Annotated in this window: 38 protein-coding genes and 1 tRNA gene; 21 read left to right on the top strand and 18 right to left on the bottom strand. The window is 61.7% G+C overall.

Annotated elements, in window-relative coordinates; genetic code table 11:
• Nucleotides 1-81 precede the first annotated feature (81 nt).
• Both IE224_RS12350 and IE224_RS12345 read right to left on the bottom strand, forming a co-directional pair.
• Nucleotides 82-711, bottom strand: coding sequence for a hypothetical protein (locus IE224_RS12350; protein WP_191310755.1), 630 nt, complete (start codon nucleotides 709-711; stop codon nucleotides 82-84).
• Between the two features lie 510 nt (nucleotides 712-1,221).
• Nucleotides 1,222-3,084 carry a GmrSD restriction endonuclease domain-containing protein gene (locus IE224_RS12345; RefSeq protein WP_191310753.1) on the bottom strand — a complete coding sequence of 621 codons (1,863 nt, stop codon included), beginning with the start codon at nucleotides 3,082-3,084 and terminating at the stop codon, nucleotides 1,222-1,224.
• Between the two features lie 160 nt (nucleotides 3,085-3,244).
• On the opposite strand from IE224_RS12345, the gene IE224_RS12340 reads away from it, so the two are divergent.
• The 5 genes from IE224_RS12340 (at nucleotide 3,245) to IE224_RS12320 (ending at nucleotide 11,478) form a co-directional block, all read left to right on the top strand.
• Nucleotides 3,245-4,048 (top strand): ImuA family protein, encoded by an 804-nt coding sequence (locus tag IE224_RS12340; protein ID WP_229849362.1) that lies wholly within the window; start codon nucleotides 3,245-3,247, stop codon nucleotides 4,046-4,048.
• On the top strand, nucleotides 3,981-5,507 hold the full coding sequence (locus IE224_RS12335; RefSeq protein ID WP_191310751.1) for a Y-family DNA polymerase: 1,527 nt from the start codon (nucleotides 3,981-3,983) through the stop codon (nucleotides 5,505-5,507). Before IE224_RS12340 ends, IE224_RS12335 begins: the two co-directional genes overlap by 68 nt.
• A gap of 13 nt (nucleotides 5,508-5,520) precedes the next feature.
• Nucleotides 5,521-8,856 (top strand): error-prone DNA polymerase, encoded by a 3,336-nt coding sequence (locus tag IE224_RS12330; RefSeq protein ID WP_191310749.1) that lies wholly within the window; start codon nucleotides 5,521-5,523, stop codon nucleotides 8,854-8,856.
• A gap of 4 nt (nucleotides 8,857-8,860) precedes the next feature.
• A complete protein-coding gene (locus IE224_RS12325) occupies nucleotides 8,861-9,049 on the top strand; it encodes a hypothetical protein (protein WP_191310747.1) in 189 nt (62 codons plus the stop codon).
• A 134-nt stretch (nucleotides 9,050-9,183) separates the two neighbouring features.
• Complete coding sequence (locus IE224_RS12320; RefSeq protein ID WP_191310745.1) at nucleotides 9,184-11,478, top strand: calcium-binding protein; 2,295 nt, start codon at nucleotides 9,184-9,186, stop codon at nucleotides 11,476-11,478.
• Nucleotides 11,479-11,636: 158 nt separating this feature from the next.
• Here IE224_RS12320 and IE224_RS12315 read toward each other — a convergent pair whose 3' ends face one another.
• Both IE224_RS12315 and IE224_RS12310 read right to left on the bottom strand, forming a co-directional pair.
• Nucleotides 11,637-11,783, bottom strand: coding sequence for a hypothetical protein (locus tag IE224_RS12315; RefSeq protein ID WP_338119634.1), 147 nt, complete (start codon nucleotides 11,781-11,783; stop codon nucleotides 11,637-11,639).
• A gap of 155 nt (nucleotides 11,784-11,938) precedes the next feature.
• Nucleotides 11,939-12,166, bottom strand: a complete 228-nt coding sequence (locus IE224_RS12310; protein WP_191310743.1) for a hypothetical protein — start codon at nucleotides 12,164-12,166, stop codon at nucleotides 11,939-11,941.
• 224 nt (nucleotides 12,167-12,390) lie between these two features.
• Here IE224_RS12310 and IE224_RS12305 point away from each other — a divergent pair, with 224 nt between their 5' ends.
• The 6 genes from IE224_RS12305 (at nucleotide 12,391) to IE224_RS12280 (ending at nucleotide 19,113) form a co-directional block, all read left to right on the top strand.
• Nucleotides 12,391-13,839 (top strand): hypothetical protein, encoded by a 1,449-nt coding sequence (locus IE224_RS12305; RefSeq protein WP_191310741.1) that lies wholly within the window; start codon nucleotides 12,391-12,393, stop codon nucleotides 13,837-13,839.
• A gap of 224 nt (nucleotides 13,840-14,063) precedes the next feature.
• Nucleotides 14,064-14,699 (top strand): hypothetical protein, encoded by a 636-nt coding sequence (locus tag IE224_RS12300; protein WP_191310739.1) that lies wholly within the window; start codon nucleotides 14,064-14,066, stop codon nucleotides 14,697-14,699.
• Between the two features lie 47 nt (nucleotides 14,700-14,746).
• A complete protein-coding gene (locus IE224_RS12295) occupies nucleotides 14,747-15,967 on the top strand; it encodes a phage tail tape measure protein (protein ID WP_191310737.1) in 1,221 nt (406 codons plus the stop codon).
• Between the two features lie 125 nt (nucleotides 15,968-16,092).
• Entirely contained in the window at nucleotides 16,093-17,583 is a 1,491-nt protein-coding gene (locus IE224_RS12290; RefSeq protein ID WP_191310735.1) for a thermonuclease family protein, read from the top strand.
• A gap of 408 nt (nucleotides 17,584-17,991) precedes the next feature.
• Nucleotides 17,992-18,468 carry a hypothetical protein gene (locus IE224_RS12285; protein WP_191310733.1) on the top strand — a complete coding sequence of 159 codons (477 nt, stop codon included), beginning with the start codon at nucleotides 17,992-17,994 and terminating at the stop codon, nucleotides 18,466-18,468.
• A 12-nt stretch (nucleotides 18,469-18,480) separates the two neighbouring features.
• On the top strand, nucleotides 18,481-19,113 hold the full coding sequence (locus IE224_RS12280) for a hypothetical protein (protein WP_191310732.1): 633 nt from the start codon (nucleotides 18,481-18,483) through the stop codon (nucleotides 19,111-19,113).
• 48 nt (nucleotides 19,114-19,161) lie between these two features.
• Here IE224_RS12280 and IE224_RS12275 read toward each other — a convergent pair whose 3' ends face one another.
• Complete coding sequence (locus tag IE224_RS12275; RefSeq protein ID WP_191310730.1) at nucleotides 19,162-19,575, bottom strand: hypothetical protein; 414 nt, start codon at nucleotides 19,573-19,575, stop codon at nucleotides 19,162-19,164.
• 229 nt (nucleotides 19,576-19,804) lie between these two features.
• Between IE224_RS12275 and IE224_RS12270 the strand changes: the two genes are divergently transcribed.
• Nucleotides 19,805-20,377 carry a hypothetical protein gene (locus IE224_RS12270; protein ID WP_191310728.1) on the top strand — a complete coding sequence of 191 codons (573 nt, stop codon included), beginning with the start codon at nucleotides 19,805-19,807 and terminating at the stop codon, nucleotides 20,375-20,377.
• A gap of 126 nt (nucleotides 20,378-20,503) precedes the next feature.
• On the top strand, nucleotides 20,504-22,012 hold the full coding sequence (gene scpC, locus IE224_RS12265; RefSeq protein ID WP_191310726.1) for a succinyl-CoA:acetate CoA-transferase ScpC: 1,509 nt from the start codon (nucleotides 20,504-20,506) through the stop codon (nucleotides 22,010-22,012).
• 53 nt (nucleotides 22,013-22,065) lie between these two features.
• Here scpC and IE224_RS12260 read toward each other — a convergent pair whose 3' ends face one another.
• Nucleotides 22,066-22,821 (bottom strand): hypothetical protein, encoded by a 756-nt coding sequence (locus IE224_RS12260; RefSeq protein WP_191310724.1) that lies wholly within the window; start codon nucleotides 22,819-22,821, stop codon nucleotides 22,066-22,068.
• 424 nt (nucleotides 22,822-23,245) lie between these two features.
• Nucleotides 23,246-23,743, bottom strand: a complete 498-nt coding sequence (locus tag IE224_RS12255) for a hypothetical protein (protein WP_191310722.1) — start codon at nucleotides 23,741-23,743, stop codon at nucleotides 23,246-23,248.
• A gap of 915 nt (nucleotides 23,744-24,658) precedes the next feature.
• Here IE224_RS12255 and IE224_RS12250 point away from each other — a divergent pair.
• Nucleotides 24,659-25,057 carry a helix-turn-helix domain-containing protein gene (locus tag IE224_RS12250; protein WP_235986272.1) on the top strand — a complete coding sequence of 133 codons (399 nt, stop codon included), beginning with the start codon at nucleotides 24,659-24,661 and terminating at the stop codon, nucleotides 25,055-25,057.
• A gap of 158 nt (nucleotides 25,058-25,215) precedes the next feature.
• Here the strand turns inward: IE224_RS12250 and IE224_RS12245 are convergent, their stop codons facing one another.
• The 5 genes from IE224_RS12245 to phaC form a co-directional block, all read right to left on the bottom strand.
• Nucleotides 25,216-25,458, bottom strand: a complete 243-nt coding sequence (locus tag IE224_RS12245; RefSeq protein WP_191310720.1) for a helix-turn-helix transcriptional regulator — start codon at nucleotides 25,456-25,458, stop codon at nucleotides 25,216-25,218.
• Nucleotides 25,459-25,670: 212 nt separating this feature from the next.
• Nucleotides 25,671-25,760 (bottom strand) — tRNA-Ser (locus tag IE224_RS12240).
• Between the two features lie 38 nt (nucleotides 25,761-25,798).
• On the bottom strand, nucleotides 25,799-26,419 hold the full coding sequence (gene phaR / locus IE224_RS12235) for a polyhydroxyalkanoate synthesis repressor PhaR (protein WP_191310773.1): 621 nt from the start codon (nucleotides 26,417-26,419) through the stop codon (nucleotides 25,799-25,801).
• A 146-nt stretch (nucleotides 26,420-26,565) separates the two neighbouring features.
• The gene (locus tag IE224_RS12230; protein WP_167622288.1) at nucleotides 26,566-27,027 is read right to left on the bottom strand and encodes a Phasin; all 462 of its coding nucleotides are present in this window, start codon (nucleotides 27,025-27,027) and stop codon (nucleotides 26,566-26,568) included.
• A gap of 184 nt (nucleotides 27,028-27,211) precedes the next feature.
• Nucleotides 27,212-29,035 (bottom strand): class I poly(R)-hydroxyalkanoic acid synthase, encoded by a 1,824-nt coding sequence (phaC, locus tag IE224_RS12225; protein ID WP_444544090.1) that lies wholly within the window; start codon nucleotides 29,033-29,035, stop codon nucleotides 27,212-27,214.
• A gap of 379 nt (nucleotides 29,036-29,414) precedes the next feature.
• On the opposite strand from phaC, the gene phaZ reads away from it, so the two are divergent.
• Entirely contained in the window at nucleotides 29,415-30,722 is a 1,308-nt protein-coding gene (gene phaZ, locus IE224_RS12220) for a polyhydroxyalkanoate depolymerase (RefSeq protein WP_235986284.1), read from the top strand.
• Nucleotides 30,723-30,763: 41 nt separating this feature from the next.
• Here the strand turns inward: phaZ and IE224_RS12215 are convergent, their stop codons facing one another.
• Nucleotides 30,764-31,717: an alpha/beta hydrolase gene (locus IE224_RS12215; RefSeq protein WP_191310718.1), complete on the bottom strand. Its 954-nt coding sequence runs from the start codon at nucleotides 31,715-31,717 to the stop codon at nucleotides 30,764-30,766.
• Nucleotides 31,704-32,444, bottom strand: a complete 741-nt coding sequence (locus tag IE224_RS12210; RefSeq protein WP_191310717.1) for an alpha/beta hydrolase — start codon at nucleotides 32,442-32,444, stop codon at nucleotides 31,704-31,706. Before IE224_RS12210 ends, IE224_RS12215 begins: the two co-directional genes overlap by 14 nt.
• Nucleotides 32,445-32,565: 121 nt before the next feature.
• Between IE224_RS12210 and thrS the strand changes: the two genes are divergently transcribed.
• The 4 genes from thrS to IE224_RS12190 all read left to right on the top strand — a co-directional run bounded on the left by thrS (nucleotide 32,566) and on the right by IE224_RS12190 (nucleotide 36,896).
• Nucleotides 32,566-34,512: a threonine--tRNA ligase gene (thrS, locus tag IE224_RS12205; RefSeq protein ID WP_191310715.1), complete on the top strand. Its 1,947-nt coding sequence runs from the start codon at nucleotides 32,566-32,568 to the stop codon at nucleotides 34,510-34,512.
• Nucleotides 34,513-34,718: 206 nt separating this feature from the next.
• Nucleotides 34,719-34,925 carry a cold-shock protein gene (locus IE224_RS12200; RefSeq protein WP_089388183.1) on the top strand — a complete coding sequence of 69 codons (207 nt, stop codon included), beginning with the start codon at nucleotides 34,719-34,721 and terminating at the stop codon, nucleotides 34,923-34,925.
• 71 nt (nucleotides 34,926-34,996) lie between these two features.
• Complete coding sequence (locus tag IE224_RS12195) at nucleotides 34,997-35,620, top strand: DsbA family oxidoreductase (RefSeq protein ID WP_191310712.1); 624 nt, start codon at nucleotides 34,997-34,999, stop codon at nucleotides 35,618-35,620.
• A gap of 55 nt (nucleotides 35,621-35,675) precedes the next feature.
• The gene (locus tag IE224_RS12190) at nucleotides 35,676-36,896 is read left to right on the top strand and encodes a multidrug effflux MFS transporter (protein ID WP_229849361.1); all 1,221 of its coding nucleotides are present in this window, start codon (nucleotides 35,676-35,678) and stop codon (nucleotides 36,894-36,896) included.
• On the opposite strand, the gene IE224_RS12185 is transcribed toward IE224_RS12190, so the two are convergent.
• From IE224_RS12185 to IE224_RS12170, 4 genes are read right to left on the bottom strand one after another with little or no spacing between them, the layout of a single operon-like run.
• Entirely contained in the window at nucleotides 36,855-37,538 is a 684-nt protein-coding gene (locus IE224_RS12185; protein WP_191310710.1) for an AAA family ATPase, read from the bottom strand. The genes IE224_RS12190 and IE224_RS12185 overlap by 42 nt on opposite strands.
• Complete coding sequence (locus IE224_RS12180) at nucleotides 37,535-38,308, bottom strand: ATP-binding cassette domain-containing protein (RefSeq protein WP_229849360.1); 774 nt, start codon at nucleotides 38,306-38,308, stop codon at nucleotides 37,535-37,537. The genes IE224_RS12185 and IE224_RS12180 overlap by 4 nt, the downstream gene beginning before the upstream one ends.
• Nucleotides 38,305-39,360 carry an ABC transporter permease gene (locus IE224_RS12175; RefSeq protein WP_167622294.1) on the bottom strand — a complete coding sequence of 352 codons (1,056 nt, stop codon included), beginning with the start codon at nucleotides 39,358-39,360 and terminating at the stop codon, nucleotides 38,305-38,307. Before IE224_RS12175 ends, IE224_RS12180 begins: the two co-directional genes overlap by 4 nt.
• A 59-nt stretch (nucleotides 39,361-39,419) precedes the next feature.
• A complete protein-coding gene (locus IE224_RS12170; protein ID WP_191310708.1) occupies nucleotides 39,420-40,448 on the bottom strand; it encodes a sugar ABC transporter substrate-binding protein in 1,029 nt (342 codons plus the stop codon).
• Nucleotides 40,449-40,566: 118 nt separating this feature from the next.
• Between IE224_RS12170 and IE224_RS12165 the strand changes: the two genes are divergently transcribed.
• Nucleotides 40,567-41,673, top strand: coding sequence for an ROK family transcriptional regulator (locus IE224_RS12165; protein WP_191310706.1), 1,107 nt, complete (start codon nucleotides 40,567-40,569; stop codon nucleotides 41,671-41,673).
• A gap of 136 nt (nucleotides 41,674-41,809) precedes the next feature.
• Nucleotides 41,810-42,430: a 30S ribosomal protein S4 gene (gene rpsD, locus IE224_RS12160; RefSeq protein WP_167622297.1), complete on the top strand. Its 621-nt coding sequence runs from the start codon at nucleotides 41,810-41,812 to the stop codon at nucleotides 42,428-42,430.
• The last annotated feature ends 160 nt before the right edge of the window (nucleotides 42,431-42,590 follow it).

The raw sequence follows: 42,590 nt of genomic DNA, 5'->3' as shown, positions 1-42,590 counted from the left end.
TACGAAACCCTGCAATTCAAAGCGAATGAAACCGCATCTTCAGCACATAAAATCAATGCAGTAAGAGTTGATCAGGCCGGACTATGTAAGATTAATTGCCCGATCTTCGTTGCTTAGCTCTTCCACCAGCGGCGAGGAAAGTCCCCTTAAGGGCGGTAATCCTGGACGAACATACTCGGGAGGCAGCAACTTTTCTTGTCTTCCTCCAAACCAGACCTTGCGCACGGGTAGGTCGTCACCAGGATAGTCGATAAGGTCAGGCCAGTCGCGATGAGGGCGCTGGACACGAGAACGTTCATAGTCAGTGTGCCACCACCGATTTAGCACCGTAAAACTACGTTTCGGTAGTCCTGTAGATTTCTTCTCATTCAGAGGAAGATCAAAGAAGCGCGCGTAGGCCCACTCAGCATAATCGAGAGTTGCTGGGGTGACTTTCAATCTTCGTCCTGATGGCTCCGCTGTGGAGATTTCTCCTAGCCATATTTCCCTATCACGCGAGACGTATTTCAGTTTATGATGGGTTTCCCGCAGTCTGGTTCTAACGTCTTGGCCGATCCCAATATACTGTAGACTTTTATTTCTCTGATGTTTTCTTTTCCCCATGCACAGATATAAAGCTGCGCCGAAATCGGACGATGCTGCTTGATAAGCCCCCCTGAGATCATAACTTCCAAACCAGTTAATCGAAATCATTAAGTGAGACGTCGCCATGTCTTTCCATTGTGGTTGAGCATTATTTATTGGTAGGAGATTGCGATCGGAACTCCGCTTTGACCGAAATAAGCACAGGATCCGGGGCACCAGCTTCGCCCAGTATTAACTCCAAGACGATCATGCTTGTTACGCAAAAGTGGGCAGTGTTGGCAGTGGGAAAAATGACCAGAATTTCTCACCTCACGAAGAATGCTGAAGGGAATGATCCGAGAGAAGCTGCACTCTCAAGATCATCTTTTAACCACCTAATAGTCATGACTATACTGCCACAGGTTTCTAGTTCCTATCCTCATAATCATCAAATTAGATTGTTCCGGTGGCGGCCGGAATGATGATGTTGAGAAAGATGTCTCCACAGTGTTCGTAACGGTGGCGATGCCGCGCCAGTCCTTCAGTCAGCCGAAGGCATTCACGATGCGTTCTCGCTTCCGGTAAGGACACTTATTGTATCTAGCCGATCTCAGCACTTTGTGGCCCCGAGCACCGCCGAGGACGTCGTTAACGTGGTCAGGCTGCATCCTCACGCGCTGGTTCATATGCATCGACATCACCCACGATATCTTCGAGCGCCGTCTCCTCGTCGTATTCATCCGCGTCCGAAGCCACACCTGGGGCATCCCGTAATGCGGCCTTGCCCATTGCATCTTCGATAAGCTTGAGAAGCTCCTCTTTTCGAGCGCTGTAAAAGACCTCGAAATCGTCCGCACGTAGATGCTCCGGCGAAATCCTATGGCCGATCAAAATTTCGTCGAGCGAGACACCGGCCTCGCTGGTTTCCTTGTCTAACGTCGCAGCATATCTTGAAGGGGCACGCCCGCCAATTTTTCGGTTCGTGCGCCCTGAAATAGTCGTTTTGTTGACCACGCTATTAAGGCGGGACACGGGAACTGAACGAGCTTCACACCAGGCGCGCGGGAATATGTGATGGATGTCAAATTTCTCGGCAAAGAAGTTTGCGTGGCCGATCTGCTCGCCTGTCAAAAAGTCCCGCGCTCCTTTTGTTACTAGCAGCGCTTGTAACCCTTTGTATGCTGCTGAAAGCCGCGACTGCAGGGTGTCTAACCGTTGTTCCCGGAAGCTTGCGGTGTTGATCGTCCGAACTTCACCGGCGTCCCCAGAAAGGCGGCCAAGGAGGTCATCAACGTCCGCCGCCATGCGGGTATCTGTCGAGCTTCCATAGAGTTCTCCAAAGACACCGCACCAGAACCAACGTTCAACTGTTCGAGCCTCTGCGGCAGAGAAAGGATTGTTCTCCCTAAGCGCCATGAGTGCAGCCAAGACGATGACTTGGGATGGGTATGGCACATCTTTGTGCCAGTAAATCCCCCGGCCGTGAAGGAACCGTGCAGCATTTTCGAAGCCCTTTGTAACCTCTTCGGCCCAAGCCTGGTAATCGGCTGCAGGAAGGTTGAGAAGCGCTTCGTTCTTGCATGAAGTCGGTTGCCCATCCCTTTTCCTGGTCGAGACGAGCGAAACTGCACGTAGAAAATCTGTTCTTTCAATGGACCTCAGGAGGTTGATGCGGTGCAGCCGGGCCGATCGCCCATCCCGCACAGCCGTATCTTTCGCATTCTTGTCGCCAAACCAGTCGGCCCGTAGGTTAACCGCGCCCTCCGCCGCAAACATTGCGGTAAGCAGCTCGAAAGCATCCAGAGGCTTTCCGCCAGTGTTCACTTTCTCAAATACCAAACAAACAGCTTCCTTGGTCGTCTCGCTGTCCAGACGGATCATGGGCATCTTGTATGACTTAATCGGTTCGATGACCTGCTTCCGAAAGCTTTGGAATTGCTCGATCTTCGCCTTGTCATACTGCCAGTAAGCCATCCAGCCATTGAAGTAAGCGTCTGGTTCAAAAGCTTCGTTTAATGGAAACATCATAGCCTGGTAGCGGCTCTCCGGGGTGCGCAAGTCGAGATCGATATCTCGACCAATGTTCGACGTCACCACAAGCGAACTGTCGATGATACGAACCGCCTCCTCTGGAAACGGTTCTTCCAAGGCGCGTTCAATATTGACGAAGAAGAATACCTCACGCTTCTTTTTGCTTGAGGTCTGCGTGCGCACAGGCTGGGGCTGCATGAGCGACTGGTAAAGCGAGGTCACTCGCTGTTGGCCATCAAGGAGCAACTCTTCGGGCTCTTGCCCAATGTCCGGAACGCCTTCCACCGGCCGAGGCGCGAATGCAGTAGCCCCTCCTGTCTTCAAAGAAAGAAGGGCTCCGACAGGAAAGCTCCGGATGATAGAGGCCAGGAGGCTTGCTATGCCGTCCTCGCCCCACACCCAACCCCTCTGGAAATCAGGTAACTGGAGTCTGCCTTTCTGAGCATCTTTTAATACTTCGAATAGGGTTGGTTGAATGGACTCAAACATAAGGGCCTACGTGATCTGCTATGAAGATACATTGCTGCAGGGCTAGCAGCCGAAGCAAGCTACTTATCGGTTTACTTGGTTCATTTTGAACCAAAACAGCACCCGCTTCTGCCAAGACATCCCAGATCATTGCCCTTCCCCGGTTGACAGTCTTGGCCTAATGGGAACAAAACAGGAACAGACCTGTTCGTTTCCAACTGCTTCGGAGTTCCTCCCTGTCATGTCTGCCCGGTCCTTCAATCCTGCCATCGCCGCCTTGCGCGCGCAGATCGCGCGGATGGAAGGCGATGGTGGACCGGAGCGTGGTGCGCTGCCCTTCGGTGTGCCGGAGCTGGACCGCCGTCTGCCCGGAGGTGGACTGGCCCTGGGCTGCCTGCACGAAGTGGCGGGTGGCGGCAATAGCGCGGTGGATGGCGCTGCGGCCTCCTGCTTTGCAGCAGGCATTGCCGCGCGTCTTCCCGGACAAGTGCTCTGGTGCGTGACGCAGGCAGACCTGTTTGCACCGGGGCTGGAACAGGCGGGCCTGGGTCCGGATCGGGTGATCTATGTCGAGGCCGGCGATGACGTCTCTGTGCTGGCCTGCATGGAGGAAGGCCTGCGCCATGGCGGACTGGGTGCGGTTGTGGCGGATGTGGCGCGCCTCTCGATGACCGCCTCGCGTCGGCTGCACCTGGCCGCCAAGGGTTCCGGCACCACCGGCATTGCGCTCAGACGCTGGCGCCGGCAGCAGGACGCCTACGACTTCGGCCAGCCGACTGCAGCGATGACCCGCTGGCGTGTCTCTGTGCTGCCCTCCGCTCCCCTGCCCGTTCCCGGTCTCGGCCGAGCCCGCTGGCTTATCGAGCTGATCCGGGCGCGGGCGGGAGAAAGTCTCGATATTGAACTGGAGGCATGCGATGGCACGGGTCATCTCGGTCACCCTGCCGCTCTGGCCGATCGACCGGCTCAGGCGGTCAGCGCCTGAGGGAATACCTGGCTCGGACGCGCGGCCGCTGGTGCTGGCAGCCCGGGTTGGCAACCGCCGGCTGGTGACAGCAGCCTGTGCTGTGGCGCAGGAGCTGGGCCTCACCGTCGGCATGCCGGTGAGCAAGGTTCAGGCGATGGTTCCGGACCTGCAGGTGTTGCCCCATGATCCCCAGGCCGATGCCGCCTCCCTGGAGCGGCTGGCGCTCTGGGTGCTGCAGCGGGTCTCGCCCATTGTGGCGGTCGATCCCCCCGACGGGCTGGTGATCGACTCGACCGGCGCCGATCATCTCCATGGCGGCGAGGAGGCGATGCTGGAGACACTGATCGGCCGGTTGGTGATGTCGGGCGTTACCGCCCGCGCCGCTGTTGCCGACACCTGGGGTGCCGCTCATGCCCTGGCCCGGCATGTTGCAGTGCCGATGCATGTGGCCGAGCCGGGCACGGCCGAAGCGCTGCTAAGCCCCCTGCCCCTCTCGGCCCTGCGGCTGCCGCCCGCGACGCTTGCGAGCCTCCGCACCCTGGGCTTTGTCTGCATCGGCGATCTCCTGCATCAACCCCGCGCGCCCCTGACCCGGCGCTTCGGCCCGGACCTCTGCCGCAGGCTGGATCAGGCCCTGGGCCATGCCTCCGAGCCGATCGAGCCGCTGCGCCTAGCCGAGCTAGTCGAGGTGCGTCGCGCCTTCGCCGAACCCATTGCCGCCGCCGAGACCATTGCCCGCTACATCGGCAAGCTGGTGGTCCAGCTCTGCGCGGCGCTTGAAGAACGCGGCCTTGGGGCCCGCAGGCTCGATCTTCTCTGCTGGCGGGTCGATGCCCATGTCCAGACGGTGCGGGTGGGTCTTGCCCGCCCGCAGCGCGACCCGCAGCGGCTGACCCGGCTCCTTTGCGAGAAGATCGAGACCATCTCGCCGGGATACGGCATCGAGATCCTTTCGCTGACGGCGGTGATGGTGGAGCCGCTGGACGCGCGGCAGATGGCCAGCTCGCTTCTGGAGGCCCCTGCCCCCGATCTTTCCGGTCTCGTCGATGTGCTGGCCAACCGCGTAGGCGCACGCGGCGTCTACCGGATGGCCCCTGTTGCCAGCGACGTGCCGGAACGCTCTGTGACCCGCATTGCGGCCCTCTCCGAGCCGGTCGGCGCCGGCTGGCCCGATCACTGGCCGCGGCCCACCCGCCTGCTGCCCCGGCCAGAGCCGATCGAGACGCTGGCGCTGCTGCCCGATCACCCGCCTGTCTCCATCACCTGGCGGGGCATCCGCCGCAAGGTGGCCCGCGCCGATGGACCCGAGCGGGTCTTCGGCGAATGGTGGAAGCGTGATGCCGAGATGATTGCTGTGCGGGACTACTTCCGCATCGAGGATGAGGCCGGCGAGCGCTACTGGGTGTTTCGCGCCGGCGACGGCGAGCATGCCGAGACCGGCAGCCACCGCTGGTTCCTGCATGGGGTGTTCGGATGAACGGTGTCATCGGATGACGGGGCCGCGCTATGCCGAGCTGCAGGTGACCTCGCCCTTCTCCTTTTTGCGCGGCGCCTCCTCGGCGGAGGAGCTGTTTGCCACGGCCGCGATGATGGGCATCGAGGCCCTGGCGGTCACCGACCGCAACACGCTGGCGGGCATCGTCCGGGCCTGGGAGGCCGCCAAGGCCACGGGCGTGCGGCTGGTGGTGGGCTGCAGGCTCGATTTGGCCTGTGGCATGGCGGTGCTGGTCTATCCCATGGACCGGGCAGGCTATGGCCGTCTCTGCCGCTTGCTGACGCTCGGCAAGTCCCGCACCGGCAAGGGCAAATGTCATCTCGACTGGGCGGATGTGGTGGAGCACGCCGAGGGCCTCATCGCGGTGCTGGTGCCTGACATGGCGGATGACACCTGCGCCCTGCGCCTGCGCCGGCTGCGCGATGTGTTTGGTGACCGCGCCTATCTGGCCCTCACCCTGCGGCGCCGTCCCAATGACCAGCTGCGGCTGCATGAGTTGTCCACCTTGGCTGCGCAGCTGCGGGTGCCGACGGTCATCACCAATGACGTGCTCTATCACGAACCATCCCGCCGCATCCTCCAGGACGTGGTCACGGCCATCCGCCACAATACCACTGTCGAAGCCTTGGGCTTTCGCCGCGAGCGCCACGCCGACCGGTATCTGAAGCCGCCCGCCGAGATGCACCGGCTCTTCGCGCGCTACCCGGAGGCCTTGGCGCGGACGGCGGAGATCGTGGCCCGCTGCCGCTTCTCGCTGGACGAGCTGCGCTACCAGTATCCCGAGGAGCGCGACGATCCGACGCTGACCCCGCAGGAGACGCTGGAGCGGCTGACTTGGGAGGGGGCAGCATCCCGCTATCCCGAGGGGGTCCCCGACGAGGTGAAGGCTTCGCTCAGCCACGAGCTGCGCCTGATCGCCAAGCTCGCCTATGCCCCCTACTTCCTGACGGTCCACAGCATCGTCCGCTTTGCCCGCTCGCAGAACATCCTCTGCCAGGGCCGCGGCTCGGCCGCGAACTCCGCCGTCTGCTATGTGCTGGGCATCACCGCCATTGATCCGGGCCGCAACGATCTCCTCTTCGAGCGGTTCGTGTCCGAGGAACGCCACGAGCCGCCCGATATCGACGTCGACTTCGAGCACGAGCGCCGCGAGGAGGTGATCCAATGGGTCTACGGGACCTACGGGCGCGACCGGGCCGCGCTCTGTGCCACGGTGATCCGCTACCGCGCCAAGGGGGCCCTGCGCGATGTCGGCAAGGCCATGGGCCTGCCCGAGGACCTGATCCAGACCCTCTCCGGCCAGATCTGGGCCTGGTCCGAGGAGGGCGTGAGCGAGGCGCAGATCCGCGAGCTGAACCTCGACCCCTCCGACCGGCGCCTGCGGCTGACGCTGGAGCTGGCCCGCCAGCTCATGGGCTTCCCACGGCACCTGTCGCAGCATCCGGGCGGGTTTGTCCTGACCCAGGATCGTCTGGACGATCTGGTGCCGATTGAGCCTGCCGCGATGGAAGACCGGCAGATCATCGAATGGGACAAGGACGACATCGACGCATTGCGCTTCATGAAGGTCGATGTGCTGGCGCTCGGCATGCTCACCTGCATGGCCAAGGGGCTGGCGCTCATCGAGGCGCACAAGGGAGTCTCCTATGACCTCGCCACCATCCCGCCCGAGGATCCGCGCACCTATGCGATGATCAGGAAGGCCGATACCTTGGGCACCTTCCAGATCGAGAGCCGGGCGCAGATGGCCATGCTGCCGAGGATGAAGCCCCGCACCTACTATGACCTGGTGGTGCAGGTGGCGATCGTCCGTCCCGGACCCATCCAGGGCGACATGGTCCATCCCCATCTGCGAAGGCGGGAGGGCCTCGAGCCGGTGGAGTATCCCACACCTGAACTCGAGAAGGTGCTGGGTAAGACCCTGGGCGTGCCGCTCTTCCAGGAACAGGCCATGCGGGTGGCCATCGAATGCGCGGGCTTCACCCCCGGCGAGGCCGACATGCTCCGGAAGTCCATGGCCACCTTCAAGTTCACCGGCGGGGTCTCGGCCTTCAAGGACAAGCTCGTCTCGGGCATGGTCGCGCGCGGCTACGATCCGGACTTCGCCGAGCGCACCTTCCGCCAGCTTGAGGGCTTTGGCTCCTACGGCTTTCCAGAAAGCCACGCCGCGAGCTTCGCGCTCGTGGCCTATGCCTCGGCCTGGCTGAAGTGCTGGCACCCCGACGCCTTCTGCGCGGCGCTCCTGAACAGCCAGCCGATGGGCTTCTATGCCCCTGCGCAGATCGTGCGCGACGCGCAGGAGCATGGCGTCGAGATCCGGCCCGTCTGCGTCAGCGCCTCCCGCTGGGACTGCACGCTGGAACCAACCGGGCGGCCGAGCGACGAGGGAAGCCGCTTTGCCGTCCGCCTCGGGCTCAGGATGATCAAGGGGCTGGCCAATGCCCATGCCGCCGCCATTGTCGCGGCACGGGCCGATCAGCCCTTTGCCTCAGTGGAGGATCTCTGGCGCCGGGTGCGGGTGCCGCTCACCTGTCTCACCCGCATCGCCGAGGCGGACGGCTTCAGGCCTTCGCTCAGGCTCAGCCGCCGTGAGGCGCTCTGGGCCATCAAGGGGCTCGGGCCGGAGGAACTGCCGCTCTTTGCCGCGGCACGGGAGGCATCGGAGCGGCAGGACGATGCTGTTGCAGATGCAGACGTGCCAAAGGGCCCGAAGGACGAGACAGGAGCAAACGCCGAAGAACCAGCCGTTACACTCCGGCCGATGACTCTGGGCCGGGAGGTTGTCGAGGACTACGGCCATACTGGCCTCAGCCTGCGCCGGCACCCTGTCTCGTTCCTGCGTGAGACGCTGAAAGAGCGGAAATTCATCACCTGCGCCGAGGCCATGGCCAGCCGAGATCGCCGCTGGTGCGCGATAGCAGGCCTGGTGCTGGTCCGCCAGCGGCCAGGGTCAGCCAAGGGTGTGATGTTCATTACGCTCGAGGACGAGACAGGCGTCGCCAATCTTGTGGTCTGGGCAAAGGTCTTCGAGGCGCATAGGCGGATTGTCCTTGGGGCAGGCATGATCGGCGTGCAGGGGCGCATCCAGCGGGAGGGCGAGGTTGTGCATTTCGTGGTCCACAGAATTGTCGATCTCTCGGCGGAGCTGTCACGTGTCGGCCGAAGCGATGCGCCAGGCTTGCTGCCGAGCCATGGTCAGGATGGCGGGCGATCCGCCAGGGCCGGCCCGGGTGGCGACGCACCTGTGCCGCAGGGGCCACGGACCTGCGAGATCTATATCCGCGATCTGGATCTGGAGAGCATCAGGGTGAAAGGGCGGGACTTTCGGTAGGCGAGTGCAAGCTCTGCAGACCCGCGAATCGTTCAAGAAAATCACCTCAGTTAAGGTGCTCACATTCGACGACTTCTGGTCCTGGGAACTGGAGCCGTTGCAGATAGCCCTGCAAATCGTCGGAGCGATGGAAGATTTGCAAGGAGGATGCGCGATACCTGATGATGATCAGGACGCCAAGACTTTTTCTTGATCGACTGTCCAAAAATCTGAATCAACGAGACATAGGCCATATGCGCTTTGTAGAGAATCGTCGCCAAACCCATGCGTTTGATGTAAGGCAAATTCGAGGCGGGTTCGTCAATTGGTTTCGTTTTGAGGGGCACCATGGCTTGGATATATGCGAAGTTCAATATCGAAGAAGTCATTTACACTGTATCCAATGGCGATCCACCAGTGGTTGATAAAAGCAAACAGCATTTCTTGGATAAAGAATGGTCTGTTGGTATATCCTACTCGGCTGCAGGTATAGGACGCAATGACATTATTCATGGGGCGATAGTTGCGGAGCCTGGGAGGCCACAAAACAATGGTCTTATCTGGTCAGCCTCTATAAAGTCAGAGACTGTCGTTGATTACTATATATATTACGCCACATATGTAGGTGCCACGAAGGATAGGCCCTTTGATTATGGCTCCGAACCAATGATTCCTCGTGCCGTTCAGCAAGCTTACTATTATCCCCCGGGAACGGCACCATTAACCTGGACCTTTGCAGATTATAGTTGGGTCGAACTATGGGTCCCATCGACCCTGTTTACTGAAGATGCCGATACAGTCAACTTCAACAGCCTGACTTCAGAGCAGCAAGACGCTGTCAATGATAGTGCGGGTCTCTATGCTGCTTTGGACGGAAATGACGTCGTTGCACTGCCCAATGCAGCTGCCCTGCCTGGCACATCCGTTGCCTGGGACGCGACCCAGATCTTCAGCGCGGGAGCCGGCGATGACCGGATTGCGGGTGGTGCGCTCGCTGACCTCATCAGAGGGAACTCGGGCAATGACCTGCTTCACGGAAATGGCGCCAATGACAAGCTCTGGGGTGAGGGCGGCATTGATACGATCCATGGTGGAGCGGGCAACGACTCCTTGTTCGGCGGTGCAGACGGAGACCTCCTTTTGGGAGGGATCGGGAATGATTACCTGACTGCTGGGGATGGCGACGACCAAGTCGTGGGTGACTCGGGCAATGACCGGCTCCTCGGAGAAGCGGGCGTTGACAGATTGATCGGGGGAAAGGGCCGAGATGTGCTGAACGGCGGCGTCGGCAATGACTCCCTGATAGGAGGTGCAGATGTTGATACCTTCGTCTTCCAATCGACCGCATTTGAAAACAACTGGAGCCGTTTCAACCAGTCCCGCAATCTCGTGTTTACCCCAGAAACAGGAGGGAAGGTCACCAACAGGGATGGAGATGGCCGAGTCGTCCTTTCTTCCGGGAGCGAGGGATTAGACCTGATCCAGGATGGTGAAGTGGCCCAGTTCCAGAACGGAAAGCAGGACCTCAGCGCCATCAGGTTCGTCATCAATCGCACTTCAGACGGCCATGCGACGGGCAAGGTTTTCGAGAACGGGATCGAAGTCACCAAGCTGACCAACGGCATCGACGGCCCCGCCCAGGGATTGCATCAGCCGCTGGACGATATTCTCTGGGATACGCTTACACCAATTGGAACCGGATCATATAGCGGTCATTATCGCTCCGATCGCAAACTCGGCGAGCGGATAGAACTCAGTGGATGGACGAAAGGACAAGGGCTCCTCATTCATGACGGCGTTGAACGAACGAACGTCCAGATCCACAGCGGACAGTATAATGGCAATTCCGAAGGCTGTTTTATCGTGAGCCGGGAATTCAGAAAGGCTTTCTTTGACCATGTCAGGGACTCGGTCGAGGGCAATGGCGATCTCGTCTATAAGGGAGGCTATTTCTTTCCAGTCGTCCCTGTCGTCGTTCAGGTGACTGGCGAGGTCAAACAGACGAAGATCCAAGGGATCGATGATGTGGTGACAAGGCCTCGACCTGGTGCCGGCCCTGCTGAGGCTACTGTAGGCTTTGATGTGATGGACGTTTTCGGCGGCAAGAAGCTCGATCACTTCAGAAAGAGCATCGATGTGTTCTTCACCGCCACGGCTGATAGAAAGGACTGGAAGCTGCCCGCAAATCTCGTTGGTTCGGAGCCGGCAACGGGAGGCTCGGGTCACGGGCGGATCTGGCGAGAGGATACCGATGGAGGCGCCGCCGTCTATGGCATCCGGATCGGGGTCAGCGGCGAGACCATGAGATCCCATGTCACCTTCGACATCCCGATCGGAGCCAAGTCCCCCGCCAGGATCGACTTCAAGATCGTCGATCTGGACCTTTGGACGCTAAGCAGCAAAGGGTGGGGGCTCTACAGCGTCTCGAAGGAGGTAAAGGGCAAAGACGGGAAAGTGAGGCCTGAGAAAGACACCGACGGGGCCCATGGCGCGGAAAAACTCCTCCTCGTGGGTTTGTCAAACGACCAACTGACCTCGTCCGTCACAATGAAGGCGCCGAAGTTGCCCGCATTGGCGGCCGAGCCGGATGACGCCGCGGCTTTCGCGTCGGTCAGCACATTCGCAGACGACTTCCTGGTTTAGGTTGGAAGATTGCGCGGAAACGCAAGCCGGAAAACTCCAGCATCCGGCGATCCAAGGTTGGGGAGCGGCGCACAAGGCCGGAAGCTCCGGCTTCACATGGTCCAAATTTGGTAGGCAGGGCAACACCAACAGGGCTCCGGTCGCCACTGGATGAAAGTTCAGCGGCTGGTCAAGGCCTCGACCGGCAGAAAGCACGCTGCGTCCGGCTCCGCCGGGGACTCCGGCGCATAGCGCGGGTCGCGCAGCCATTTGAAGATCAGGTTGGCGTTCATCGCATAGCGCTGCGCCACACGCTCAACCGACACACCAGGTGCCGTCGCCCGCAAACAGATCGCCCGCCTCTCGTTCTCCGTCCAAAGCCGCTTCGTCCGACGCGCCACGCCATCACCATAGTGTCCACTATCGATGGTGGACACTATCCGGCTCTCTCAGACCGAGGCAGAGCAGTCAGGCCGGACGGTTACTTTGGTTCATCTTCGCGCGAAGGAGAACGCGTTGGCGCAATTTTATCTGCGTTTTGAGTCAAGGGATCGATTGGATCACCCCCCCACTCCTTCAACTCTTCTTCAGTCATGGGTTCCAGCAAGTCCGGCACGTAGCTGGCCAGTCCCTTAAGGCTTCCGATGCGCACAGGCTTTTTCACTCTTGGCATTCTGACGACGCCTTCGCTTAACTGTCCGTCCTGCATCTGAAGTCCGGCCGATGGAAAAACTGGGCCGGACACGCTGAAAGGGATTTCACCACATGGGGGACTTCAGGTCCACCGGAGGATTGTCGGGAGAACTATCTCCCCCCTTAAGCATGACCACAAAACTTAATCGCAGGAGATTTCAAAAAACGTCGGTAAAAGATTTCATCACCAATACTTGCGCGGTATGTGATCGAACTGTGAGATGGCTGGAGGTAGTCCTTGTGCTCGACAAGCTGAAGTCAATGTTGCGGTCGGACGACCTGCTTCCAACGCTGACGGTTTTTCCGGAGATAGACCAGGAGAAGATCCGCAAGGAGCTTAAGCTAGACGAAGAAGGGGAGCAGCGCGGCAGCAAGCAGCAGCCCGCTCCTGGGTCGACGACCCATGACGCCGTCGAGGCACGGATCATCAATCGGATCAACGATGTCCGCAACAAGGGCCTCGAGAATTACGAGAACAATCGACAGGTTTACAACGAGCGCCTGTCCCGTGCGGGGACGATGCGAAAGGAAGTCGAAATCGTCGCGCAGAATGCCAGCGGCGACTACCTGACTGCTGTGCGCGGCTGGAAGGCTCAGATGACCTCTGTGACGGAGCGTCTCTTCGAGACCTTCCAGCATCGCAAGGAGTTCCGGGAGCAGCACCGCCTCCGCCGCCCTGCCAAGCACTTTGAGGGCTGGGGAAGGTTCGCCGCGATTGTCATCATCTTCATCGGTATCGAGACCGCATTGAATGCCTTCATGTTCTCGCGTGGGAACGAACAGGGCTTGGCGGGCGGAGGGATGACAGCCTTTGTCTTTTCCCTTGTGAACGTGGTCATGAGCATTCTTCTTGGTGTCTATGCCTGCGGCATGAACCATACCAGGATCGTTCGTAAGTTCTTCGGCCTCTGCTGCCTGGTAGTCTGGATCCTCCTGGCCCTGGCGGTCAACCTCACCGTCGCCCACTTCCGCGACCTAATCGATGCGCAAGTAAACTGGTCCGATGCCATCCAGCAGGCTGTGCCAGCCCTTCGTGCGAACCCGTTCGGTCTCACCAGCATGGACAGCTGGTTCCTGTTTGCGCTCGGCTCCCTGATCTCCATCTTCGCCTTTATCAAGGGCTGGCACGCCTTTGATCCCTTCCCTGGATACAGCAAGGTCGAGCGTGATCTGGCCCATGCACGCGCGGATCACAACGGCCACTTCGAGGATGCTATCACAGAGCTCACGGACAAGCGTGATCTGGCCATTGACGAATTGCGGGATGCTGATCAGCAAGTCCGGGACGGGATCTCCCAGGCTATTGATGCGCTCTACGGGCACTCGACTCTGAACGCACACCTCGAGGGTTTCCTGGATCAATGCGACACCAAGGTCGCCTACCTGCTTGCCGTGTATCGCGACGCCAACATCGCCGCACGCAGTGAACCGGCACCGCCGAGCTTCTCTATCGGTCACACGTTCCCCGTTTTCAGGACAACCGTCACAGCCGACGAGGGCAGGAAGAAGACAGCTGAAGAGGAAGCGCAGAAGATCACGCAAGCCGTGGAGTTTGCCATCAAGCAGATATTCGAGAGCTTCAGGTCTGCAGTTGTCGAATTCCAGCTGCCTGAGGAAATTCAGCGCGGCGCAGGCCCGTCGAGCGCCCCGATGCCTTCCAAGCTTGATGGCGTAGGAGAGCCGGTCTGATGTCCCGGGCCAGAGGCAGGGGCAAGGGGCGCGGGTCCTCGAGCAGGAGCTCCCGTCGTGGCCGAGGTAGTGCCGAACGCGGCGTGGGCACCCCGGTGCTTATCATCGGCGCCGTTGCGGTCATGGCGGCACTCGGAGGTGGTTTTTGGTGGGCAGGCCAGCAGACAGCCCAGGCTGCCGTTGATGAGAATACGCTTTGTCCTGTCGCCACGGGACCGGTTGCCATGACCTCCATCCTTTTGGACCTGACTGATCCTCTATCTCCCGCGCAACACTCCCAGCTGATGGCGTGGCTCGACGAGGAAATCGACAGAGCACCGAGGGGAGCACAATTCACACTGGGGGTGGTGAGTGAGGACCCGGCAAACTGGGGCGCCACGGAGCCGCTCTGCAAGCCCCAGGATGCCGCGTCTGCAAGCGCGTTGACCCAGAACGTCCGCCTGGTCGGCAACCGTTACCGCGAGCAGTTCCTGGCGCCGTTGAAGGCCAATCTCGAACAGATGGTCAGCGCATCGGGTGCGAACAGTTCGCCGATTATGGAGAGTCTGCAGGCCCTGGTCTCGGCGACGCCTGGCTTCGTGACCTACGAGGGACCGCGCCGGATCGTTCTGGTCACCGACCTCCTCCAGCATAGCGATGTCCTGAGCTTCTATCGCGGCGGTGATTGGGAGAGCTTCAGAAACTCCGCAGATTACGAGCGCGTCGGATCGACCTTAACCAACGCAGAGGTGCAGGTCTATCAGGTGCCGCGCCCGGCCGAGGGCATCAAGGACCCGCACGCAGTCGAGGACTTCTGGCTCCGATATTTCGAAAGACAGGGCGCGCATGCGCCAGGCGTCAAGCGACTGGGAGACCTCTGATGGCTCGAAAAAGCACCAAGCGCATTTACGGGACCACAGGTCATCCTATGCAGGAGGCAGCGCCGCTCGGTATCGCCTTCGTGGTGGGCGTGATTGGCTGCATCGCGCTGAAGTTTCTGCCCCTTCATCCGCTCTTCGGCGCTCTTTTTGCGGGCTTGGTGCTCGTAGGCTATGCCCTCTACACATACAACGCTACATCGTTGCGTCTCGACTCGGAGACGATCGGCGACAACTGCTATTACCTTGGCTTTCTCTTCACCCTGACATCCCTGGCCGTGACGCTCTATTTCGTCGTCGAGGCCCCGTCCGACCGCCGGGCTGACATGATCCCGGAGATCATTGCGGGCTTCGGGGTGGCCCTTTCCTCTACAATCTTTGGCGTGTTCCTGCGCGTGCTGATGATGCAGTTCAAGATCGACATGGATAGCCGGGAGCGCCACGAGCGCCAGGCCTTAAATGACGCGTCCCGCCGGTTTCGGACCGAACTCGGGATGAGCCTGGACCAAGTCAAGACGTTCTCCGTAGAAAGCCTTCAGCAGAATGTTGAGCGGGAACGGCGCATGCGGGAGGCCTTCGACACGCTGCTTTCCGACATGCAGCAGGAACTGCTGAAGTCTGCGCAGGAATTCGGACCCGCATTGCGGGAAAGCGTGCGCCTGCAGACCGAGGCCTCTCTCAATTTGGTGACGAAGGCCGTCAACGACTCCAGCGCGATAGCTGCCGAAGGCATACGGAAAGCGGTTGAGGAGATGACCGCGACAGCAACGGAACTGACTGGTCACAACGTCGAAGCAGCGGAGCGTATCCGGGAGAGCGTGTCCACGATCGTCGCCGCGGCGGAAGCCCTTTCTACGGATGTCGAACGCACCAGTGCGACCCTGACGCGAGCGCAGGAGGTGGTCAGCACCTTCACTGCCTCCTTCGAGCAGGACATTGAGGCTGGCACCAGGACGATGGCCGGTGCCTTGCAAAATGCCGGCAAGACCATCGAGGAAGGTGCACAGTCGTTCGGCGAGGTCACCGCGCGGTCAGGCGAAGCGATCCAGACAGGCGCGGATCGGATCTCGGAGAACCTGGATACGTCCGCGACCAAGCTTGGCGAAGCCGGCGAACGGCTTGCCGGCCGCCTGGATGCAGTAAGCCCCATGCCCGGCATAGTCGTGCCGGGTCCCGGAGCAAACACGGATCGGGATGAGAATGCGGCAACCCCGGAAAGAACTCCGGACACATCTGAAAACAAGTCTTGGGGATGGAGGCGGAAAACCTGAGCCATGCTGTATCTGGCCCATTTTCCCAAGTTTCTGATCGGTAGGTATCGGTTTCTGATACAGAGGTCTCAGCGATGTTGAAGCCTGGCCTCGGCTCGAGCCGCGACTACAAGAGGGGCGCCGTTATGGGACTGACGGTGGCCGAGGCGTTCATCCTTCTATCCTTCATCCTGCTTCTGCTCTTCACCTGGTGGCAGATTGATACCGAGAAGCGCAGCCTGCGCTTGGCGGACAGCCTCGGAGAGATGTCCGATGCTGATAAGGCCAGCATTATTGCAGGCCTGAGCGATGGAACCTTCGCGATGGCCCGGGCACTGCGAGCAGCGGGGCTCGGAGCGCAGGATCAGGCCGCCATCGAGGATACGGAACGATACAGCCGGTTCATGCGTGAAGAGGACCTCAAGCGCCTGATGAGCGGCGCCGTGGAGCTGGAGCCGGGAACCCGGCTGAAGCTCTCCGAAGTCGTTGAGGTAACCCCTGAGATGCGTTTGCGCGCCACACTGGAAGATCTTCTTCGCCCCAGTGATGCGGTGAGCCAAGCCAGCGAACGCTTGGCACAGGCGGCCGCTGCAGAGGAAGGCCTCATCGGTATGCTGGAGCGCGAACTTGGCGATAAGATTCGTGCCGCCGGAGGGGAGATCACCAGCGACGGGACGATTATTCTGCCTCAGAACATCCTCTTCGATGTAGGCGAGGACCGCATCCGCGATCCCAAGATGTTGCGCCAGTTCTGCGCCCCTTGGGTTCGGACGCTTCAATCATCGGGTCTCGACATTTCTGATCTGAAGATTGAAGGCCATGCCTCTTCAGAGGGGCAGCCCGGCCAGTCTCCGGAGGCTGCCTACCTTTACAACCTCGGCCTGTCTCAGCGGCGGGCACAGAATGCTTTGGAAGTCTGCCTTAGCGGCCTGGAGAGCAGATCCTTGCTGGACTGGGCCCGTGGGAGGCTATCTTCGACGGGATACTCATCTGCGAGGCTCGTGGCGAACGAAGATGGGAGCGAGAACAGGGAGGGTTCCCGGCGGGTCGAGTTTTCTATGGCATTGAACCGGGAGAAGTTGCTCGACGATATTCGCGAGGATCTAAAGGGAGAGATGGAACCTGGCCGATCCCAGTCAGGCATGGTGAGGCCCGGTGCCCCCGCTAGTCAGGCAGGCGCAGAGTCGAAGCTGGCCAATCCCGAAGATGATCCCGTGCCCCCCGAGCAAGGCACCCGAGGAGTGCCACGCATCATTGACGGAGATACACTCGTAATTGGCGAACGGCACTGGCGTATCAGTGGCATCGACGCCCCGGAAGCGGCACAGACTTGCCAAACTCGGGATGGGTCTTCGTTTGCCTGCGGTTCGACTGCCACGGAGATGATGGTTCGCCTGATTGGAGATGCAGAGATATGGTGTGAGGAGATCGAGAAGGATCGCTACAGCCGGTCAGTAGGGACCTGCTATGCAGGGGATATTGATCTCGGCCGGGAGATGGTCAAAGTTGGCATGGCACGCGCTTACCTTCAATATTCTGATGCCTACCAGGTAGAAGAACAGGTGGCAAAGACTGAGCGCCGCGGGCTATGGGCGGGAGCTTTCCAAGATCCTGCTGAATATCGGCGTGAAAACTAATGTGCAGTGCTGGCGTCAGATGCGCCAAGGCCCTCGGTGTGCGCGGCGTAAGCTGATGGCATCTTTGACCTTGACGGTTCTGAAATCGCGGAAGGCCTGCACCGGATCGAGTCGAGATCCGCAGCATGGGGTCCGTCCAGCGACTCTCGGTTTGCTAGGGAGCATTTCTTCATGCGGCAATACGCCGGCCATGGTGGTTGTCGCCCAACACAAACTGGTAAAACTCTCCGACTGCATCCCGGTCTGCGGAAATCGAGACCGTGCGCGCATTTGCGTCATGATGCCTGCCCAGGTGAATTGAATTGCCCGAAGCTGAAGAAAGCGGCATCCTGCAGGCATCGCCGACGCTCTTGTTTCTCCGTTTCCCACACATTCCTTAGAGCCTTTTTTTCACAAGGATCATCGGCCATGACGAGGATCTGGTGTCTTTGCACCTTGGCCGCCTTGCCCGTTCCAGCGGTAGGACAGGAACCGGCAACCAGAACTATCATCGAAGAACTTGTCGCTGCGCAGAACCCATGCGCCGGACTCTCGACGGAAATACTTGGACAACCTGTGGGGATCGACCGGCTTGACGAGGTCGTTCTTCGCGAGGCCGACGCGTCCCTGCGGGGCGACAACATCCTGCTGAGCCTGTCGGGCCGTCTCGGATGCCGAACCTCTGACGCGGGGTTCATCAAGGGTGACGCGTCCGCAACCGTCAGCGCCGACGCGGAGGTCTCACTTGCCGACTGCGAGGCGCCAACTGTCCAGGTGCAGCTCAGCGATTTCGGGGGGAGTTTTGCAGGCTTGCTTGGCGCCCTGGGGCCGGTTCTCGAAGAACAGCTCGCCGAGGCCATGCGGCCGAAGCTGGTGGAAGCCTGTCATGACCTGCGCGCCGAATGAAGGGGCGAAATCATGACCGCTGCGCATTACAGCCGGTTGTGGCTCGCTGTAGGGCTGGTGCTCGTCTTCTACAGCCTCAACAGTTGGATCGCCGGGCAGGGCGGAAAGCCGATCTTCAATATCGAGCTCGTGGACGATCGCCCTGTGGCAAGCGCGCTCATTGCCCTGCCGATCTGCACCTTGCTCCTGACGCTGCTGTGCCGCATCGGGGTCTGCTTCGCCAAGGCATCCCCGAGAGCACGATCCTGGCATGAACGCATGCCGCTCGTGGGGCTGGACGGCGTAAGAACCGGCAGTCCCGAGGGCCGTCTTTATCAGGGATTTTTCCTGCTTATCTTTGTCGGGCTTCCCTCGGCCGCTCTCGTCTACTTTGCCGACAGGGTGCGGAAGGCAAAGGTGTTCGACACGCTGAATGGATGTGACGACATGACACCGTTCGATGCTGTTCCGCTCAGCATGATACTGTCGCGGCCATATTGGGACGACCGCTTCCGACTGGGGAGGAGCCTGGAGGACGCTGTAACATGGTTTCCAATTCTCGAGCCTATCGTCTTGGCAATCCTTGTTGCTCTTGCGCTCGTAAATGTGGTTCGCCTGCTCTACGTGCTATTCGCCGAACCTCGCCACGTTCCCCGTGGCAAGTAGACAACTGCCCGGCCTGCATGGCGCAGAGGGCCTCCCGATTTTGGCACCCTACCCACGCAGCACCTTCAGGAGCCTCTTGAACTCATCGTTGTCATACGCGCCCTTCCAGCGGTTCATGAAGTGCGCGACCACCTGGAGATTGCCCTCGGCATAATGACCGTCGCTGTCGATGCGGTCGAGCGACGGTCGCATTTCGTGGTCGACATCCGGACCATCGAAGCTGAGCGGCAGCCCGGAAAGGGCACATCTGTTGCCCTGCCGGCTCAGCAACTCCCGGAGGTAGGGCGTTCTGAACCTTTCATGATCAGGAGGCGCGGTGTTTCGAACACATGGCAAGGCGGTGGGATGATGCTCTCTGAGAGGCGTGTGAAAGGATTCGCGAAAAGCGACCGACAGGCCTATGGGACCGACCAGCGGGTCGGCACGCGCAGCGGATAAACGGGATGTTTCCAGCGCAAGCATTTGGCAACGATGCAAAGGCATCGTTCTTGCTGAGGTCATCGAGCATGGGGGCGTTATAGCGGGTAGGAGCACAGACGCAACCTTGGCGGGTTTGCCTGTCTGCTGGCTGAAGCAGGGGGCAGCACCGGTAAAGGTGAACTCCCCGTCCTGATAGCCGTTGTCCCGCTAGACGCGGTTCAAGGAAGTCGCTCCTGTAGAACCCTAATATTACCTGACCAAGGAGAGCAGCATGCCCCCCGCCCTTCATCAGAGCCGTCTTGTCGCCTGTGCCGTCGCAGCGGGCGTCATCCTTTCCGTGACGGGCCCGACCATGGCGCAAGACGGCCCTCCTAATGAAGTCGCGGGCCACGTCACCAATGCCTTCATGCCGGGGTTCCCGGAAGAACATGATGGCCTGGTGCGCTCCTCCATCCAGAGCCGCCCTCAGGAAGGCCGGATCATGGCGACCTATGGCACGCCCGAGGACGACCGGAATGTGCAGGTGCTGCTCTACCCGCTGGATGATCGTGGCATCGAGGGCAATGTCGAACGCGCAGCCTCCTACATGGCAGGCGGAGATATACCTGTCACCCGCGAAACCGTTCAAAGCCCGGGCGGCTCGGAGATGGAATGCATGACGTCCCGCGTGGGCGAGCTTGGCTACACGTTCTGTGTCGCCGAGGTCCACGGACGGGCACTCAATGTGCAGGTGGGCGAGGTTGTGGCCGCGGATGCCAGCGAGTTGCCTGCAGAGGTGGTGCAGCGTTCGCGCGATCTGGCCGGGGACTTTGTTGACTTGATCGAAGCCGCTCCGGACAGCTGACTGGAGCAGCGCGATGCAGCGCCGGCAAGTGCGCGCTGAGATGCGCAACCTGCCGCCATCGACCTTCACATCCTTCATCCACAGGGTGTAAAGCAGGCCGCAGCTTTTTTCCGGAAGGACGGCACCATGACCCGCATCGCGCCCCCGCAGCTTTGCTCGAAGATCATGACGGCAGAGGAGGCCGCGGCTCTGATCGCATCAGGCGATACTGTGGGGATGAGCGGCTTCACGGGATCGGGTTACCCCAAGGCTGTTCCCATGGCCCTGGCCGCACGGATCGAAGCGGAGCATCAGGCAGGCCGACCTTTCCGCACCCGCATCTGGACCGGCGCCTCAACCGGGCCGGAACTGGATGGGGCGCTTGGCAAGGCCGACGGGATCGAGTTCCGCCTGCCCTACAACTCTGACCCCATTGCCCGCGAGAAGATCAACCGCGGCGAGATGGATTATTTCGACATGCATCTCAGCCAGGTGGCTCCCATGGCCTGGCAGGGCTTCCTTGGCCCGCTGGATGTGGCGGTGATCGAGGTGACCGGCATCCGTCAGGACGGGTCGCTGATCCCCTCCTCGTCGGTCGGCAACAACAAGACATGGCTTGATCGCGCCGAGAAGGTGATCCTCGAGGTCAACAGCTGGCAGAACCCGGCTTTGGAGGGGATGCATGACATCTACTACGGCACGCGCCTGCCGCCGGACCGGGTGCCGATCCCGCTGACGCGGGCCGACGACCGGATCGGCGAGCCTTGGCTGCGCTGCGACCCCGAGAAGATCGTGGCCATCGTCGAAACCGATGCCCCCGACCGCAACCTGCCCTTCACCCCGCCGGACGAGGCTGCCCGCGCCATTGCCGGGCACCTGATGGAATTCTTCCGCCACGAGGTTGCCAAGGGCCGCCTGCCCGCCTCGCTGCTGCCAATCCAGTCCGGCGTGGGCAACATCGCCAATGCGGTGCTGACAGGCCTCGTCGACAGCCCCTTCGACAACATGACTGCCTTTACCGAAGTGATCCAGGACGGGATGCTGGATCTGCTGGACGCGGGCAAGCTGCGGATGGCCTCGGCCACCTCCTTCTCGCTGTCACCCGAGGCGGCTGCGCGGGTCAATGCAGATATGGGCCGCTATCGCGACCGTATGATCCTTCGTCCGCAGGAAATCAGCAACCATCCGGAACTGATCCGCCGCCTTGGCTGCCTTGCCATGAACGGGCTGATCGAGGCCGACATCTATGGCAACGTGAACTCGACCCACATCATGGGCTCGCGCATCCAGAACGGGATCGGCGGCTCGGGAGATTTCGCCCGCAACGCCTATGTCTCGATCTTCATGACGCCGTCGACGGCAAAAGGCGGGCGCATCTCGGCCATCGTGCCACAGGCGTCCCATGTCGATCACATCACCCAGGACGTCCAGGTGATTGTGACCGAGCAGGGTCTGGCCGACCTTCGTGGCCTATCGCCGAAACAGCGCGCCTCTGTCATCATCGAGAACTGCGCCCATCCTGACTACCGTCCGCACCTGGCCGACTACTTCCGCCGCGCCTGCCAGGGCTCCTACGGCCTGCAGTCGCCGTCGTTGCTGAACGAGGCGCTGAGCTGGCACCAGCGCTTTATCGACACAGGGTCGATGCGACCCTAGCTATTCAACGCAAGAGCTCTTGACCGGAGTTGTTCACGATCGATGCTCACTTGTCATGCAACTCGACGCGTTTCTCGCGTTTCTTCGTGGAAGACCCGTAAAAGGCGACCCATGCTCTCGGACATAACCATGAGCCCGTTGGTTGCTAGCTTGTTCGCAGTCGATTTACGAACCTTGAAGATGTATCTGGCCCAGCCTGCAGCGTCATAGAGCCGCTTCAGCTTGACCTGGCGGGCGGCCGCCCTGCCATGGATTTTTCCGGCAGCTTGGCAGAGGGCCAGCTTGAGGGCCTTCAATGCAGTCTCGTCCAATCCGGCGCCTCGAAGGACACCGTGCAGGTGAAGACGACCTTCAGGAGAAATCTCGAACAGGAAGGCATATTCAAGCCCCGACAACCCTGCCTCCTTCAGAGCTTTGTTTAGCTGGTTCTGAAACAGCCGCCTTACTTGGGTCTTGCGCGACCGGGACATGTAGTTGTGCTCCCGAGAAGCGCTGAGATTGAGAGTGACTGCAATGCCACCATCACCTTGACACCTTTCAGCCGCCAGCAGGAACTTCTCTGTTTCGCCGAGCCGCCGCCACGCGACCGGCCTGACGACAATGTTCGCCGGCTTCTTGCGCCTGATCTGAGCGGACACGGATTGCGTTGGGAGGAGCGAAGGCGCGGCCCGACGTTTTCTTCGTTCTGTTGTCTTCCCTGCAGAGGCTTCTTCAGAGGGAGAGAGGAGGTTCCATGACGGAAAGCCGGATGGGGCTTTGTGGGAACTGGACAGGTGTTCTTTCTCAGAAGGATCATCCTTGAAGGTCACCACTGAAGGTCACCACTGGACAACCGGAACTGAGAGCGTGCCGAAATCCCTGTGCTCGCTGGCTGCCGGCCGCATTTCGTCCCTCTTCCATGAATGCAGATCTGTCGTCTCGGTTGGGCGCAGATTTGCTCCGTGACACAGACAAGTAAAACGCAAGTCGAGGCTCTATTGTGCTGCCAATCCCGGCGTCGGCTATATGTTCAGCGTTGTCGCTGGCGGCTGAAGGACGCGCTTCGCTTCCCTCCTTCGCATGATCGTCTTGGAGATCGAGTTCGGCATCGGTCGCTGGCGTGGTCTGCTTCGAGGCATCGGGATCAGGAAAAGTGGGCATCGGTATGGTCCAACAAAGGGTTTCATACCTAGATTTTAGTCACCGCCCTTCAGACCGTCGCTCAGATATACGAAGAAGAACAATAATGGTAGATTATCTACCGACTGCCGCGTTGTGTCTTAACCATGGTTCGAGTGCATCGATCATCTCCTGGCTGACCTTCCATCCTCGTGAAAGAGCGCTTCCAAGCGACACATTGAGACGCGAAAAGCCAAGCTCCGCCATCACATGCCCCATCTTCAGCCCACGCGCCGACATAATGCGTTGCACCTCGGCAAGTGTCGCAGGCGTAAGGCGCCGATCAACATGGATCGGCGCGCTGCTCGGACTTATGAACCCCGCGTTAGGACTCGGCGCCGAGCAACCTATCTGACCTTTGAAGGCGGTCTTCTCTGCCGCGGAAGCTTTCTTCCAGGCAGCCTCGAGAAGCTGGAGCGGGGTTCTCTGAGGCTTGATCCCTGCCAGATCGAGCGCCTTTGCGGTTGATGGTATCTTGCCGCTCTGCAGGTCGGCATGAATATCCGGTCGTTCGCGAGCGAGGCGATCCAGATAGTATTGGTTGTTACGGGACTGTCGCTGACTGGTCTTCACTGCTTCACCCGATAGATTATCTACTCACTCTGCCTACGACAGATATTGTCAGTCAGGCAAGCGAGATAGGTGCCGCATGGAACTGATACCGAGCAACTGGAGGACGACTGCGCGAACGACGTAGACAAGTGCGTCAAGCAGGGCACCCTGCCCTCCAGCAGTCAATCTCAATTACGATGGCCCCCCGGCTGCTCGATCCTGTCTTGGGTGGTTGTGCCGTGCCGAAGCGGATCTATCACCTTTCCAGCCGTAATTTCGGTTCTCCCAGCAAGGCGTCCACCGCTCCCTCTTGCCACCTGAGCCTGGCTACGCAACAGCCGCTTTCCACAATGTTTTGAGGCGATGCCCATACGAACGGGTGCGGCAATTAGTGATGAACCGGTGAATCGCGGACGATCAACTGCGCGAAATTTCGATCTCCGGTATCTCTGCCATCTTGACCTCGAACTCGCGGCTTGGTGGCATATTAATTTTAGTATTTGCAGGTTCAGTGTTGCGTTCTGTTGCGCGAGGCCTTCTAACCTTTGAAAACACAGGAAAAAATGCTCGGTTTCTGCAACAGAGTGATGCATCGTGGACTGGAATGCGCAACGTTCTGGCCGTAAATGTGAAGTCTTTGTTGCATTTCTTGCAACACTCCGCCTGCAAACGTTGCATTATCCGACCGGTCTGTTGCGTAGCTGTTGCATGATAATCGGCATGTGCAGTTGATAGGATGAGCACTCATCAGAACCGCATACTCCTGACAGTGGAGGATGTAAGCCCCAGATTGCTCAGGGGTCCCGACGCACTCCCATCTATCTCACCGATTTCTTCTAGGACTTCGCCTCTTCCCGTCGCCGTGGCGCCTGTTCCCAAGCGCACTGATGATCATGGCCAGCTAGATTCGTCTTATCAGCAACAAGAGAGACGATCATGCCTAACCCTCACGAAAATAGCCCTGCCGCCGTGTTCATTCGTCGCCAGACTGAACTTCTTGCTCACCGGAAGACCCAAAGAGAAATTGCTCACGAGGCTGGGTTCGTAAATCCAAACCTGATTTCCATGTTCAAGACCGGCGCATCAAAGGTGCCGCTCGACCGCGTGCCGAGCCTGGCCCGTGCCCTGGAGATCGATCCAGCCTACCTGATGCAACTTGCCTTGGAACAGGCGGTGGGAAAGACGGCCTCCGTTGCATTGCTTGAGGTCTTTGGGCCTATGACCACCGTCAACGAAAAGGCGTGGCTTGAAGAAATCCGTGATGCCTCCGGCCAGACCGATCCGAAGTTGACAGCCCGGTCGCGGACCGTGCTGCGATCCCTCTTCGGTCGTTAACCGACGAGAGCGGCGGATAGAGCGCGTCCGCTTCGTTCCAGAAGGGAACCCTGACCGACATAGGTCTGCCTGGGTTCCCCAAAGCAGGGGCAGAACCCGGGGCTTCACCTTCGTTGATCACCCCGCGGTAGCGGGACTGATCGAAAGGCACCCATTCCTCATGCTGCCATCGGCCAGTGTCTCTCCCAGTCAAAGATCATAGTGCACCCAGCAATAAGTGTTGCTTCGTGCTCCAAGATCTCAGACAGGCGCCACCGCGTTGTCTGGCCACCCAGCTTCACCGGACGCGGAAACTGATCAAGCCTCACCCAGCGCCATATTGAATCTACAGACACACCGTAGCGATCGCCAACTTGCTTGACAGAGAGAAAAAGCTGCTCAGGGTTCGCCTGCTTGTCCACGTTCGGGTTCCTTCACCAAAAAGACCTTCATGGTCGATACTATGGTTATAGGGTTTCCTGGATCAGACAGTCGCTTGGATAAACGCAGAAACTTCCGACCAAAGAAGTCTCTCCTCCTCAATTCCTACTTACGACGGGATGTTGGTTTGCATGTTGGCAGCAGAATAACATCCTGAAAAAATGCAATTCAAACAAATAGTTATAGGTGAATATGGCGGACAGTGAGGGATTCGAACCCTCGAGACGGTTCCCCGCCTACACACTTTCCAGGCGTGCGCCTTCGACCACTCGGCCAACTGTCCGTGGGCGCGGTCTAACCGCTGTCCGCGCGCTGTGCAAGTCAGAGCTTTGAAATACGCTGCTGAAGTTCGGCAAGTTGGCGCCGGATTTCGGCCATGTCCTCGGTGCCTTCGTCAGGGGCAGCGGCGGGGCGTCGCTTGGGATCCGTCTTGCGCGCCGGCGTGCCTTCGGGTGATGCGGCGCTGTCCTCCAGTTCCTCGGGTTCGGGGCCGGATGTGCCGGTCCAGCCGCCCAGCATCGCCTTGAGAAAGGCCTGCTGCTGGCGGTGCATGGCGTCAAAGCCGGGGACGCGGGTCATGGGGTTGGGCATGACGGCCATGTTCTCCATCAGCTTCGACTGGCTTTCGCGCAGCATCTCGAAGCTGGCGGCCAGGAACTGCGGGACTACCGAATGGGCGCTTGTGGCATAGCTGCGCACCAGGTCGGTCAGGACGTCGATGGGCAGGACGTTTTCGCCCCGGCCCTCGTGTTCGGCGATGATCTGCAGAAGGTATTGCCGCGTCAGGTCATCGCCCGACTTCAGGTCGACGATCTTGACCTCTCGCCCGTCGCGGATAAAGGAGGCGATATCCTCGAGCGTGACGTAATCGCTTGTTTCCGTGTTATAAAGACGCCGGCTGGCATAGCGTTTGATCAGAAGCGGCGTAGAGGCTGCGGCCATGACGGACCCCGGGCTTTCGGTTTCCGTCATGATGGGTGCTGCAACCGCAAAAGGCAAAGCAATTTTCTGCACCTGCCAAGGACATGGCGCGCAGACATGAAAAAAGGGGCCGTGGCCCCTTTTCTCGATCCGGTCCGAAAGCGCGATTACTTCGCGGCGACGGTGGTCGCGGCGGCGGCTTTCTTCACGGCAGCCTGGTTGTCGCGCACGACGGTTTCGGCGACGTTGCGGGCGTCGGCGGCCACGTCCTTGCCAGCGGTCAGCATCAGGTCGACGGTGTCCATCTGGACCTTCTTCGCGACTTCGGCAAAGGCGGCCATATGCTCGGCCGCGACTTCAGCGGAAGCGGAAGCGAAGTCGGTCATCGACTTGGCGTAATCCGAAGGCTCGTGCTTGACGACGGCCAGTTCGCCCATGCGGGCCAGCGTGTCCTTAGCCCACTGGGCCGAGATTTCGGTCGAACGCTCGGCCGCGGTCAGCGCAACGCGGGCCAGCTTTTCGCCCATCATGCCCTGCGACTTGAACGCTTCCTGGAACGACGAGGTGTCGATCGGGAAATTGGCCATCATGTCCTGGAAGGTCTTTGCAAAATCGGGGGTCTTCGCCATTGTCAGTCACTCCTGTCAGCGCGGCGGAAGGGAACCTTTAGTGAAAGAGCTTTCCGCAGCTAGAACCATACTCGTGACTGGAATATGAATGCTGCGGCGCGGCATTTCAAGTATTTTATGCTGCGCCGCAGAAAAACCGCGCGCCCAATGGCTTAATTCCGCCAAGCCCTTGATTAGCCGCTTTTCACGCCGCCCTTTCGTGGACATAGGTTCCGGGCGCAGGCCCCAGGCCATCGCCGGGGCTGCGCGCCGGGACCATCCTCCCTGCCCTTTCCGCCAGCCAATCGGCCCAATGGGTCCACCATGTTCCGGGGGCGAAGCTGGCTGATTCCTTCCAGGCCTGGTATCCGCCGCCGAAATCGCTGCTGCCGATGTAATGGCCGTATTTCTTCTTGGTCGGCGGATTGACGATGCCCGCGATATGGCCCGATTCGGACAGGATGAACGTCTTGTCCTTGGACCCCATGCCGGCCACCCCGCGCCAGCAGTCCTTCCAGGGCGCGATATGATCGGTTTCGCAGGCGATGGCGCAGACCGGCACGGTCACGTCGGACAGGTGCAGCTTGTGGCCCATCAGGTCGAAACCCTCGGTCGCGAAGGCGTTCTGCTGGCAAAGGCCGCGCAGATACTGCATCGCCATCTTGCCGGGCAGATTGGTGCTGTCGCCGTTCCAGAACAGCAGGTCGAAGGCGGGGGGCTCTTCTCCCATCATGTAGCTGCGGATCGCTGGGCCCCAGACCAGGTCGTTCGGCCGCAGGAAACTCATGGTGCGCGACATCAACTGCGCGCGCAGCAGGCCGTGGCGGCTGACCTCTTCGGCGATGCCGTTGACGAAATCGTCCTGGAGGAAGCTGACGAACTCGCCTTGGTCCGAGAAGTCGGTCAGGGTCGTGAAAAGGGTGGCCGATTTCACGCGATCGTCGCCGCGCTGTTTCAGCAGTGCCAGCGTCAGCGACAGCGTGGTGCCCGCGATGCAATAGCCGACCACGTTCAGGCGGGGCTGCGCAGTCAGGTCGCGGACCTTGTCCATCGCCTCGAGATAGGCTGCGACATACTCCTCCATCCCCACATCGGCATAGGAGGAGTCGGGGTTCTTCCAGCTAACCACGAACAGCGTGTGGCCCTGTTCCAGCAGCCACTTGATGAGGCTGTTCTGCGGCTTGAGGTCAAGGATGTAGAACTTGTTGATCCAGGGCGGAAAGATCAGCAGGGGCGTTTCGAACACCTTGTCGGTGGCGGGCTTGTACTGGATCAGCTCGTAAAGCGGCGTCCGGTCGACGACCACGCCTTCCGACGTGCCGATATTCTCGCCCACCGAGAAAGCCTCGCGGTCCGCCAGCGACACGACGAAGTCGCCGCCATTCCGTTCGACATCGCGGACCAGGTTCTCGAGGCCGCGGACAAGGCTTTCCCCCTCGGTCTGGACGGCGCGTTCAAGGGCGTCGGGGTTCGTGGCCAGGAAGTTCGTGGGCGCCATCATGTCGACCATCTGGTCGGTCAGCCAGGTGATGCGGCGGCGCGCGACGTCGTCGGACAGCTTCAGATTGCCGGCCGCGTCCTTCAGGGCCTTGGCGTTGATCAGATACTGCCGCTTGACGAAGTTGAAATAAGGGTGGCTTTGCCACAGGGGATGGCCGAACCGCTTGTCCGATCCCGCGTCGTCTTCTGCCGGCTGGACCTGGCCCAGGGCGATGGCCCTTTGGGCATCGGCATAGTTCTTCAGGGTCTCGCCCCAGTAGTTCACCTGGTTTTCCAGGACGCGGCCCGGCTGTTCGGACAGCGTCTTGGCCCAGGCACTGGCAGCCGTCAGGAACAGGTCCGGACCGGGTGCCTCAATCCCCGGATTGGACCGTGGCCGGGACGACAGCGCGGCCATCAGACGTTGGCCCAAGACCTCGATCCGTTCGATATTCTCGGCCAGCTTTCGCGCCGTCGCGCCCGAGGAACCCCTGGCCAGCGCCTCGGCCATGGCCTGGGGCGCGCGGCCCCGGTCCGTCGAATCGGGCATCGGCTGGGCGTCCTTTTGCACAGGGGGCGAAGCGACGGCGTCCTGCTCTGCCCCCTGCGTTGCTTCGACCTGCGGCCTGGGGGGCGGGGCGGCCTTTGTTCTTGTTCCGGTGGGCTTCTTGCCTGCAGGCCGGGCTTCCTGATCGCCTGTGCCCGCTTTCCGACCTTTGCTGGCAACGTTCTTGCCGCCAGATCCTGCAGTTCTTGCCATGATCCCGGTTCCCCCCTATTACCCGGACAATGATATGCGCAGGGCGGCAGTTGCGCAAACAGGGGTTTCGGACCCTTCTGCCGCAGCACAGCGTTCGTCGTGACGCAGCAACGAAAGGATGGCCCCCGTGGCGATCAAGGGTATCAAGGGCATCGTGTCTTATGATGCGATGGAGACCATTCGGAACACGAACGAATGGATGGGGGCATCGGCCCGCGCGATCGCGTCCTATCCGATCTTTGCACTGAACCCCCACCCCATCTTCAAGCTGATGAGCGCCTGGGGCCGCGTAACCGAGCGCAGCTATGCCCGCATGGTCATCAAGCCGGATTGGGAAATCCCCCCCATCGCCGGCGACCAGGGGCAGGACCACATTGTCTATGTCGAGCCGGTGATGAAGCGTCCCTTCGGCGACCTGATCCATTTCCGCGTCGCCCGCCGCGCCGCCCAGCCCCGCAAGGTGCTGCTGATCGCGCCCATGTCGGGCCATTACGCCACGCTGATGCGCTCGACCGTGACCTCGCTGCTGCCCGATTGCGAGGTTTACGTCACCGACTGGCACAATGCCCGCGATATCCCCGTCAGCGAGGGCAAGTTCGACATCGAGGATTATACCCAGTATCTTGTGGACTTCATGCGCCACCTGGGTCCCGATACCAACGTGATCGCGGTCTGCCAGCCCGCGCCCCTGGCCCTTGCCGCGACCGCGATCCTGGCCGAGGACGATCCCGCGGCCCAGCCCCGCACCCTGACCCTGATCGGCGGCCCGGTCGATCCCGATGCCGCCGCGACCGAGGTGACCGACTTCGGCAACCGCATGACGATGGGTGAGCTGGAGCATCTTGTGATCCAGTCCGTCGGCTTCAAGTATCGCGGCGCGGGCCGCATGGTCTATCCGGGCCTCGCGCAGCTCAGCTCGTTCATCGCGATGAATGCTGAAACCCATGCCCGCGCCTTCATCGACAAGATCTGGAACGAGGCCCGCGGCACGGCGTCCGAAGGCGACAAGCACTACAAGTTCTACGACGAATACCTGGCCGTGATGGACATGACGGCCGAGTTCTATCTTTCGACCGTGGACCGTATCTTCAAGAAGCTGGAAATCGCCCGGAACGAGTTCGTCGTGAACGGCCGCCGCGTCGACATCGGCAAGATCACCGATGTGGCGATCATGACCGTCGAAGGGGCGAACGATGACATCTCGGCCCCCGGCCAATGCGTCGCGGCCCTGGATCTGTGCACCGGCGTCCCCGCCGAACGCAAGAAAGAGCATCTGGAACCGGGCGCGGGCCATTACGGCATCTTCGCAGGCAAGTCCTGGCGCCTGAACATCCGCCCCCTGGTTCTTGATTTCATCGACGAGAACATCGACCTGCCCGAGGCAGGCCAGCCCCGGAAGCACCGGGTCCGGGGCGGTGTGGCGGCCGATTGCGGCGCGACCGACCCCTTTGCGGACAGCAGCAAGATCGCGATCTGAGAGGATCCCGCAAGGCGGTCAAGATGCGCTGATCCGCCGGGTCAGCGCAAGGTCGCGATCCAGTCGGCAATGGCGGGCACAAGCTGACGCGTCAGGTCGGGCGACAGCGCCTCGCCCGCGATGACGTGGGCGTCGGGGTCGTCGTTGATGCCGGGCGTCTGCTTAAGAACCGTCGCGCCGCCGCCCCAGCCCGACGCAATCCTGGCTGATGCGGAATGGTCCACGATCCGGTCGTCGTCCGACCAGATGAACAGGGCGGGCGCGGTTGCGGCGCCATAGTCGCCGCGCCGCGCCTGACGCAGCAGCGCCCCCACAGCCAGCGTCGCGGAAAGGGGATAGCAGCTTGTCCAGCGGCTGCGATGCAGGTCGTTGCGGGTGGGAAAGCACCGTTCGGGATCACCGGCCATGCCGACGATCTGCCGGGCGAAGGGCAGTTCCAGCAGCCAGCTTTGCCGCGCCCGCAGCCGGAAGTTCGGCGACAGCAGCACCACCCCGCCCATCATCCTGCCCAGTTGCGGATCGCGCGCGGCCAGGGCTGCAAGCGTGCCGCCGGTCGACATCCCCATCACAACCACCCGCCGGCCCATCTGGCGGGCCGCCGCCAGCCCCTGCGCCAGGTCCTGCCACCAATCCTGCGCGCGTGCCGCAGCAAGGGCCGGACCGTCCATCCCGTGCCCTGTCAGCCGGATCGCCAGAAGATTGGCCCCAAGGCGCACGGCCACCTGTTCGGGCAAGGGCCGCAATTCGGCAGGGCTGGCCGAGAAGCCATGGACATAAAGGATTGCGACCTCGGTCGCCTCTCCCTCTTGTCCCGCCCATTGCAGGACCGTGGCACGCTGCCCGTCGATCCCCGCCTCGCGGTCGTCAAGCCAGGCCTGCAGGTCGGCGGGCACGGGCGCTGCTGCCTGGTCCGTCCGCAGCCGGTCCCTGGGCCCGAAGACCCACAACAGCGCAAGCGCCGACAGCAGGCCAAGCGCAAGCCTAGGCCAGAACATCGTCGATCGACGCCGCGATCAACTGCAGGCATTCCGGCGTGGAAAAGCGGTGATCCGCGCCCTTCACCAGCGTCAGCCGGATATCGTCGCCCGTCGCATGATCCAGCAGCCGCACCGCCCAGTCGGCAGGCACGTCCTCGTCTGCAGTCCCCTGCAGCATCCGGACCGGAAACGGCAGCCGCAGGGGTTGGTTCATCACCAGGTGGTCGCGTCCGTCCTCGATCAGGCGGCGGGTGATGACATAGGGCTGGTCGCTATAGTCGCTGGGAAGCTCGACCCGGCCGGCACGCATCAGCGTGTCGCGCTGCGCATCGTTGAAGCCGGCCCAGAAGCCCTGCTGGGTGAAATCCGGCGCGGCCGCGATCGTCACCAGCCCCGCGACCCGCTGCGGCATGGCACGGGCCAGCAGCAGCGCGATCCAGCCGCCCATCGACGATCCGACCAGCACCTGCGGCCCGTCGGTCAGCGCATGGATCACGTCGCGCGCGTCCCCAAGCCAGTCGCCGATGCTGCCTTCCTCGAAACAGCCGCTGCTGTCGCCATGCCCGGAATAATCGAAGCGCAGGAAGGCGCGGTTTCGTTCGCGCGCCCAGTCATGCAGCCAGGCGGCCTTGGTCCCTGTCATGTCGGACTTGAACCCGCCCAGGAAGACCACGCCAGGGCCGCGCCCGTTGCTGCGCTGAAAGGCGATGCGCCGCCCGCCCGGGGTTTCCAGATATTCGCTCATGTCCCACCTGTCGCTGTCGTGCCGCTTATCTTGACAGTTTTCCCGGCGGCGTCCAATGGAGGGCACCGATAACCCGCAACCGGGCGTTCCGTGGGCGCCAAACCGACGAGGAGGACAGATCATGTCCCAGATTTCCCTCACCTTCCCCGATGGCAATTCGCGCGACTATCCCGCAGGCGTCACCGCGGCGCAGGTCGCGGAAAGCATCGCGCCCAGCCTGGCCAAGCGCGCGATCTCGGCCAGCCTTGACGGGCGGCATATCGACCTGCAATGGCCGATCAACGACAGCGGCGCGATCAGCATCAACACGATGAAGGACGACGCCCCCGCGCTTGAACTGATCCGCCACGACTTCGCCCATGTCATGGCGCGCGCCGTTCAGGCCATCTGGCCCGACGTCAAGGTCACCATCGGCCCGGTGCGCGACTATGGCTGGTTCTACGATTTCGACCGCGCCGATCCCTTCACGCCCGAGGATCTGGGCCGGATCGAGACGAAGATGAAAGAGATCATCAACGCCCGCGATCCCGTCCGCACCGAGGTCTGGGACCGCGACCGCGCCATCGCCTATTACAAGGATCGGGACGAGCCGTTCAAAGTCGAGCTGATCGACCGCATCCCCGAGGGCGAGGATCTGCGGATGTATTGGCATGGCGACTGGCAGGATCTGTGCCGCGGCCCGCACCTGCAGAACACGGGCCAGCTTCCCGCCGACGCCTTCAAGCTGACCCATATCGCGGGCGCATATTGGCTGGGCGACAGCAGCCGGCCGATGCTGCAGCGCATCTATGGCGTGGCCTTCCGCAACCGCGACGACCTCAAGGCGCACATGACCATGCTGGAGGAGGCCGCCAAGCGCGACCACCGCAAGCTGGGCCGCGAGATGGACCTGTTCCACATGCAGGAAGAAGCGCCTGGCCAGGTCTTCTGGCACCCGAACGGCTGGAACATCTATGTCGCGCTGCAGGACTACATGCGTCGCAAGCAGCGCGCAGACGGCTATGTCGAGGTGAACACCCCGCAGGTCGTCAGCCGCAAGCTGTGGGAAGAATCCGGCCACTGGGACAACTACCAGGAAAACATGTTCATCGTCGAAGTGGACGAGGAACATGCCAAGACCAAGACAGTCAACGCGCTGAAGCCGATGAACTGCCCCGGCCATGTGCAGGTCTTCAACCACGGCCTGAAATCCTATCGCGACCTGCCGCTGCGCATGGCGGAATTCGGATCCTGCAACCGCTACGAACCCTCGGGGGCGCTGCACGGGATCATGCGCGTGCGCGGATTTACCCAGGACGACGCGCATATCTTCTGCACCGAGGACCAGATCGAGGCGGAGACGAAGAAGTTCATCGAGTTCCTGGCAGGCGTCTATTCCGACCTGGGCTTCACCGACTGGCGCATCAAGCTGTCCACCCGCCCCGAAAAGCGCATCGGCAGCGACGAAAGCTGGGACCGGGTCGAGGCCGCGCTTGGCAATGCCTGCCAGGCTGCCGGATACAACTATGAACTGTTCCCCGGCGAGGGCGCCTTTTATGGCCCCAAGCTGGAGTTTGTCCTGCGCGACGCCATCGGCCGCGACTGGCAATGCGGCACGCTGCAGGTGGACCCTAACCTGCCTGAACGGCTGGACGCGGATTATGTGGGGGCCGACGGTGCCAAGCACCGCCCGATCATGCTGCACCGCGCCGTGCTGGGCAGCTTCGAACGCTTCATCGGCATCCTGATCGAGAACAGCGCGGGCAAGCTGCCCTTCTGGCTGGCGCCGCGCCAGGTCGTCGTGGCGTCCATCGTATCGGACGCCGATGCCTATGTGGCCGAGATCGTAGCGACCCTGCGCGCGACAGGGATCCGGGCCGAGGCAGACACGCGGAATGAGAAGATCAACTACAAGGTCCGCGAACATTCCGTCGGAAAGGTCCCGGCGATTCTTGCCATCGGCATGAAAGAGGTAGAGGATAGGACCGTATCGGTTCGGAGGCTCGACCAGCAGGGCTCACGCCTGTTACCGCTAGCCGATGCCGTAGCCATGCTGAAAGACGAAGCGACACCGCCCGATCTGCGGTGAATCCGGAACGGAGTGGTCCATATCGCGTGCAGGCCCCGGGCCTGTGCGCGTTTCATGCTTGCGTTTTTTAACGATTCGTCCATCCTCTCACTTGCGTGAGCGAAGCCTTTCTACCGCCTCCCTTTTACGGGCAGCCGGAATACCGAAAGCGGGCTGCACGGCCTGGCGCAATCCTGCGTCGGGATGACTTGAAGGAGAGGACGGTTATGGCGACCGGAACGGTTAAATGGTTCAACGCCACCAAGGGCTATGGCTTCATTGCCCCCGATGACGGCGGAAAGGACATCTTTGTCCATATTTCGGCCGTCGAACGCGCCGGGCTGACGGGACTGAAGGACAACCAGAAGATCGCATATGAACTGCAGTCGGGCCGCGATGGCCGCGCCTCGGCCAGCGATCTGAAGCTGCTCTGATACAGCTTCGACAAGGTTGCGAAACGGCCCGTTCGCGGGCCGTTTTCATTTTTCGACCGAAAGGACCGCCCATGATCCCGCTGGACATCTTCGCGGATCCCGTCTGCCCCTGGTGCCTGATCGGCAAGCTGGAACTGGACCGCGCGCTTGAAAGCCGCCCGCTGCACCCGTTCCAGATCGCCTGGCACCCCTTCCGCCTGAACCCCCATATGCCCCGGGGCGGCATGGACCGGATCGAGTACCTGCACGCGAAACTTGGCCCGCGCGCCCAGGAAGCGTCGCGGGCTGTGGCGGAACGGGCGGCAGCCCTTGGACTGAACCTGAACCCCTCGCCCCGCGAACCGGACACCACCGATGCCCATCGGCTGATGCACTGGGCGGGCCTGGAAAGCGCGCAAACCCGCGTGATGTCGGGCCTGATGCGCGCCCATTGGCAGGAAGCCCGCGACATCGGCGATGCAGCGGAACTGGCACTCGTCGCCGGCGCGGCAGGCATGGACGCGGACATGGTGGCGCGCCTGCTGGCCAGCGATGCGGACCGGGATGAAATCGCCGCGCGCGAACAGCATGCGCGAAACCGCGGCATCTCGTCCGTGCCGACCTTCATCGTTGCCAACCAGCATGCGATCAGCGGCGCCCAGCCTGCCAGCCTTTGGCAGCAGGTCATCGATGAACTGGCCGCTGCGCCGAAGTAACTTGCACAGAATGCAATTATCGGATAAAGGAGCTGCCTGACGAAAGGCTCCCTGAATGTCCGTGACTGCCCCTGATGCCGGTGCCGCGCCGCGCCGCCTGCCGCTGCCCGAGTTCGTGGCGATGCTGGCCTTCCTATTCGCGACGGTCGCCTTTTCGATCGATGCGATGCTGCCGGCGCTGCCCGACATCGCCGCCGAACTGACGCCAGACAACGTCAACCGCGCCCAGTTGATCCTGACGGCCTTCATGGCGGGCATGGGCATCGGAACGCTGTTCGCCGGCCCGATCTCGGACGCCATCGGCCGCAAGCCGGCGATCTATCTGGGTGCGGTGGTCTACATCGCCGCAACGATCGCAGCGCTTTTCGCCGATTCCATCGAGTTCCTGCTGGCCGCCCGCTTCGTCCAGGGCCTTGGGGCCGCAGGTCCGCGGATCGTCGGCATGGCGCTGATCCGCGACCTTTACGAGGGCCGCGAAATGGCCCGCATCTCCAGCTTCGTGATGATGGTCTTCATCCTGATCCCGGCACTTGCCCCGTCCATCGGCGCAGGCATCATCTGGTTTTCGGGATGGCACGGCGTCTTCGTTGCCTTCATCCTGTTCGCCCTGATCGGCTCGACCTGGCTTGGCCTGCGGCAAGAGGAAACCTTGCCGCCCTCTGCCCGCCGGCCGCTGCGCATCGCGCCCCTCAGAGCCGCCGCGCGCGAGGTGCTGTCCGACAGGCAGGTGATGCTCTGCACGGTGGTGCTGACGCTGGGCTTCGGGCAGATGTTCGGGCTGCTTTCCTCGGCCCAGCAACTGTTCGGCGAGACTTATGGCAAGGGCGACAGCTTCCCGATGTGGTTTGCGCTGATGGCCCTGCTGTCCGGTGCCGGAACGCTGCTGAACGCCACCTTCGTAATGCGCTTTGGAATGCGTCGCATCGCCAAATGGGCCTATGTCATGCAGACCTGCGTGTCGGCCGTGATGCTGGCGCTGACGCTGACGGATGTCCTGCCCGACAGCCTGCGCTTTCCCGCCTTCTTCTTCTGGGCGGTCAGCGTCTTCTTCATGGCGGGCGTGACCTTCGGCAACCTGAATGCCCTGGCCCTGCAGCGCATGGGCCATATCGCCGGTATGGCCGCGTCGATCATCGCGGCGCTGTCCACCATCGCCGCGACCCTGATCGCTGCGCCCGTGGGCCTGCTTTATAACGGCACGGCCATCCCGGCAATGACGGCCACGCTGATCTGTTCAGCCCTGGCCTGGTTCCTGATGCGCAGCCTGCGGGACTGAGATATCGGCGGGGCGCGACCGCGTCGACACCCACCGGGCATTCGCAAGGTCGTTTCGCAGATGCGCCGCGACCTGGTCCGCATCCTTGCCAAGACCCTGCCAGCGTGCAGCCAGACGACGCTCCAGTTCGGGCACCGGAACATCCAGGAAGATCGTCAGGTCGTAGCGCAGCCTGTTCCAGGGTGCGGCATCCAGCAGCAGGTAATTGCCTTCGATCACGACGATGCGATGGTGCGGCATGACGACTCCCGCGCCGCCAACCGCGATTTCTCGGTCGCGGTCGAATACAGGAAAGATGACCTCGCTGTTCGGCACCGCCAGGCGCTCGACCAAGGCCGCGAAGCCTTCCGAATCGAAGGTCTCAACCGCACCCTTGCGCGCCAGCAAGTCCCGCGCGGACAAGACCCGGTTGTCCAGGTGAAAGCCGTCCATCGGCACCAGCACGGCATCGTCCAGCCTTGCCGCCACCGCCTCGGCCAGGGTCGACTTGCCCGACCCCGGCGCCCCTGCCACCGCAACCAGAACCCGGGCGCCCTGCAGCCCCCGGATCCGCGCCAGCAAGTGCCGGCCATCTTCCGTGTCGAAATATCCGGGGGGAAGTTCGAAGGATTGGGGGCGACGCCCCCCTTCCCCCGCCGTCATGCCGCAATGCCTTCCGGCACCCGCGCGCCCGTCATGTAGGCCACGGCATCGGACATCGTGTGTTCCTTGGGATTGATGACGCAAAGGCGCCGGCCAAGGCGGTGGATGTGGATGCGGTCTGCCACCTCGAAGACATGGGGCATGTTGTGGCTGATAAGGACGATGGGAATGCCGCGCGACCGCACGTCCAGGATCAGGTCCAGCACGCGGCGGCTTTCCTTGACGCCAAGCGCTGCCGTCGGTTCGTCCAGGATGATGACGCGGCTGCCAAAGGCCGCGGCGCGGGCGACGGCAACGCCCTGGCGCTGACCGCCGGACAGGGTCTCGACCGGCTGGTTGATGTTCTGGATCGTCATCAGGCCCAGTTCCGACAGCTTCTGGCGCGAAAAGGCATCCATTGACGGCTTGTCCAGCATCCCGAACCACTTGCCCATGATGCCGCCGCGCCTGATCTCGCGGCCCATGAACATGTTGTCCGAGATCGACAGGGCAGGCGACAAGGCCAGCGTCTGGTAAACGGTCTCGATCCCCGCCTTGCGCGCCTCGAGCGGGCTGGCGAAGCTAACCGGCTGGCCGTCCAGGCGGATTTCGCCCTCGTCGGGCTGGACCGCGCCCGAAATCGCCTTGATCAGGCTGGATTTCCCCGCGCCGTTGTCACCGATCACGGCCAGGATTTCGCCCGGGTACAGATCGAAGTCGGCATGGTCCAGGGCGGTCACGCGGCCATAGCGCTTGACCAGGTTGCGGGCATAGAGAAGCGGCTGGGTCATGACGAGATTTTCCTGATCCATTGGTCAATGGCGACGGCGACGATGATCAGCCAGCCTGTCGCGAACAGCTGCCACAGCACGTCAACGCCGGCCAGTCGCAGCCCCGAGTTGAAGACGCCCACGATAAGCGCACCGATCAGCGGCCCCAGGATCGACCCGCGCCCCCCGAACAGCGAGATGCCCCCGATCACGACAGCCGTGATGGATTCAAGGTTCGCCTCGAAGAACGAGGTTGGGCTGACCGACCCCACCCGGCCGATCGACGACCAGGCGGCAAGCGCGCAGATCGCGCCCGACACGATATAGACCGACATCAGCACGCGCTTGGTCTGGATGCCGGCAAGGGCCGCAGCCTCGGGATCGTCGCCCACGGCATAGACCCGTCGCCCCCAGGCCGTGTGGTTCAACGCGTACCACAGAACCGCAAAGACCAGGATCATCAGCAAGACGCCATAGGTCAGGACGGCGCCGCCCAGGTTGAAGCGTTCGCCAAAGAACTTCAGCAGCGGCGCCTCGGCATCCAGGGTCTGGCTGCGGATCGTTTCGCGGTTCGACAGGTAATAATTCAACGCAAGGAAGATATTCCAGGTGCCCAGCGTCGTGATGAAGGGCGGCAGCTTCAGCCGCGTCACAAGCGCGCCATTCAACGCGCCCGTCGCACCGCCCACGGCCAGGCCGATCAGGATCGCGATGGGCACCGGGATGCCGAAGTCCACCGACAGCTTGCCCATGATGACCGACACCATCACCATGACGGCCCCGACGGACAGGTCGATCCCTGCGGTCAGGATCACCAGCGACTGCGCAGCCGCCAGCGTGCCCACGACCGCCACCTGCTGCAGGATCAGCGACAGGTTGAAGGCCGAGAAGAAGTTGGGCGAGATCAGCCCGAAGGCCAGCACCGACAGCACCAGCACGATGACCGGGACCATGGTGGGATAGCGGTGCAGGAAATGCTGCACCCGGTCAAGCGCGCCGCGCGAATGATGATCGAAGCTCGCGACTTTCTCGGACGGATTGCGCGCGACCACGGGGTCGGGGGTGTCAGACATCGGGCCCTCCGGGGTTCAGAAAAGGGCGGCCGCGGGTGCAGCCGCCCGGATGTCGATGGTCAGCCCCAGCACTGGGCCAGGCCTTCCTCGACGCTGATCGAGGAGACGCCTTCGACCGGCTGGTCGGTGACCAGGTTCACGCCGGTATCGGTGAAATCCAGACCCTCGCTTACCTGCGGCTTGGTGCCGTCCTTGGCGAAGGCCGCGATCGCCTCGATCCCCATGGAGGCCATCTTCAGCGGATACTGCTGCGAGGTCGCGCCGATCACGCCGGCCTTGACGTTTTCGACGCCGGGACAGCCGCCATCGACCGACACGATGGTCACGTTGCCTTCCATGCCAAAGGATTTCAGCGCCTCATAGGCCCCGGCGGCAGCGGGTTCGTTGATGGTATAGACCAGGTTGATGCCCGGATCCTTCTGCATCAGCGCCTCCATCGCCTGGCGGCCGCCTTCCTCGTTGCCCGAGGTGACGTCATGGCCGACGATGCGGGGGTCTTCCTCGTCACCGATCACGTTGTTGTCCTTCACGTCGATGCCGAAGCCTTCCAGGAAGCCCTGGTCGCGAAGAACATCGACCGACGGCGCACTGGCCGACAGATCCAGCATCGCGATCTTGGCGTTCTCGGCCTCGGCTCCCATCTTGCCGGCGGCCCAGGCACCGATCAGGCGGCCCGCCTCGCGGTTGTCGGTGGCGAAGGTCGCATCCGCTGCGTCGATCGGGTCCAGCGGCGTGTCAAGCGCGATGACGAGGATGCCTGCATCGCGCGCCTGCTTGACGGATTCGGTGATGGCCTTGGTGTCGGACGCGGTGATCAGGATGCCCTTCACGCCCGCGGCGATGCAGCTTTCCATGGCCTGCTGCTGCGTTTCATGGTCGCCGTCGATCTTGCCGGCAAAGCTCATCAGCTCGATGCCCAGTTCCTGCGCCTTGGCGGTCGCGCCTTCCTTCATCTTGACGAAGAACGGGTTGATGTCGGTCTTGGTGATGATGCAGGCCTTGACCGGATCCTGCGCGGCGGCAAAGCCTGCCGACATGGCCAGAACGGACGCGGCCAGCGACAAGCGAAGCGAAGACTTGATGATCATTCCGATAACTCCTCCGAATGGCGGCACCTCCTCCGCCCTGCCATTTCAGAAAGCATGAAGCGTTTCTTCTTGTCAATAAGTCAATCATGTTGATTAATGCGTTTCAGGAGGCAGTCCCATGCTGAATGACCCACGCGATCGGTTGGACCTCAGCCGGAACGAGCGGCTGATCCTGTCGCTGATCCGCAGGCGCGGGCCCCTTCCGCGCGCCGCGCTTGCCCAAGCAACGGGGCTTTCGCCGCAAGCCATCACGAACCAGACCAGGAAATTGATCCAAAATGGTTTCCTGGATGAAGGCGCGGTCGTTCGGGGCAAGGTCGGCCAGCCGTCCACCCCGCTGTCCCTGGCACCCGGAGGGGCATTGTTCCTGGGCCTGAAACTGGGCCGCCGCCTGGTCGAACTCGCCCTGGTGGATTTCACCGGGGCGATAAAGATCCACCGGCAAGAGATATATGCCCATCCCACCCCCGATCGGATCATCGCCTTTGCGCGCCATGGCATCGCCACGATCCTTGCTTCCGTGCCAGACCCCACTCGAATCGCTGGGCTTGGCGTGGCTACGCCCTTTCGCCTCTGGGACTGGGGCGCCGAGATGGCGGACTGGCACGACTTCGACCTTGCCGCCCGGCTGGCCGAGGAGCTGCCCTTTCAGGTATTCCTAGAGAACGATGCAAGCACGGCCTGCGCGGCCGAACTGATCTTCGGGCGGCTGTCCCTTCCACCGGATTTCGTGCATCTCTACGTCGCGCACTTTGCCGGCGGCGGAGTGGTCCTGGACGGCCGGCTGCGGGTCGGCCCGGCGCGCAACGCCGGGGCGCTCGGCTCGATGCCGGTGCCGGGCGGGCGACAGTTGCTGGACGTCGCTTCGGTTTCCACGCTCGAGGCACGGCTGGGTCATTCGCTGCCGCCGGACGATTCCGGCTGGGTGGTGCCTGCCGAGGTCGAGCGACCCTGGATCGAAGAATCCGCCCAGGCCCTGGCCTTCTCGGCCCTGGCCGCGACGGCGCTTCTGGACATTCCGGTCGTGGTGATCGACGGGGCCGTTCCGCCGGCGACACGCCGTTCGCTGACCGAGGCGACGCGCGCCGAGATGGCAAGCCTTCCCGCGGCAGGCATCGACCGTCCGAGGATCCTGGAAGGCAGCTTGGCCCGCAGCGCCCGCATCCTGGGGGCCGCCGCCCTGCCCCTTGCGCATTTCTTCGAACCCGACGGATCCTTGACTTGACAGCGGCGCGGCTGCGTCTATAAGCGCCGCTTCCATTGGTGTTGGTGGACCCCGCAAGGGGAATCCTGTCGGGCCAGATCGCAAGATCACGGCCAAAGGACAACGCCCTTCGATAATGCAATGAAGGAGATCAGCGGTGACGAAACGCACCTCTGCCAAGTACAAGCTTGACCGCCGCATGGGCGAGAACATCTGGGGCCGCGCCAAATCCCCGGTCAACCGCCGCGAATACGGCCCCGGCCAGCACGGTCAGCGCCGCAAGAACAAACTGTCCGACTTCGGCACCCAGCTGCGCGCCAAGCAGAAGCTGAAGGGCTATTACGGCGACCTGACCGAAAAGCAGTTCCGCCGCATCTATGCCGAAGCCGAACGCGTCAAGGGCGACACGGGCGAAAACCTGGTCGGCCTGCTGGAGCGCCGCCTGGACGCCGTCGTCTTCCGCGCCAAGTTCGTCGCGACCATCTGGGCTGCCCGCCAGTTCGTGAACCACGGCCACATCACCGTGAACGGCCAGCGCGTCAACATCGCGTCCTACCGCGTCAAGGAAGGCGACGTCATCGCCATCCGCGAACGTTCGCGCCAGTTGGCCATCGTGCTGGAGGCCGTCGGCCTGACCGAGCGTGATGTTCCGGACTACCTGGAAGTGGACCACAACAAGATGACCGCGACCTTCGTGCGCACCCCGGCCCTGGGCGACGTGCCCTATGCCGTCGTGATGGAGCCGAACCTGGTCGTCGAATACTACGCCAAGAACTGATCCTTCGGTTCTACAGCAAGATCGGGCCGCATCCCTCGGGGTGCGGCCTTTTTCATTTCAAGGCCAAGAAAGGATTTGCGTTCCGCGATTTGGTTAAGCTTAGTTAATATGTCCATTTACTCGTCCGCATGTTTCTCGCGATCCCCTTATCGATTCGGTC

Origin of the sequence: Paracoccus aerius (assembly GCF_014656455.1) — a bacterium.
Taxonomy (GTDB): domain Bacteria; phylum Pseudomonadota; class Alphaproteobacteria; order Rhodobacterales; family Rhodobacteraceae; genus Paracoccus; species Paracoccus aerius.
This window is presented reverse-complemented; position numbering and strand designations above follow the sequence as displayed.

Excerpts from the sequence above, each read along its gene's own strand:
- IE224_RS12350 (WP_191310755.1), bottom strand. The coding sequence starts at position 711 with ATGGCGACGTCTCACTTAATGATTTCGATTAACTGGTTTGGAAGTTAT.
- IE224_RS12230 (WP_167622288.1), bottom strand. The coding sequence starts at position 27,027 with ATGGCGAAGACCCCCGATTTTGCAAAGACCTTCCAGGACATGATGGCC.
- IE224_RS12340 (WP_229849362.1), top strand. The coding sequence starts at position 3,245 with ATGGGAACAAAACAGGAACAGACCTGTTCGTTTCCAACTGCTTCGGAG.
- IE224_RS12300 (WP_191310739.1), top strand. The coding sequence starts at position 14,064 with ATGACCTCCATCCTTTTGGACCTGACTGATCCTCTATCTCCCGCGCAA.
- phaR (WP_191310773.1), bottom strand. The coding sequence starts at position 26,419 with ATGGCCGCAGCCTCTACGCCGCTTCTGATCAAACGCTATGCCAGCCGG.
- IE224_RS12200 (WP_089388183.1), top strand. The coding sequence starts at position 34,719 with ATGGCGACCGGAACGGTTAAATGGTTCAACGCCACCAAGGGCTATGGC.
- IE224_RS12320 (WP_191310745.1), top strand. The coding sequence starts at position 9,184 with ATGGCTTGGATATATGCGAAGTTCAATATCGAAGAAGTCATTTACACT.
- IE224_RS12290 (WP_191310735.1), top strand. The coding sequence starts at position 16,093 with ATGGGACTGACGGTGGCCGAGGCGTTCATCCTTCTATCCTTCATCCTG.
- IE224_RS12285 (WP_191310733.1), top strand. The coding sequence starts at position 17,992 with ATGACGAGGATCTGGTGTCTTTGCACCTTGGCCGCCTTGCCCGTTCCA.
- IE224_RS12275 (WP_191310730.1), bottom strand. The coding sequence starts at position 19,575 with ATGCTTGCGCTGGAAACATCCCGTTTATCCGCTGCGCGTGCCGACCCG.
- IE224_RS12180 (WP_229849360.1), bottom strand. The coding sequence starts at position 38,308 with ATGACCCAGCCGCTTCTCTATGCCCGCAACCTGGTCAAGCGCTATGGC.
- IE224_RS12190 (WP_229849361.1), top strand. The coding sequence starts at position 35,676 with ATGTCCGTGACTGCCCCTGATGCCGGTGCCGCGCCGCGCCGCCTGCCG.
- IE224_RS12215 (WP_191310718.1), bottom strand. The coding sequence starts at position 31,717 with ATGTTCTGGCCTAGGCTTGCGCTTGGCCTGCTGTCGGCGCTTGCGCTG.
- IE224_RS12270 (WP_191310728.1), top strand. The coding sequence starts at position 19,805 with ATGCCCCCCGCCCTTCATCAGAGCCGTCTTGTCGCCTGTGCCGTCGCA.
- IE224_RS12280 (WP_191310732.1), top strand. The coding sequence starts at position 18,481 with ATGACCGCTGCGCATTACAGCCGGTTGTGGCTCGCTGTAGGGCTGGTG.
- phaC (WP_444544090.1), bottom strand. The coding sequence starts at position 29,035 with ATGCCCGATTCGACGGACCGGGGCCGCGCGCCCCAGGCCATGGCCGAG.
- thrS (WP_191310715.1), top strand. The coding sequence starts at position 32,566 with ATGTCCCAGATTTCCCTCACCTTCCCCGATGGCAATTCGCGCGACTAT.
- IE224_RS12335 (WP_191310751.1), top strand. The coding sequence starts at position 3,981 with ATGGCACGGGTCATCTCGGTCACCCTGCCGCTCTGGCCGATCGACCGG.
- IE224_RS12165 (WP_191310706.1), top strand. The coding sequence starts at position 40,567 with ATGCTGAATGACCCACGCGATCGGTTGGACCTCAGCCGGAACGAGCGG.
- IE224_RS12195 (WP_191310712.1), top strand. The coding sequence starts at position 34,997 with ATGATCCCGCTGGACATCTTCGCGGATCCCGTCTGCCCCTGGTGCCTG.
- scpC (WP_191310726.1), top strand. The coding sequence starts at position 20,504 with ATGACCCGCATCGCGCCCCCGCAGCTTTGCTCGAAGATCATGACGGCA.
- IE224_RS12185 (WP_191310710.1), bottom strand. The coding sequence starts at position 37,538 with ATGACGGCGGGGGAAGGGGGGCGTCGCCCCCAATCCTTCGAACTTCCC.
- IE224_RS12345 (WP_191310753.1), bottom strand. The coding sequence starts at position 3,084 with ATGTTTGAGTCCATTCAACCAACCCTATTCGAAGTATTAAAAGATGCT.
- IE224_RS12295 (WP_191310737.1), top strand. The coding sequence starts at position 14,747 with ATGCAGGAGGCAGCGCCGCTCGGTATCGCCTTCGTGGTGGGCGTGATT.
- IE224_RS12330 (WP_191310749.1), top strand. The coding sequence starts at position 5,521 with ATGACGGGGCCGCGCTATGCCGAGCTGCAGGTGACCTCGCCCTTCTCC.
- phaZ (WP_235986284.1), top strand. The coding sequence starts at position 29,415 with ATGGAGACCATTCGGAACACGAACGAATGGATGGGGGCATCGGCCCGC.
- IE224_RS12175 (WP_167622294.1), bottom strand. The coding sequence starts at position 39,360 with ATGTCTGACACCCCCGACCCCGTGGTCGCGCGCAATCCGTCCGAGAAA.
- IE224_RS12250 (WP_235986272.1), top strand. The coding sequence starts at position 24,659 with ATGCCTAACCCTCACGAAAATAGCCCTGCCGCCGTGTTCATTCGTCGC.
- IE224_RS12210 (WP_191310717.1), bottom strand. The coding sequence starts at position 32,444 with ATGAGCGAATATCTGGAAACCCCGGGCGGGCGGCGCATCGCCTTTCAG.
- IE224_RS12170 (WP_191310708.1), bottom strand. The coding sequence starts at position 40,448 with ATGATCATCAAGTCTTCGCTTCGCTTGTCGCTGGCCGCGTCCGTTCTG.
- IE224_RS12310 (WP_191310743.1), bottom strand. The coding sequence starts at position 12,166 with ATGCAGGACGGACAGTTAAGCGAAGGCGTCGTCAGAATGCCAAGAGTG.